This window comes from Alicyclobacillus contaminans DSM 17975, from assembly GCF_000429525.1.
Taxonomy (GTDB): Bacteria; Bacillota; Bacilli; order Alicyclobacillales; family Alicyclobacillaceae; genus Alicyclobacillus_A; species Alicyclobacillus_A contaminans.
Genome location: NZ_AUCA01000028.1, coordinates 1 through 49,519 on the forward strand (window position 1 = coordinate 1; position 49,519 = coordinate 49,519).

General features: G+C 57.7%; 43 protein-coding genes and 13 tRNA genes. 15 read left to right on the forward strand and 41 right to left on the reverse strand.

All coding sequences use genetic code 11. The features are described 5' to 3' along the window. The coding region (locus G463_RS0111080) for an IS630 family transposase (protein ID WP_026975223.1) at positions 1-335 on the forward strand (335 nt) is incomplete at its 5' end. 100 nt (positions 336-435) lie between these two features. On the opposite strand, the gene G463_RS21790 is transcribed toward G463_RS0111080, so the two are convergent. Both G463_RS21790 and G463_RS20055 read right to left on the reverse strand, forming a co-directional pair. After that, complete coding sequence (locus tag G463_RS21790) at positions 436-1,287, reverse strand: tyrosine-type recombinase/integrase (RefSeq protein WP_051322217.1); 852 nt, start codon at positions 1,285-1,287, stop codon at positions 436-438. Positions 1,288-2,836: 1,549 nt separating this feature from the next. Further along, positions 2,837-3,385 (reverse strand): RNA polymerase sigma factor, encoded by a 549-nt coding sequence (locus G463_RS20055; protein ID WP_169725469.1) that lies wholly within the window; start codon positions 3,383-3,385, stop codon positions 2,837-2,839. 199 nt (positions 3,386-3,584) lie between these two features. Between G463_RS20055 and G463_RS0111100 the strand changes: the two genes are divergently transcribed. The 4 genes from G463_RS0111100 (at position 3,585) to G463_RS0111115 (ending at position 5,763) form a co-directional block, all read left to right on the forward strand. After that, on the forward strand, positions 3,585-4,187 hold the full coding sequence (locus G463_RS0111100; RefSeq protein WP_026975225.1) for a hypothetical protein: 603 nt from the start codon (positions 3,585-3,587) through the stop codon (positions 4,185-4,187). Positions 4,188-4,487: 300 nt separating this feature from the next. After that, the gene (locus tag G463_RS0111105; protein ID WP_035486978.1) at positions 4,488-4,748 is read left to right on the forward strand and encodes a hypothetical protein; all 261 of its coding nucleotides are present in this window, start codon (positions 4,488-4,490) and stop codon (positions 4,746-4,748) included. Positions 4,749-4,849: 101 nt separating this feature from the next. Continuing rightward, complete coding sequence (locus tag G463_RS0111110) at positions 4,850-5,413, forward strand: GbsR/MarR family transcriptional regulator (RefSeq protein ID WP_026975227.1); 564 nt, start codon at positions 4,850-4,852, stop codon at positions 5,411-5,413. Between the two features lie 116 nt (positions 5,414-5,529). Continuing rightward, positions 5,530-5,763 (forward strand): hypothetical protein, encoded by a 234-nt coding sequence (locus G463_RS0111115; protein ID WP_026975228.1) that lies wholly within the window; start codon positions 5,530-5,532, stop codon positions 5,761-5,763. Between the two features lie 597 nt (positions 5,764-6,360). Here the strand turns inward: G463_RS0111115 and G463_RS0111120 are convergent. Both G463_RS0111120 and G463_RS0111125 read right to left on the reverse strand, forming a co-directional pair. Then, a complete protein-coding gene (locus tag G463_RS0111120) occupies positions 6,361-6,801 on the reverse strand; it encodes a JAB domain-containing protein (RefSeq protein ID WP_026975229.1) in 441 nt (146 codons plus the stop codon). Between the two features lie 240 nt (positions 6,802-7,041). Next, on the reverse strand, positions 7,042-7,266 hold the full coding sequence (locus tag G463_RS0111125; protein WP_026975230.1) for a DUF5348 domain-containing protein: 225 nt from the start codon (positions 7,264-7,266) through the stop codon (positions 7,042-7,044). Between the two features lie 393 nt (positions 7,267-7,659). Here G463_RS0111125 and G463_RS0111130 point away from each other — a divergent pair, with 393 nt between their 5' ends. Beyond that, on the forward strand, positions 7,660-8,841 hold the full coding sequence (locus G463_RS0111130) for a tyrosine-type recombinase/integrase (protein ID WP_026975231.1): 1,182 nt from the start codon (positions 7,660-7,662) through the stop codon (positions 8,839-8,841). A gap of 369 nt (positions 8,842-9,210) precedes the next feature. On the opposite strand, the gene G463_RS0111135 is transcribed toward G463_RS0111130, so the two are convergent. From G463_RS0111135 to G463_RS22855, 7 genes are all read right to left on the reverse strand, one after another. After that, on the reverse strand, positions 9,211-10,218 hold the full coding sequence (locus tag G463_RS0111135; RefSeq protein ID WP_026975232.1) for an SDH family Clp fold serine proteinase: 1,008 nt from the start codon (positions 10,216-10,218) through the stop codon (positions 9,211-9,213). 392 nt (positions 10,219-10,610) lie between these two features. After that, positions 10,611-10,685 (reverse strand) — tRNA-Thr (locus tag G463_RS0111140). 3 nt (positions 10,686-10,688) lie between these two features. Then, positions 10,689-10,765, reverse strand: a tRNA-Met gene (locus tag G463_RS0111145). A gap of 7 nt (positions 10,766-10,772) precedes the next feature. After that, positions 10,773-10,866, reverse strand: a tRNA-Ser gene (locus tag G463_RS0111150). A gap of 236 nt (positions 10,867-11,102) precedes the next feature. Then, a complete protein-coding gene (locus G463_RS0111155; protein ID WP_245575893.1) occupies positions 11,103-12,326 on the reverse strand; it encodes an aspartate kinase in 1,224 nt (407 codons plus the stop codon). A 105-nt stretch (positions 12,327-12,431) separates the two neighbouring features. Next, entirely contained in the window at positions 12,432-17,003 is a 4,572-nt protein-coding gene (locus tag G463_RS0111160) for a glutamate synthase-related protein (RefSeq protein ID WP_026975234.1), read from the reverse strand. 55 nt (positions 17,004-17,058) lie between these two features. Further along, entirely contained in the window at positions 17,059-17,334 is a 276-nt protein-coding gene (locus G463_RS22855) for a hypothetical protein (RefSeq protein ID WP_156900181.1), read from the reverse strand. A 74-nt stretch (positions 17,335-17,408) separates the two neighbouring features. Between G463_RS22855 and G463_RS20060 the strand changes: the two genes are divergently transcribed. The 3 genes from G463_RS20060 to G463_RS21795 all read left to right on the forward strand — a co-directional run bounded on the left by G463_RS20060 (position 17,409) and on the right by G463_RS21795 (position 18,649). Next, positions 17,409-17,624 carry a hypothetical protein gene (locus G463_RS20060; RefSeq protein WP_035486981.1) on the forward strand — a complete coding sequence of 72 codons (216 nt, stop codon included), beginning with the start codon at positions 17,409-17,411 and terminating at the stop codon, positions 17,622-17,624. A 113-nt stretch (positions 17,625-17,737) separates the two neighbouring features. Continuing rightward, positions 17,738-18,160 carry a CoA-binding protein gene (locus tag G463_RS0111170; protein ID WP_026975235.1) on the forward strand — a complete coding sequence of 141 codons (423 nt, stop codon included), beginning with the start codon at positions 17,738-17,740 and terminating at the stop codon, positions 18,158-18,160. Positions 18,161-18,283: 123 nt separating this feature from the next. Then, positions 18,284-18,649 carry a cupredoxin domain-containing protein gene (locus G463_RS21795; RefSeq protein WP_051322219.1) on the forward strand — a complete coding sequence of 122 codons (366 nt, stop codon included), beginning with the start codon at positions 18,284-18,286 and terminating at the stop codon, positions 18,647-18,649. A 90-nt stretch (positions 18,650-18,739) separates the two neighbouring features. On the opposite strand, the gene G463_RS21800 is transcribed toward G463_RS21795, so the two are convergent. Next, on the reverse strand, positions 18,740-19,300 hold the full coding sequence (locus tag G463_RS21800; protein ID WP_026975236.1) for a hypothetical protein: 561 nt from the start codon (positions 19,298-19,300) through the stop codon (positions 18,740-18,742). A gap of 1 nt (position 19,301) precedes the next feature. Next, a complete protein-coding gene (locus G463_RS0111185) occupies positions 19,302-19,496 on the reverse strand; it encodes a hypothetical protein (protein ID WP_026975237.1) in 195 nt (64 codons plus the stop codon). Positions 19,497-19,691: 195 nt separating this feature from the next. On the opposite strand from G463_RS0111185, the gene G463_RS0111190 reads away from it, so the two are divergent. From G463_RS0111190 to G463_RS0111210, 5 genes are all read left to right on the forward strand, one after another. Next, on the forward strand, positions 19,692-20,735 hold the full coding sequence (locus G463_RS0111190; RefSeq protein ID WP_026975238.1) for a BMP family lipoprotein: 1,044 nt from the start codon (positions 19,692-19,694) through the stop codon (positions 20,733-20,735). 69 nt (positions 20,736-20,804) lie between these two features. Next, positions 20,805-22,340: an ABC transporter ATP-binding protein gene (locus G463_RS0111195; RefSeq protein ID WP_026975239.1), complete on the forward strand. Its 1,536-nt coding sequence runs from the start codon at positions 20,805-20,807 to the stop codon at positions 22,338-22,340. After that, positions 22,337-23,422, forward strand: coding sequence for an ABC transporter permease (locus tag G463_RS0111200; RefSeq protein ID WP_026975240.1), 1,086 nt, complete (start codon positions 22,337-22,339; stop codon positions 23,420-23,422). The genes G463_RS0111195 and G463_RS0111200 overlap by 4 nt, the downstream gene beginning before the upstream one ends. Next, positions 23,419-24,339 (forward strand): ABC transporter permease, encoded by a 921-nt coding sequence (locus tag G463_RS0111205; RefSeq protein ID WP_026975241.1) that lies wholly within the window; start codon positions 23,419-23,421, stop codon positions 24,337-24,339. Before G463_RS0111200 ends, G463_RS0111205 begins: the two co-directional genes overlap by 4 nt. A 237-nt stretch (positions 24,340-24,576) precedes the next feature. After that, positions 24,577-24,942, forward strand: coding sequence for a hypothetical protein (locus G463_RS0111210; protein WP_026975242.1), 366 nt, complete (start codon positions 24,577-24,579; stop codon positions 24,940-24,942). A gap of 30 nt (positions 24,943-24,972) precedes the next feature. On the opposite strand, the gene G463_RS0111215 is transcribed toward G463_RS0111210, so the two are convergent. From G463_RS0111215 to G463_RS0111280, 14 genes are all read right to left on the reverse strand, one after another. Beyond that, positions 24,973-25,047 (reverse strand) — tRNA-Arg (locus G463_RS0111215). Between the two features lie 85 nt (positions 25,048-25,132). Next, the gene (locus G463_RS0111220; protein ID WP_245575891.1) at positions 25,133-26,686 is read right to left on the reverse strand and encodes an anthranilate synthase component I family protein; all 1,554 of its coding nucleotides are present in this window, start codon (positions 26,684-26,686) and stop codon (positions 25,133-25,135) included. A gap of 27 nt (positions 26,687-26,713) precedes the next feature. Then, positions 26,714-27,271, reverse strand: a complete 558-nt coding sequence (locus G463_RS0111225) for an anthranilate synthase component II (protein ID WP_026975244.1) — start codon at positions 27,269-27,271, stop codon at positions 26,714-26,716. A gap of 242 nt (positions 27,272-27,513) precedes the next feature. Further along, a tRNA-Ile gene (locus G463_RS0111230) sits at positions 27,514-27,590 on the reverse strand. A 6-nt stretch (positions 27,591-27,596) separates the two neighbouring features. Then, positions 27,597-27,673, reverse strand: a tRNA-Asp gene (locus G463_RS0111235). A 14-nt stretch (positions 27,674-27,687) separates the two neighbouring features. Then, positions 27,688-27,763 (reverse strand) — tRNA-Met (locus tag G463_RS0111240). Between the two features lie 25 nt (positions 27,764-27,788). Beyond that, a tRNA-Val gene (locus G463_RS0111245) sits at positions 27,789-27,863 on the reverse strand. Position 27,864: 1 nt separating this feature from the next. After that, a tRNA-Glu gene (locus G463_RS0111250) sits at positions 27,865-27,939 on the reverse strand. Positions 27,940-27,968: 29 nt separating this feature from the next. Continuing rightward, positions 27,969-28,043: transfer RNA gene (locus G463_RS0111255), tRNA-Asn, on the reverse strand. A 3-nt stretch (positions 28,044-28,046) separates the two neighbouring features. Next, positions 28,047-28,122: transfer RNA gene (locus G463_RS0111260), tRNA-Ala, on the reverse strand. Positions 28,123-28,124: 2 nt separating this feature from the next. Continuing rightward, positions 28,125-28,207 (reverse strand) — tRNA-Leu (locus G463_RS0111265). Between the two features lies 1 nt (position 28,208). Continuing rightward, a tRNA-Arg gene (locus G463_RS0111270) sits at positions 28,209-28,285 on the reverse strand. A gap of 236 nt (positions 28,286-28,521) precedes the next feature. Then, positions 28,522-30,267 carry a methyl-accepting chemotaxis protein gene (locus G463_RS20075; RefSeq protein WP_051322220.1) on the reverse strand — a complete coding sequence of 582 codons (1,746 nt, stop codon included), beginning with the start codon at positions 30,265-30,267 and terminating at the stop codon, positions 28,522-28,524. 279 nt (positions 30,268-30,546) lie between these two features. Then, a complete protein-coding gene (locus tag G463_RS0111280; RefSeq protein WP_026975245.1) occupies positions 30,547-31,209 on the reverse strand; it encodes a fibronectin type III-like domain-contianing protein in 663 nt (220 codons plus the stop codon). 202 nt (positions 31,210-31,411) lie between these two features. Between G463_RS0111280 and G463_RS0111285 the strand changes: the two genes are divergently transcribed. Continuing rightward, on the forward strand, positions 31,412-32,581 hold the full coding sequence (locus G463_RS0111285) for an ROK family protein (protein WP_026975246.1): 1,170 nt from the start codon (positions 31,412-31,414) through the stop codon (positions 32,579-32,581). Between the two features lie 61 nt (positions 32,582-32,642). On the opposite strand, the gene G463_RS20080 is transcribed toward G463_RS0111285, so the two are convergent. The 14 genes from G463_RS20080 to G463_RS22350 form a co-directional block, all read right to left on the reverse strand. After that, positions 32,643-33,086, reverse strand: a complete 444-nt coding sequence (locus tag G463_RS20080) for a MarR family winged helix-turn-helix transcriptional regulator (protein WP_169725470.1) — start codon at positions 33,084-33,086, stop codon at positions 32,643-32,645. A gap of 170 nt (positions 33,087-33,256) precedes the next feature. Continuing rightward, entirely contained in the window at positions 33,257-34,675 is a 1,419-nt protein-coding gene (locus tag G463_RS0111295) for a phosphomannomutase/phosphoglucomutase (protein ID WP_026975247.1), read from the reverse strand. After that, on the reverse strand, positions 34,672-35,769 hold the full coding sequence (locus G463_RS20085) for a hypothetical protein (protein ID WP_035486985.1): 1,098 nt from the start codon (positions 35,767-35,769) through the stop codon (positions 34,672-34,674). The genes G463_RS0111295 and G463_RS20085 overlap by 4 nt, the downstream gene beginning before the upstream one ends. Beyond that, the gene (locus G463_RS0111305) at positions 35,756-36,943 is read right to left on the reverse strand and encodes a glycosyltransferase family 4 protein (RefSeq protein WP_026975248.1); all 1,188 of its coding nucleotides are present in this window, start codon (positions 36,941-36,943) and stop codon (positions 35,756-35,758) included. The genes G463_RS20085 and G463_RS0111305 overlap by 14 nt, the downstream gene beginning before the upstream one ends. Beyond that, positions 36,940-37,971, reverse strand: coding sequence for a nucleotidyltransferase family protein (locus G463_RS20090; protein ID WP_035486988.1), 1,032 nt, complete (start codon positions 37,969-37,971; stop codon positions 36,940-36,942). Before G463_RS20090 ends, G463_RS0111305 begins: the two co-directional genes overlap by 4 nt. Before the next feature lie 274 nt (positions 37,972-38,245). Beyond that, positions 38,246-39,448, reverse strand: coding sequence for a Gfo/Idh/MocA family protein (locus tag G463_RS0111315; protein WP_026975249.1), 1,203 nt, complete (start codon positions 39,446-39,448; stop codon positions 38,246-38,248). A 717-nt stretch (positions 39,449-40,165) separates the two neighbouring features. Next, on the reverse strand, positions 40,166-41,758 hold the full coding sequence (locus G463_RS0111325; protein ID WP_342663823.1) for a SagB family peptide dehydrogenase: 1,593 nt from the start codon (positions 41,756-41,758) through the stop codon (positions 40,166-40,168). Positions 41,759-41,822: 64 nt separating this feature from the next. Next, on the reverse strand, positions 41,823-43,802 hold the full coding sequence (locus tag G463_RS0111330) for a TOMM precursor leader peptide-binding protein (RefSeq protein WP_026975251.1): 1,980 nt from the start codon (positions 43,800-43,802) through the stop codon (positions 41,823-41,825). After that, positions 43,799-45,871, reverse strand: a complete 2,073-nt coding sequence (locus tag G463_RS0111335) for a hypothetical protein (RefSeq protein WP_051322222.1) — start codon at positions 45,869-45,871, stop codon at positions 43,799-43,801. Before G463_RS0111335 ends, G463_RS0111330 begins: the two co-directional genes overlap by 4 nt. Before the next feature lie 159 nt (positions 45,872-46,030). Further along, the gene (locus G463_RS23920; protein WP_156900182.1) at positions 46,031-46,555 is read right to left on the reverse strand and encodes a heterocycloanthracin/sonorensin family bacteriocin; all 525 of its coding nucleotides are present in this window, start codon (positions 46,553-46,555) and stop codon (positions 46,031-46,033) included. Then, the gene (locus tag G463_RS0111340) at positions 46,515-46,775 is read right to left on the reverse strand and encodes a DUF2164 domain-containing protein (protein WP_026975253.1); all 261 of its coding nucleotides are present in this window, start codon (positions 46,773-46,775) and stop codon (positions 46,515-46,517) included. Before G463_RS0111340 ends, G463_RS23920 begins: the two co-directional genes overlap by 41 nt. Before the next feature lie 117 nt (positions 46,776-46,892). After that, positions 46,893-47,762: an SDR family oxidoreductase gene (locus tag G463_RS0111345; RefSeq protein WP_026975254.1), complete on the reverse strand. Its 870-nt coding sequence runs from the start codon at positions 47,760-47,762 to the stop codon at positions 46,893-46,895. Between the two features lie 65 nt (positions 47,763-47,827). Next, positions 47,828-48,259 carry an RrF2 family transcriptional regulator gene (locus G463_RS0111350; RefSeq protein WP_026975255.1) on the reverse strand — a complete coding sequence of 144 codons (432 nt, stop codon included), beginning with the start codon at positions 48,257-48,259 and terminating at the stop codon, positions 47,828-47,830. Between the two features lie 998 nt (positions 48,260-49,257). Continuing rightward, positions 49,258-49,519, reverse strand: a 262-nt coding sequence (locus tag G463_RS22350) for a transposase (RefSeq protein ID WP_211227413.1), incomplete at its 5' end; no start/stop codon positions are given.

The window sequence follows — 49,519 nt, forward strand, 5'->3', positions numbered from 1 at the left end:
GGGTCATAGACCGCCATTATCCAGAGGGCGAAATTCACCTGGTGCTCGACAATTACAGCACTCATAAACACCAGGCAGTTCGCAAGTGGCTCACCAAACGCCCACGGTTTCATCTGCACTTTACCCCAACGAGCGCATCGTGGATGAATCAGATTGAGACCTGGTTCGGCATTTTACATCGCCAGGCCTTGGAACGAGGCATGTTTCGAAGTGTAAAGGCACTCACGGCCGCAATTCACACATTTCTCGATGCTTGGAATGAAAACGCTAAGCCATTCAAATGGGTGAAAAGGGCAGAAGAAATACTGGAAAAAGCAAACCCCAAAAATAAATAGTTATAAACGACTCAAGACACTAGGTTCCCATACATCACGTACACGTTGCGACGGTCATCGCCCGGCGACTGTGTACACAATGGCGCACCATTGTGGCAAATCAACGCAACGACCCCAAATAGATGTCCGTCACCTCTGCTCGGTGGTGACCCAACAGTTCACTCACGCGCGCCTTGGCCTCCTTGTCCGACAACCCGGCCTCGCGAAACTCCAAATATCGGTCCCGCGCATATCCATGACGCAGGCCGTGTGCCGTGACCGTGCTCCCAGGCGGGCGGTGATGACGTATGTAATCCTGCACCTCACGGATCGCTTCATGGGTTTTCACGCCGGGGACAACGAACAGCTTTTCGCCGGGTCGTGCGTGCCGGACAGCCCGGGCCAGCACATCGTGCGCTTCTCCCCGAAGCGGGACATGCCGAATCAATCCTCCCTTGCCCTTGACCTCCAGCACGTTCGTCACCAGAGCCTGGCGCGCGTGCGCGACGTCGATCCGGTGTGCCTCATGAATTCTCAACCCCAGGTCCCGTGCCAGAATGAGCACGCTCCGAATGCGATCCGGGGCATCGTCGATGATCCGCAACTCCTCTGCTTTCCACGTCCGGTCACGCCCGCGGAAATTCCGGCGACCGATGTTCATTCGGAGGTTGAATGTCCGTGCGTCCTCCAGAGGGCGCTTCAAGCCGACCTGATCGGCAATCCAGCGGATCGCCGAAAGCTCGGTTTTGATGTGCGCCGGTGTTCGCCCGTTCGCCTGCATGTACCGCACGTATGCCTCCACGTGCTTGTCCTGCAAATTTCGCAGATTTTTCAGTTGAAACTGTGCACCAAGAAACTTCGCCAACCGTTGCCCGGCTTCCCGGTACCGCTCGCGCGTGCGAATGCTCCCCTGGCGCGTGTGACGAAACACCGCCCGCACCTGGTCCATCAGTGTCCTCTCCGTGCTCCCCATGATGAGGTTCCTCCAAAACGACCGTTACCATCGTCACTATCGTCACCACCCGCGAATTCCCCGCCTTGTGCCGTGACGGTCGATGACGATGGTGACGATAGCTTTCGTGCCTTTCGAACGTGCCAAGCCCCCGTCTCCGGTAGGTGGTTTCCGCCGAATTTCCGTCCGATCCGTTCGCCAACCGCTTGATTTCACGCCACTTTTCGGCTCCCGTCCGCCTCTGTCTCTGCCCGCCTCCGGCGCAGAGACAGAGGCGGACGCCCCAGCCTTCGCCATCTCTCGTGCCTGTGGTTAGCATGCATGCCACATTCCCGCTTCGCGGGTGTTTATCACGACGCCATTTGCCAATGCCGTCGTGATAAACCGTGGCCGCCCACGTACCCTGACGGGTGCTTGCCTCCGGCAAGCGGTGGGCGTCGTGCGCCGGGCTATGCCCTGGCGCCCATCACCGGCGACACCTGTCGCCGAACCGCCTGCTCTTCTCTTCACCTCCCTTCAAATGTGTGCCGTACGCCATGCCGTACGGCTCAAGTGCACCCCATTCCGGCCGTGTACGATTGGCCTCCACGACCGGAGATGTGAATGGTGCACCACGCCGGACACGCCATGCACCCATTGGCCAGAGTGCCTGCCGGCGTGTCTGCGCGTGGTCGGACCACCGGAATCGTGACCTTCCGGCGGACCTGCGCCCCCTTCAGACCGAGTCGTGATAGTCCGTTTCTCGGCCAAGTGAACTGGGGCGCCGACGCTTCCCCATGGCTTCCCCGAAAAGAAGCCATGCAAAAAGCACACGATGGGATCTGGTTGGATGTCCACAATCCCATCATGCGCTTATACATAGTGCCCGGCCACCGAACAGACTTCACATTCTTTGCATTCCACTCTGCGTGCCGTTAAGGGGTATCCCCTCGGTGCGACTCTGCTGTGGCCTTGAGGTACATATTGCGATTGATGTGAACCGCGATCGCGCTCGTCTCCGGCACACCCGGTATCGCATACAGCGCAAAATGCTCGTACCGCCCGATTTCCGCTCCTACATGGGATACGTTCTCGGATGTGAGAACATACGTTCTGTTCCCCCACGCCACGGCATGGGGAATCATGATGTTGCCCGTTCCCATGTCGTTCGCCGGCAGGTTTCCCGCTGAACCAGGCGAGGGGTTTCCCGACAAACTGGTTGCATCCGCATTCGCAGGGGTCCCTACAGGCAAAGGTGGTTGCGAAGATGCACCGGCCCCCTTCTGGCCAGTCCGGTTCGAGCTCCCCAAACCTTGCGCCGGTGATTCAGCATGCATCATGTTGTCCGTCTGCTTGCCGGACGGACCTGGTAGGTGCCCAGTCGCACTGTTCCACAGGTACACACCCGTCGCAATCATCAACACCGCCACCGCACCGATGCTCCCGCCCATCCACACCGGTTTTCTCGTCCCCGCGCGAATTGCCGGACGTGACGAAACCTCCGCCCGCACGATGGCATCACGCACGCGATCGCGAACGTGAGCGGGCATCTGTACTTCTCGCAAAGGTCTTAACCTTTCCTGTATGTGCTTTACGTCCATCCGGATTCCCTTCCTTCCCGCGGGTTGGGACGTCGTTCATCTGCCTCCACGAAGTCCTTCCGAAGTTTTTTGATGGCCCGGTGCAGGGTCACACGAACCCTGACCTCCGACCAGCCGAGAAGTTCCGCGACTTCCCGCACCGGACGGTCCTGAATCACACGTAAGATGACGACCTCCCTGTACGAAACTGGAAGATTCTGCAAAATGCTTTCCAGCTCGATTCGGTCCAACGAACGGTCGTCGCACGGTTGATCCGCCACGTGATCGAGCAGGACCTCTGCTTGGTTCCCCGCGCGTCTTTTCTTGCGGATCATATCCCGCGCGTAATGCCTGGCGATGGCCCACAGCCAGGTCCGAGGACTGCTCCGGTGTTCGAACTGGGGCCACGCTTGCAAAGCGCGCAAAAAGATCTCCTGCACCGCATCCTCCGCCAAGCCCCGGTCGCCGAGTGTGTACAGCACGTATTGGTAAATCTCGTTTCCGTATTGCTCCAACAGTTCCTGAATGGCACGCTTCGCCTCATGCTGAATGTCGGCCAACGGCATCCCTCACTTTGCACATAGATCGTCGTATCCGGCCGACCACGTGTTACACCGGCACATGAAAATGGATTCCTTGAGGTTGGTCATGCGCCATTGGCCCATCCACACTACGAAACCTAGTCAGTCGTCGTGTAACCATCCGGTCACCGTTGACGACTATGTTGACGAATGAACCGATGGAAGAGGTGTCGCCACGATGTCAAGAGCGGTTCTTACGGCTTTATTCGTTGCACTGGGATTGAGTATCGGGGCTGGAAAGGTGTTGATCGGCGAGTTCCACCTGAAAGACGCCATCGCAATCCGTGAAAGTATACCCAAACCCACCGCAGGAGCCATGGTGTTCGCAAAGAGCACGATGGTTCGGGATGCACAACCTTCTCAAGCCAAGTCGAAACCGGATTCGTCATCCATCGAAGGGTTGCCCACCATCCATGAGGTTCAGCGCGCGCTTTTCATTCCACCCGCACCAACCTCAGGAATTGTCGTCACGGTACTGCACACGTACCTGGTTCCCGACAACGTGGTTGAGAAACTCCTGAACGACCTGAACCACAACGAAGGCGTGCAGAATATACAGGACGCGGGACGAACGTACGCCGGACCCCCGGGTCTTGAATTGCAACGGACAAGCGGGAAGAATGTCGACGTCGTACTCGACCAAACGTCGCGCAACACGGTGGTGATCATGGACCCGGATGACCCAGGAAAAGCCCTACGTGTTGTAAGTCCTGAGGTGTACAACTGGTTGTCCGGCGGATGGAGAAACGACATCCCACAAGCTGGCCATGGGATGCTATGACGTTGTATCCCTTTTCAACGACGAGCGGGGTAACATCCTAAGACAACTGCACACACCGGCACGTCGCAAGGCCGGTGCGTGGCGGGCCCTTGGAAAAACTCATCAAACGCGGTTGAATCCTTGTACCCGCTTTGCAGAAAGATTCTTCAATGCATGTAGAAACGCTCGTCACACTTTGGCGATATATTTGAGCCGGTCCCGCTTGAACTGAATTTGGGTCCGTTGGAAAATTCCTTGGAAGAAAAGCCGGTTTAACATCGGCTCCAAACGGCATAGAATGTGGTCACGGAGGTGGTCACTATGAAAATGGTCAGCATCCGCGAATTCCGTGATCATTCCACAGATTACTTCCGGTCGAAGGAACCGCTTCTCGTCATGCGGGGTTCAAAACCGGCGGGTGTGTATCTTCCATGGGACGAAGCATTGCTTCCCTCAGATGATTTGAAACGAATTTTGTACGACCATCTGACCAAAGAACTGCAAAAGGAGATGGCGGATAAGGGTATTTCAGAAGAGGAGGTCATGGCCGACCTTGAAGCCCATCGAAAAGGTCGTCATTGACGCCAATGTCCTCCTCTCCATCGTGATGGGTGAACCCTTTTGTTGCCGTTCTAATTCATTTCGTTTAGAATAAATTAAACGTTGTATAAGGAGCCACACAGATGGACGATACCCTCAACATGGCCCGGCAACGACTCATGGAAGCCTTGGGACGGCAAAGCGCCTTTTGGGGTGTCGGTAAGATCACCGGTGAGATCTACGCCACGCTGTATCTTTCCGAACACCCACTGAGTCTGACCGAATTGGCCGATGCCCTCGGGGTCACGAAGGGAAACGTGAGCGTCGCCATCCGAACACTTGAGCAGCTCGGGATGGTCCGGCGTCTGCAACGCCCCGGGGACCGGCGCGTCTACTTCGAAGCGGAACCGGATTTCTGGCTCATCGCCCAGCGCGTTCTGGCCCGTCGCCAAAAGCCGGAGTTTGACGAGTCATTCCGCATGTTGGACGAGAGTATCCAAATCGCCGAGTCGGCCCATCCGGCACCGGAGCGGGACTTCATGCTGAAACGCATCAAGGCTTTGCAGGACTTCTACAACGAACTGGACCAGGTGGTGGCCTTGTTGTTGTCCGTGCATCCGAAGCGCATGTCCTGGCTTATCCGGTTGGCCGCTCGAATGTCGTCTCGCCGTGAAGCGGAGACCAAATACGACGTACATACACCTTAGTCATGGCTGATGTGATGTGAGAAACAGAAGTGGTCGAACTCACCACTTTCACATTTCGATGTTGTTTGCTCACGGTGGCTCACGAATCTGTTTTTCGATGACGGGAGTGAGTCGTCATGTTGGCTATCCTTTGGCTGTCGACAGGCGCTGTCCTCATTCTCACGATGCTTGCGGCCTTTGCCATTCCTTCATGGCCTCTGTTGGCGGTCTTTCTTCTCGCCTGCGGGGCAACCATCGGTTACCGGTTTACTCGAAGACAGGCCGTGCCCATGACAGCACTTGCGGGAACCCTGTGCCTTTGTGCCTACGATGTCGTGAGACTTATCGAAGTCGTGAATGTGGCCCACTGACTGGAACACAAGAGCCACAATCGACACTTCAGGCCAGTTTCACGCGAAAACGTTCTAAATACGTCACACAAAAAATTTGACGGAGGCACGTGCACCAGCACGCCCTCCGTTCATCACGTCCTTGTCTTCACAACATCCAGTGGGTTTACGCTCACATTCCATTTTCCACACACTGAAGTGTCGAACAAACACCACCGGCAAACCCGGCAGACACTCAATCACTCCACACGTGTTTTGTTCTCCACTCGCCCGCTTGGGGCTACTTACATGACGGCCTCCCGGACAAGCCGTCGCACACTCACAGCCCCCCCGTGAGGGGCCGTGCTGCCATGTATGAGATCATGGCAGTGAAAACACACCTGTTTCTTCTCGTCACCGCAGTAACGTGCCGGACAACGGTTGCGCACCCCGCCCCGGCACCTTCATCATACCACGCCTATCATGACCAGTCCAGAAGATTGGGCCAAGTCGATAACCAATTTTGCTTTCCCAGTGTTTTGCGATCCCTACCGGCGATCTCGTTGATAAAAGACTGCTTCACGGTTGTCGAAAACGTTCGCAGAAATGATCGACGGGGCCACTCACGGCCCCGCCAAGTCAGATATACCCGCGTGCGCGGATGCTTACGAACCGCCCGTCGCCAATCACCAGGTGATCCAACAGGTCTATCCCCATAATCTTGCATGCCTCGTGAACCCGGCGGGTCACCGCGATGTCCTCAGGACTTGGTTCTGGATCGCCCGACGGATGGTTGTGCGCGAGCAAAATGGCACTGGAATTCCCGAGTATGGCCGGCTTGATGATCTCGCGCGGATGGACGATGCTTGAGTCCAAACTGCCGATGCTGACCGTGTTGATTCCGGTCACGACGTGCTTTGTATTCAATAAGAGTACGACCACATGTTCCCGGTCAATCCCATCTAGACTCTCACGCAAGATATCGTACGCATCTTCCGCGCTTCGAATTTGCTTAACTTCTGACGCCATACTCCCCTCGCGCACCAACGCGATCCTCACCTTGGGTATTCTGTACCCCATGTTGAAACCTCCCGGACCGGCCGTGTGCCTCCATGGGCAGGCTCCCGCCCAAGGCAGGCGACCGGTCCCAGGAGGCACGGGGTACAGCCGGATCGGCACAAAACCGGCCGAAGCCGTACCTCCAACACGGACCGTCGATGTTGGATTTATAAAATGCAGGAATCGCACAGGCCCAACTCAATCACCAACATGTGTTGCAACAAACACTGTCTCGCCCACCGTGCCGGGTTCGCGTCCGCACTACATCCTTGCGATGTAGAAACTCCGGCGCATCAAGCGGAACCTCGCATTCGGAAAGATGATGTACCAGTCGTCCCCCATCTCGATCCGCCCATGCACGTATTGGGCACCGACCATGATGTCCACCCCGTCGCCACAGTGCAGGTCTCGTTCGTACTCCCCTGCATCGGAATGAAACTGCCACCGTTCAATGGCCTCGTTAAATCGCAAAACGCCACGCTTCACCAGCCTCTCGCCCTCCCCTCTAGTGTGCTGTCGCGCGTTGCGCGACGCGGGTACACCGCACTTCCGCCCGCGTCACGGCACCGGAAGTCCTCTGGTGTACGGCACGACGACTCCGTTCATCGTTCCAGAACGACGAACGCGATAGGCATGCCAGTCGGTGAGCGTTGTTCACCTCATGGTTCCATTGTCCGAGCCCCTGATGGATGGCACCACAGGATAGAAACGTCATTTTCGCGTCGGCCTGATAACCACGTTTCGATTGACCTGCTCATTATGAATGGTCAGGTCACTTGATTTTCCTTGATAAATCGCGCATTTTTTGTTCATGGGAGTCGTTTGAGTGTCAAACTGTGTTATATTCCTGGGCAGAGATCTCGAAAGGAGGATGTGGCCGTGGCCCGAGGTGAAGGGCAAATCATCCCGCGGGGTACGGCACGGGATGGACGGACACCTGCATGGCAGGTTCGCGTGTTTCTCGGCAGAGATGCGAACGGCAAAAAACGCTACGTGTATCGAACCGTACACGGCTCAGAGCGTGAGGCTAGAAAGGTCTTGCGTGAATTGCTCGCGGAACGGGACAAGGGAACCCTCGTCCAAGAGAGCAAGGATACCGTGGCGACGTATCTCATGCGTTGGTTGGAAACGCACAAGGCGGCCGTGAAGGAACGAACCTTCAACAACGATTCGGATATGCTGAAGCGTTACATTATCCCTTCGTTGGGGCCCATCCGCCTGACCAAATTGCGCCCTCTGGACATTCAGGAGACGTATGCAGAACTGCAACAAACGAGGGGACTCAGCGGAAGCACAATCCGGCGCGCGCATGCGGTCTTCCACAACGCTTTGCGCCAAGCGGTGAAATGGCAACTCATTCGGCAGAACCCGGCGGAGCTCGTCGACCTCCCGAAGGCCGAGACGACAGAAATGAAGGCCCTCAAACCGGAAGAAGCGGAACGGTTTCTTGAAGCGTGTGCCAGCGACCGCTATGGAACCCTGTTCATGTTCCTGTTGACCACCGGTGTCCGCCCGAGCGAAGCCTACGGACTGCTCTGGGATGAGGTGGACCTGGCCAACGGAACCATCTACATCCGGCGGGTGTTGACGCGCCCCAGAAGCGGAGGGTGGAAGTTCGAAAGCCCGAAAACCAAGAGCGGAATCCGGTCGGTCGTCATGCCGAAGGAAACCGTGGAGGCATTGCACGAGTGGAAGCGAGAACAAAATGCCATCATCCTCGCCTCGGGGGGCAACTACCACAACCATGGCCTGGTGTTTGCGGCTGAAAACGGCGAGCCCCTGCAAGAGCGCAACATCATTCAGCGCCACTTCAAACCGGTTCTGAGGGCCGCCGGACTCGACGAGAACATCCGTCTGTACGATCTGCGTCACTCCTATGCGACGTTAGCCCTCATGGCGGGCGTCCCTGTGAAGGTCGTCTCCTCGAACCTTGGACACGCAGACATCAGCCTGACGCTGAAGGTGTATAGCCACGTGTTCGCCGAGATGAAAGAAGAAGCTGCTCTGAAACTGAACGATTTCCTGTTCAGCAAGTCGTCGTACAAGAAGCGGGTGCGGTGATTGACTCGACGATTCCCCTCTCAAAAAGACTTATTTAATCCCAAGGGTGTCAAACGAGGCTCCAAAACCTTCGGAGCCTCGCTGTCTCACTCGATTAGATATAGGGTTATCTCCCAACTTTCAAAGAACGCAGGCCTATAGGATAATCCGGCCACGAAAGAAACACAGCCTACACTTACACCACTGAATTAAAAATCCTTTGATACCCCCGTCAAACCACGAACTCTCTGCTCTTTCGGGTCCACTGTGACGGTATTCTTCATTATGTTAGCCAAGCATCCAGGTACACTAGTGGTTTGCCCCATACACGACGGAGCTGAAGTACGTGTTCTTTTCACATAAACAAAATGTGCCTCAGTTGGGAACAACTTATAATTGTTCATGTCGCCACCCCTCATACGTTGTATTATCCTGTATTCCTGTAACCGTGATTCCATTCTGACTGACTGGAATCGCGATTAACTGCCCCTCCTTCACAAAAGCGTTGCTCCCACCTTCAACACTTTCCAGTAATGCCCTCTTGAATGAGTATGAATAAGGATTAGGCGCTGTTGAGGTAGCCAGTTGCTGTGGATCATACGGTTCGTTCAATTGGAGTTCCTGCTTAATATCCGTGAAGATGGCCTTTATTATACCGTACAATTCGTCATCTGGCTTTTCGATGTTTAGCCCAAGATCATTTTTCGCTTCCGTTCGGCTTATTGTATAATCATGACTCCCTGAATCACTGACCAAAAATGCAACAATTCGTTCGACAGTATCGCTATCCGATACCTGATACTTGAGCATTCGGCGTGCGAGCATCCTAATTTGGGAGGTAGCTCGAAACACGTTACCTAGAATCAAAGGATGAACAGAATCACATAACTTCAACAGCACTTGCGTAAAATCTGAACCATCGGATATTTTCATTTCCTCACGGGCTAATTCGATAAATCCTCGAACATCTTCTACACTTACAGGATATGTTATCCCGGCTTGACCGGGGATAGCAGGAGCCAGGGGATGATTCGTAATACTCGGATCAATAGGCCCTAGTGTCGCCTGCTTTGTCATTATGATCCTGTTTGCGCCTAGACACATCAATGTACCTGCACTGTGGGCACGCGATGGCACGATGACCTCAAGTTCATCGCAGAACTGGCGGATTAGACTGATGATACTCCAAGCGGCTGTAATGCTTCCTCCTCGTGTATAAAGAAATAATGAGATTTTGTCAGCTCTTTGGATAACGTCCAGGTGATCAACCATGTAGTCCAAAAATTCAGGGGAAATTTGGGTTTCCAATCCGCGTCGATCTCCAGTAACCATGACAATTAGACGAGACTCTCTAAGATGTTCAAGCTTTCGGTATAAGGCAATTCTATCCCTGTACATTGTCGTCTCATTTCGCCCCCAAAATCTCAACTGGTAACTTTTATTCTGCGTGAAAGCAAAACCTCCTTCCGATTTTATTATTAATAATAGTGTGAACACTCTATCCTGTCGGTGTTTCAACCTTCAAGCGCTTAAAACTGCTCAGATGCACCCTTTAACCCTCGCCTTTAAAACCCTTTGTCGAAGGGTATTTCAACGGCATAATCACGGTGAAGCCTGGCGGCGGAAAGATACACTCACGTCAGCCGAACACCGTCCCTCCCTGCTAAATTGCGCGGTGCGCTTGACGAAAACTCAAATCATGTTGACACCCATTTGACACCCAAAACGCCGAGCGAGGCTCCGACTGCTTCGGAGCCTCGCTCATTTTCCGCGCCGTTATGCGGTTTTTTTGGAGCCACCTCCCGGATTCGAACCGGGGACCTGCTCATTACGAGTGAGCCGCTCTACCCCTGAGCCAAGGTGGCAATTGGTAGCGGCGAGTGGACTCGAACCACCGACACCACGGGTATGAACCGTGTGCTCTGACCAGCTGAGCTACGCCGCCACTACTTTGGCGGAGAGAGAGGGATTCGAACCCTCGAGACGGGTTTAAACCGCCTACACGATTTCCAATCGTGCTCCTTCGACCAACTCGGACATCTCTCCACGGTACACTGGGGTATGTTCTCCAGCGACAATCGATATGGTAACACAGAACCCCGGTTTCGGGCAAGCCCGGTCGTCCAAAATTACCGAAACAAGGCGCACCCTATTTTCTCCAGCGTCCAATCGTGGTGAAACCAGCCATTAGGCTGCCTTGGGATAGCCTCCCGGCCGTACCGGCCAGCCGAACCGCGGGGCGGCGATGACACGTCATCTCCGCCCCGCGCGCATCCCTGCCCTCAGGACTCCGCCACAGGGACCTCCTGTTCAAGAAACGCCTCGTGAAGTTGACGCACTGCAGCATCCAATTGTACGGCAGGAATAATACACGAGACTTTGATTTCTGATGTGCTGACCATTTTTACCGGGATGTCCCCATCCGCGAGCACCTGGAACATCTTCGCGGCCACCCCGGGATTGCTGATCATACCCGCGCCCACAATGGACACCTTCGCAAGCCCTGATTCCGATACCAAATCCGTGTAACCCAGGTGGTCCTGCAAACCACGAACAATGCGCAGCGCTTTGTCGACATCGTCGTCTTTCACCGTGAACGACACGTCCACCTCGGCTTCCTGCACCACGCTTTGGACAATCACATCCACGTTGACGTTGTTGTCTGCCAGCGTGCCGAACACGGAAGCCAATCCGTGCCTTCCCACCGCCACACCAATCAACGCGATGCGGGATACCTCGCGCTCAAACGCGATGCCTGTGACGATGTGCCGTTGTTCAAATCCCTGTGCTGTCTCCGTCACCCAAGTCCCTTCTTCCTCCGTAAAACTTGACCGCACCACCAGTGGAACCTGAAACTGTTTCGCATTTTCAACCGCCCGCGGATGGAGCACCTGAGCGCCCAGGTTCGCCAATTCCAGCATTTCGTCATACGATACATGCTCCAGCTTCTTTGCGGTCTTCACCACGCGCGGGTCGGTGGTGAACACGCCCGTCACGTCCGTATAAATCTCACAGACATCCGCCTTCAACGCAGCCGCGACCGCGACCGCTGATGTATCCGATCCGCCCCGCCCCAAGGTGGTCACGGCATTCGCCGCAATGCCCTGAAACCCGGTGATCACCGGGACAATGCCAGCCCGAAGCGCGGCTTCCAACGCCTCCGTATCAATGTGTTCAATGCGAGCCGCTCCGTGCACGGGTTCGGTGGCAATCCCCGCCTGCCAACCGGTGAACGACTGCGCTCGAACACCGCGCATGTCGAGCGCCATGGCAACCAATGCGGCCGACACCTGCTCTCCCGTGGCCAGCAGCGCATCCATCTCTCGCCCTTCCGGATGAGGCGTCACTTCCTTCGCCAATGCAACCAATTCATCGGTGGTATGTCCCATGGCGGATACCACCACCGCCACTTCGTGGCCCTCTCGCCGCGCAGCGGCAATCCGATCCGCGACCGCTTGAATGCGTTCGACAGACCCGACCGAGGTTCCGCCATACTTTTGAACCATCCGCACTGCTGCCCACTCCCAGACGTTTTCTATCATGATAAAGCACCGTGCAGTGTACGTAAAGCGGGCCTCTCGGCCCGCTTTCTCCTATTGGCGGCGCGACGCTTATTCCGTTGCAATGGATTGATCTGTCAACTCTTTGCCGGGACGAATCATCACGAAGTATTCGGCCGGCCGCTCTAATAGGGGAGCCAGTTGCTTGGCAGCTTCCCGCTGGCCGGACTTTCGCAACTCCTTCTGGTACGCGGACAGCAGCCCCACCACATCCGCTTCCCCTTCCGCATCCAGCGGCAGGATGACCACTTTGGCCCCTTTCGCAATTCGCCGCCGCAGGGCATCCTCGTCGAATCCCCACTCGGGTCGCAGCCGCACATACACGGAACCGCCGGTCATGCCGGAACAGATCCACGGTCCGGGATCGCCGAGCACCACTGCCCGTCCGGCCGTCATGTACTCAAACGCAAATCCGGCGATGTTTGCACGCGATCCAATGAATCCGAGTTCGTCGCGCACGGGGCCGTTCAATTCACCGCCAATCACGATGTCCGCCCCCGACAGTCGAATGCCGGCGCGGGCGTCGGCGTTGCCCTGGACAATGAACAGGCCGTGCTGTGCACCGTAGGCCAAGCCCTTGCCCACGGACCCGCCAACCCATCGACCATCCGGTGTACGCCGCTTCAGCACCACCGTGCGTCCGCCGTATGCGCCTTTTCCGACGCCGTCCTGCGCACCGCCGTACACCACCTGGTGTACGCCCGTCACCTGGTACGCGGCGAACCCGTTGCCGACCGGATAGGCATGAACCAATTCAAACGCCCGATCCGCATTCTTGCGGACCCGAACCCGCTCTCCGCTCTCCCGCGTACCCACAACGCGCGGTACCGCCTGAATCCGCGGAACTCCCACGGCTCCCGAGGCAACGAGCCGCGAGGCATCGGATTTGCCCACCGGCGAATACACCGGCGGTGCCGCATGCTCTGTGCCCGCCGCCACCGCCATGGGTGACGCAACCAACTGTTCTCCTTCGTCCGTCTCCCACAGGCGATAGCGAATGCGGGTGCCGAGGCCGGTCCAATCCTTTCGAGTCGTCAGCCAGGAAACATCCACCTGGTTCAATTTCGCGAACGGCTCCAGCAAATCCGCGCGTCCCACCAGGTCCTGCGTCCGCGCCGCGCCCAGCTGCGCGGTCAATTGCCGCACGTGTTCGCCGATGGCGGTAAACCAGCGCACCAGCCGCTCGACCGCCAAATCGAATTCCTGCGGGACGAACTGTTTCAATCCCTTTTCCCGCGCTTCCTCCACACCGGTCATCTGTGTCGCAATGCCCACGTGGCACGTGTCCTTGTGGCAGGCCCGGCAGGACGTGCAGCCGATGGCCACCATCGCCATCGTGCCAAATCCCACGCGGTTCGCGCCCAGCAGAATCGCCTTCATCACGTCGATTCCGGACTTCATGCCGCCGTCGACCCAAATTTCCGCAACATCGCGCAACCCCGCTTCGCACAGCGCGTCATGCACCAGTTTCACGCCAAGGTCCGAGGGCAGTCCCACGTGGCGGATGGCGTGCGCCCGTGCGGCACCGGTCCCTCCATCAAATCCGCTCAACTCCACAATGTCCGCGCCCGCTTTCACAATGCCCACGGCAATGGTGCCAATGTTCGGTACCACCGGAACCTTCACCGCGATTTTGGCCAGCGGGTTGATGGCGCGCAGTTCGTAAATCACCTGCGCCAAGTCCTCGATGGAGTAGATGTCATGGTTGTTGGACGGCGAGATGAGGTCAATACCCGGCGATGCGTTGCGGGCGTTGGCCACCTGCACCGTCACCTTCGATCCGGGCAAATGCCCCCCCTCTCCCGGCTTGGCGCCTTGGCCAATCTTAATCTCAAGCACATAGGCTCCGTTGCACAGTTCGGCGTTGACCCCAAACCGTCCGGACGCCACCTGGCGGCCGCGGTTTTTTGGATAGGCGTTCAACAGATCCTTGATTTCTCCGCCTTCGCCGTTCATTGCGACAATGTTCATCCGATACGCAGCCTCAGCATACGCCCGGTACGCTGTCTCGCCTTGCGATCCGAACGACATTGAGCTGATGACCAGGGGATACGCGTGGCCGTCAATGGTTGTATCCACCGACGCCACATCGTCCGCGCTCACCAACTCCGCCTCGCTGCCCGTCTTGAAGCGCAGCAGATGACGAAGGCTCACCGGATTCTCCGTTTCAATTTCCTGCAGCTTCTCCACATAGCTGGCGTACGGCAGCGTCCCTTCGGCCACCTGCCCCGCCGAGCGCCAGATGCGCGGATACATTTGGAACGAACGGGCGCGCCCCAGTTGACGTTCCTCCGCCACGTCGTACAGTCGCTGCCGTTCGGCCGCGTCCGCTTCCATCTCCGCGAAGCCGTACCCGATTTCGCCCGTCGCACAAAAATTCGGAATCCCCAGGATTTCCGCCACCGGCTCCGCCAGTCCGATGGCGCTGAACAATCGTTCATATCCGCGTAATTCGTGAATGCCAAGGGTGGAGAGCACCTTCTCAATGCCTTTGCACAGCGCCGTGTACACGTTCTCCACACCATGCACCCCGCCCTTGTCGGCGGCCGCTTCCCACATCAGATACGGATTGACGGCATCCGCACCCAATCCGAGCGCGACCATGATGTCATGCAAATTCCGCAAGCCGCCGCTGCGCAGAATCAAGCTGGTCCGGCGGCGCAGGTGTTCTCCACCCCGGCTCGACGCAGGCCGCAGCAAGCCTTTGTGGACGGAGGCCAATGCCAGGAACGGATCGATGGAACGACCGCGAATGAACTGAAGTCGGTCGTCCAACACCACGACGTTCGCGCCCGCCTGGACTGCTTGCACAACATCGCGGCGGAGGCGTTCCAAGCACTGCGCGATGGTCTCGCCCTCCTTGCGGTGGATAAGTACTTCCACGGTGCCGTAGGGACCGTCCCGCAGCGCCGCCAGTGCATCTTCATAACACACGGTGCCAAACCGATGCGCCACGGCCTGAATGTCCTGGCGTTCCACATCCACCCCCGGTAGATGGGCTTCAATCAACAGCGGAGATGGCAGCTCAATGCGATGGCCCCGCTGCGCCGCGTCTTCCACCGACGGCCGCTTCCCCAGCAGCACCCGGGTGCTGAAGTGCTCGATTTCACGTTCCCGGTCGATGGCCGGGTTGGTGACCACCGCCACGGTTTCCTGGATAAAGTCGGAGAGGGAACGCACGCCATTGGTCAGCGCGGCCAACGGCTCATCGTGGCCGAGCGATTTAATGGGTTCCGCTGCCGTCTGCAGGTGCGCGTCCAACAGTTTCACATCATTCTCCTGCCATCCAAACGCCGTGGCGCGGATCTTCCACGGTTTGCTGTCGTGGTAAGACGGCGCGGTCTCCGTCAACGGGTACGGACCCGGAGACCGTATGGACTTCCGCTGATCCCGGAAATCGTACCGTTGCCGCATGCGATCATAGACCAACTGCTGCAGTTCGTGATACGAATGGATGAACGTTCTTCCCGACTCGTCCCAGGTGATGCCAATTTTTTCACCCGGAGAGATGGGCTTCGGGTCTCGCACCCACTCGTCGGCGGGAATCACACCCTGCTCGGAACTGAACATGTGATAGTCCACCGTCTCCACCCACCACATGGGGCGCAAACCCAGGGCGTCCACGGAAAACACGGCCTCGTTGCCCGAGCGCAGAATCACGCCCGCCGGGCCCTGTGCGAATGGTCCCCACAGTGCCCGCATATGCATGTACATGTCGGCCAGGTCTGTCGGCATCTGCTTGATCTCATGGATGATGGGCGGGAAGAACAGCTCCGCCGTTTCATACAAACTCCAGCCAAACCGATGCGTGAAATGCTCCACGGCACCGGCGACCATTTGCGAGTCGCTGCCGCCCGCATCCAATTCAATGCCGAGCATGCCGGCTTCCTCGTAGAAGCGGGCGATGGTATTGATTTCACCGTTGTGCCCGAGCGTCCGGAACGGCTGCACACGGGCAAACGCAGTTTTCGTATTGGTGGAATAACGCGTATGCGCCAGCGCGAACGACGACAGGTAATCGGCCTCACGCAAGTCATCAAAGTATTGAAACAGCGTCTCGCCGTCGCCCACGACCTTGTACACAACCGTGGTCCGATCCAGTGAGGCCACGTGAATCCCCGTCACCGCTTCCAAAGCGGTGGTCAACGCCAACAGACGATACGGGTGATGATCCTCGGTGAGTCCGGCGAGTTGCACGAAGTACGGATTCTCCTCTCGCGCCAGGGGACCGAGCGCCACCGGATGGACGGCCTGTTCGCGAACACACAGCACGTCCACCGCATGCTGATCCAGAATGGACCGAACGTGTTGCAGCAACTGTTCTGACCGGTCCTGTTGCAGGAACAGGTGGGCAACGAAGAAGTTCGGATGCATCACCGCGCGCGGGTTGGCTCCCGCCGCCTGCAACCACCGGCGCCACAGGCCGCGCGGCACGTCCAGCATCAGACCACAACCATCCCCTTCTCCCGCAACAAAACCCGCGCGATGTTTCAAAGCCACCAGGGCCTGGATGCCCAAATCCACCGTATTGCGCGTGGGTTCACCTGTCTTCGACACGCACGCAAAAATTCCGCAGGCGTCGTGTTCCCGTGAGATGGTTCGCGTAATCGCATTGAGATCCACCTGATCACTTCCTTTCCAGCACCGGTATTTTGGTAAAAAACATTGAATAGAAACTCTATTCAGGAACATGAATAATTATTCCTGAGGAATAGAGGTAGAAATCATCAATCAATTGTTGTGAAATTTCGACATCTGCTGCCGTCGAGTCATTGAACGGCGCCAGAGACGCCTGCCGTTCCTGAACCAGGTTGTTATCAGACATGCCGGCAAGGGAAACGGAAACGAAAGAAGTTGTGAAGATCACAAGGAAAAGAGGAGACGCTATTTCTGATATATTATACACACTCAATAATAAATGTGCAATCCATTCCAATGGATCGGCGCGGCACAACCTCCGCATTTGTCCGTGGCGCCGGTCATTTGTCCCGTCATTGTATAGAACATCTTCAGGAGGAGGGAATGCAAATGTACGGTGTATTTGGCGGTTACACGCGCTGGGCGGTGGTGTTCCTCATCATCTTCGTGCTGTTCTTCCTCTTCGTCCCCGCTTACGGCGTCGGTGTGGGCGTTGCGGCGCCCGCCACAAGCGGCGTTGCCGTGGCCGACTGGGGCACAAGCACGGGATACAACATGATGGGTGGATACAATATGATGGGCTACGAAAGCCCGAGCAGTCCGTAACCCCGTGCAATCGAACAGCAGGCGAACCCACTAGGGTTCGCCTGCTGTGTTTCCACAGTGCCGTTGCACAACGTGCTGAAGATTCTGTACGATGGGTTCAGGAGGAATGTGCCATGTTTCAGAATCCGAGCCCTGAACAACTGGCCGCCCTGCTCAAGAGTGCGCACACCATCGCAGTTGTCGGCCTCTCTGACAATCCATCCCGCGAGAGTTATGGAGTGGCTGCACGGATGCAGCAACGCGGCTACCGCATCATCCCTGTCAATCCGAACGTCACCGAAGTGCTGGGAGAGCGGGCGTACCCCGATCTGGAGAGTTTGCCCCCCAACGTCCAGGTGGATATTGTCAACGTGTTCCGTCGCAGCGATGCGTTGATGGAGGTCGTGGCATCCGCGGTCCGTCTGGGCGCCCCGGTGATCTGGGCGCAGCAGGGTGTCTACGATGAGGAGGCGGCAAAACTCGCCCACCACCATGGAAAAGTGATGGTGATGGATTGTTGTATCGCCGTGGCGCACAGTCTATACGTTCGCACCTGAAGCTCTCAACGCGCTTCCCCGCCACCCCCGGTTCAGCGGAGTACCGAGAAAAAATTTGATGGAATGAATGCCTCCGTTTTCACGCACACTAATCCCAATCCCAGGAGGAGGTGTGCGTTTCGCATGCGCAGTTCTCTCATGGTACTCGGCAGCATGGTCGCCTTTGCCTTGTCTTTTGGCGCACAGCCGGCGGCACACGCCAAGACAGCCACCCCCGTGGTCGAAGTGACGCTGGACGACCACGGCATGACGCCTTCCGTGTTGAACGCGGCCGAAGATCACCCCATCCACCTGCACATTGTCAACCGCGGGCAGCAGCCGCATCAGTTTTCCATTCCAGACTTCTACATCTTTACCCGGACGCTCGGCCCCGGCGAGACATCGGAGGTCGAATTCTCTCCTTATAAATTGGGATCGTTCGCTATGACATCCGATCCGGTCGCCGGCAGCGCCCCCGAATATCACGGAACCTTTCGGGTGCACAGCTGACGCTCCCGGAATGGGCCGACCCGTCGGCCCATTCCCGTAACACGGCTGTTCTGCCCAGTGGGTACCATCCCATCCATGTCGAGAACGGCATTACCACAGGTATTGGAGCAGAGACGGATCTATCAAGTCCGTATCAATACCGGCTTGACACGCATTGCCGTTTTCCCCGTATTGCCACGCCAGCACGCGACCGGCGCAGGGCGGAGCGGCCGGATCCCAAGCGGGGGCTTGGACTTTCGTCGAGATGCCCGGCTCCCGTTCGTTGCTCCAGAGAATCACCTGCGTCGCAATGCTGGGCTCATTCTTGACGACGGTGCAGCAATGGCGGCGGTGGCTCCTGCGGCATTCAGAAACACGTTCTTCCCCCGGCAATGTCGATTGCGGCGTGGACACCATCACAAACGGAGTGTGTCCTCCCGCCCGCTGATCGGGATTCGCCCAACCACATGGATTGAAGAACAGCGCGTTGAGTGCAGGGGCACCGACGGCGATGACGCACGTGCTCCCAGACGCCACCGCGGTCCAGGCCTGTACGAAGTTTCCGGTGACGCGTTGCGCTGGAATTCCGGCCACCCCAGCTGCGCCGAGGGCAATTCGGTAGTCCACCGGATCGGCAGCGTAAAGAAGAATTTGATTTCCCGTCAGACTCACTTCATATCCCCCTCCGGTCAACGTGGACAGGACACATTGGCATTGGCGCGGGCATCGCAGGTTGCGGTGTCAACAACTCCGGCAATGCGCCGTAGCCGGACGGATACTGGCCGTGCACCGCGTAGTAAGCCAGCATGGTTGCCGCCTTGTACGTATCCGCGGCGTAGAAAACGACGTTCTGCACGGAGACGGTCATCATCCCCCCTCCATTCATCACGGTTTTCTGGAACCCGCAGGCGGGTTCTCCGCCATTGCGAAGACGCACCTGTCCGGATCGCGAAAATCGGGCAACTTTTTTTACAACGAGCGCACACTACCAGCAGGAATTTGTCCCTCCCCCACAGAAGTCTGTCCTGCTGTGGAACTTTGCCCATTAAGGAGGATCATCGGGATGAAGAAACACCTTGCCGCAACGATTGCGGCAGCGATTACATTGGGCACTCTGGTGGCCGGTTGTGGCAATACGGGCACCAACAGCGCGGGCAACACCACGGGTGCCGCCTCGAAGACCAACTTTAAGGTTGGTCTGGTGACCGACACCGGCGGATTGAACGACCACGGCTTCAACTATTTGGCAGATCAAGGTTTGGTACAGGCCGAGAAGCAACTGGGCGTCACGGGCAGCGTCGTACAGTCCCAGGACGCCAACAGCTACGTACCCAATTTGCAGCGTTTTGCCTCCCAGGGGTACAACCTGGTGATTGCCGTCGGCTTCTTGATGGAGGACGCGGTGAAACAGGTAGCGCCGCAGTACCCCAACACCAAGTTTCTCATCATTGACGACCCCATCACCGGCATCAGCAACGTAACCAGCGCGATGTTCAAGACTGAGCAGTGCGGTTACTTGGTCGGTGCGATGGCCGGGTTGCTGGAAAAACAAAACAAGCTGCCCGGTCTGAACAGCCAGAACATCCTCGGCGTGGTCGGAGGTCAGAACATTCCTCCCGTCACGTCGTACATCGCCGGATTCCAACAGGGCGTTCAGAAGACGGACCCTGGGGCTAAGGTCGAAGTCACGTTTGCCAACAGTTTCAGCGACCAAGCGCTGGGAAGCCAGATTGCGCAACAGGAAATCAGCGATGGCGCGGACATCCTGTTCCAGGTCGCCGGCGGCACTGGCATCGGGGTCATTAACGCGGCCAAGAGCAAGCACGTGTACGCCATCGGCGTGGATGCGGATCAGGCGTACCTTGCCAAGGACACCGTCCTGACGAGCGCCACCAAAGGTGTGGACACCGCGACGTTCGACGTCATCCAACAAGCGGTCAACAACCAATGGAAGTCCGGCATCCAGTATTTCGACCTCAAGAACAACGGCGTCGGGCTGGGAAGCATAAACGCCAACGTGCCCAGCGATGTGAAACAGCAGGTGGATGCACTCGCCCAACAAATCAAGGATGGTACCATCACCGTTTCGGCGAATATGCAACAGTAAGGACAGGTACCCTGCGGCCCGACCCCGGGCCGCTTCCACTGATTCTGCCCGTGGGAGAGGAGACCCTGGATGACCAAGTTCTTGGAAGTGATCAACCTGGTGAAACACTTTCCGGGTGTCAAAGCCAATGATGGTGTGAACCTGACCGTACACGCGGGCGAGGTGCACTCCATTCTGGGCGAGAATGGCGCTGGAAAGTCCACCTTGATGAAACTCATTTACGGACTCTATCAACCGGACAGCGGCGAAATCCGCCTGGACGGAAAGCCTGTACACTTCTCCAGCCCGCGGGACGCCATTCGCGCTGGGATTGGGATGGTTCACCAACACTTTATGCTGATTCCCGCCCTGACGGTCACGGACAACATCGTGCTCGGGGACGAGCCCGGAGGAATCCGCTATCATCGTTCGGAAGCGGAAGCGCGTGTCCGCGCGTTGTCCGAGCAATACCGCTTGCATGTGGATCCAACGGCGCGCGTGGAGCAGTTGAGCGTAGGGCTGCAGCAGCGGGTTGAAATCCTCAAAGCGCTGTACCGAAAAGCAAAACTATTGATTTTGGACGAGCCCACGGCACTGCTCACTCCGCAGGAAACGGAAGAGCTGTTCGCGGTGGTCAAACATCTGAAGGAGCAGGGCATTCCGGTCGTCTTCATCAGCCACAAGCTTGACGAAGTACGGGCCATTGCCGATACCATCACCGTCATGCGCGCTGGCAAGACCGTGCAGACCCTCCCCATCGGAGATGCCACGCCGCAGCAGTTGGCGAATCTGATGGTGGGCCGCGAAGTCGTGCTGCGCATCGACAAACAGCCCGCCAATCCTTCGGGCGTCGTGCTGAACGTGGAAAATCTGCACGTGGTGAACAGCGCGCGCCAGGAGAAGGTGCGCGGCGTATCCATGCAGGTGCGCGCAGGTGAGATCTTCGGCCTTGCCGGGATTGACGGGAACGGACAAACCGAACTGGTGGACGCCATCGCCGGATTGTTGCCGGTGGCGGGCGGCCGAATCCATTTTCAGGATCAAGATATCACACATCTATCCACTGCGGAGCGCACCGCGAGAGGAATTGCGTACGTCCCGCAGGATCGCCAATTGGACGGATTGGTGCTGGATTTTACATTGACGGAAAACGCCATTCTGCGGGATTTTCACAAGCATCCGTTTTCCAAGTTTGGCGTGATGTTCTCACAACCGGCCAAAGCGTATGCGGAGAAGTTGATTCACCTGTTCGACGTCCGCCCCAAGGACATCACTCGCAAGGCCGGAGACCTGTCCGGCGGAAATCAGCAGAAGGTGATCCTTGCGCGCGAAGTGTCCCGGGAGCCGCAGCTGTTGATTGCTGTGCAGCCCACGCGAGGACTGGACGTCGGCGCCATCGAGGGAATTCACCGCCAATTGCTTCGCCTGCGGGATGAAGGAAAGGCAATCCTCCTGGTGTCGTTGGAACTGGATGAAATCTTGAGCCTGTCGGATCGCATCGGTGTTCTGCACGGCGGTCGCCTGGTCGGCGTCGTGCCTGGAGAAACGGCAACGCGAGAGCAGCTGGGTCTCATGATGACCGGCATGAGCCAGGAGCAAGCGACCAAGGAGGGGACAACATCGTGAAATCGATACTTCGCCAGTTGTCGACGCCGGTCATTGCCGCCGTGTTGGCGATGCTTGTCGGCGGGATTGTCGCCGCGGCCATCGGTTACAACCCGCTGCAGGTCTACGGTTCACTCCTGAGCGGAGCGTTCGGCAATGCGTACAACCTGGGCAACACCCTCGCGATTGCCACACCGCTCATTCTGATTGGACTCGGCATTGCGGTGGCGTTCCGCGCCGGCCTGTTCAACATCGGTGCCGAAGGTCAGTATTGGGTGGCGGTGATGTGCGCCGCGTGGACCGGATATCACTTCACCACACTGCCCGGGTGGCTGCACATCATCCTGTGTTTGTTGGTGGCGATGGTGGCCGGCGGCCTGTGGGCCGGAATCATCCCCGGACTCGCGAAGACGTATCGGGGCGCGCACGAAGTGATCACCACCATGATGATGAGCTACATCGGCATCCTGCTCTGCAAGTACATGATTGAGGAAGGCCCGATGCGTAAACCGGGCAGCATGCCGGAATCCGAGGCGGTCGCTCAAAATACGTGGCTGCCGGTGTTGAGCCCATCCTCGCCACAGCTCACCATCGGCCTGTTCATCGCCATCGCGGCGGTCATTGTGGTCTGGTTCATCCTGTTTCACACCACCATCGGCTTTCAGCTGCGCACGGTCGGTCTGAATCCACGCGCCGCCCGTTACGCGGGTATCCGGGTGACCTGGTACACCATCCTGGCCCTCGGCCTCAGCGGTATGTTGGCCGGTTTGGCCGGTGGCGTGCAATTGTTGGCGATGGATCATCGCTTGGCCGAAGGCTTCAACACGGGATACGGTTACACGGGAATAGTGGTATCGCTGCTCGCCCGCAACAATCCCTTTGGCGTGATTGTGTCCGCCATCTTCTTCGCAGCTCTGTCCACGGGCGGCCAGAACATGCAGCAAGTCACCAATATTCCCGCCAGCCTGACCGACGTCCTGACTGGACTTATCATCTTCTTCGTGGCGGCGGAACGATTACTGCCACAGGTAATTCAATGGTATCGGCGCCGCACATCTCGCGTGCGCACGTCAACCGCTGGGGAGGGACCGAAATCGGCATGAGCATACTCACCAACCCCCAACTGTGGGCTTCGACGCTGGCCATGGCCGTGCCATTGGCGCTGCCGGCCATCGGCGGCACATTCTCCGAACGAACCGGTGTTGTCAACATCGCCATGGAAGGCATCATGCTGATGGGCGCCTTTTTCGGCGTGTCGTTCGCATACTGGACACATTCCGCTTGGCTCGGCGCCATCGGCGGCATGTTGATGGGCGGTCTGCTGTCCGCAGTGTTCGCCTGGGCGGCCATTCGCCTGGCGGCCGATCAGGTCGTACTGGGCATGGCCATCAACATTTTTGCCGCTGGCCTCACCACCTTCCTGCTGGATACGGTGTTTGGCTACGGCGGTACGCCGCCCGATACGCCGCAGCTGCCGACGTGGTCCATTCCCGGATTGTCCCACATTCCTTTTGTGGGCGCCTTTTTCACCAACCAAAGCGTATTGGTCTACATCATGTTGATTCTCGTGGGGCTGTCGCACTGGTTTCTGTTCCACACCCGATTGGGACTGCGGATGCGCGCGGTGGGCGAAAACCCGCTGGCGGCGGACACAGCTGGACTGAACGTGTGGCGTCTGCGATACACCGGCGTCATCATCGGTGGACTGCTGTCTGCGCTCGGCGGCGTCTATCTGTCGCTCGGCATTCTCAATTCGTTTGACGTGAACATGACCAACGGACGCGGTTACATCGCGCTGGCGGCCATGATCTTCGGGAAATGGACGCCGCTCGGATCGTTTGGCGCGTCTCTGTTGTTCGGATTCGCCACGGCGCTCGGCATCGCGCTGCAGGGCAATGGCATCTCGGCAAACCTGCTCGGCATGTTGCCATACGTCCTGACCATTCTCGCGTTGGCGGGTCTGGTGGGGCGCAGTAAGCCCCCGGCGGCAGACGGCATTCCATACACCCCACAGCGCTGACCAAAACACCATCATACAGAAAGACCTGGCCTGCCCGTCGGCAGCCAGGTCTTTTTCATGTGAGCACAAGGTTTCTTGCCGTTCGAAACGCGTCCGCGTGATCCTCGACCCACTGTTGACCCCCGCAGCGCATCCCAAGCTTCCTTCAGCAGAGTATATGGCAGAACCATGTCTTTTCGTGATGCGCCAGATATCGTAACATGGATGTAGGAATGATGAGAAAGGAGCCAGCGCCACATGTCGGACATGGTGAATGGTTCAGGTTATTTTCACCAAGCGTATCGCGTCTATGCCAGCGAACAGGGGAATGACCCGCAGACCGGGCGGATTAAGGCCGCCGAGGTGGCGAGCGCAACCGAGCCGTTTGCGGTGGCCCCATCCATACCTACGGCCATTGTGGATGAGGTGTTCATCAGCCCGGAAGCCGCTCGATTGTATCTGGGCAGCCTGCGTCGACGCGCGCTCGTGGAGAGAAAAAGTGAAACCAAAGCCTTCGACGGGATGTCTTCCAGTACTGCCGCCGAACCATTTGACGAAACCACCACGCTGGCGTCAGAACGGCCCATAGAGAAACTAGGACACGACATCGATAAAAAAAGCTGACTCTCAAGAGTCAGCTTCTCCTTTTCGTTATGGTGCGCCCAGAGGGAATTGAACCCCCGCACCCGGTTCCGGAGACCGGTGCTCTATCCGCTGAGCTATGGGCGCCAGTCACGAAAAGAAATATACCATACAGGCAGAGGGATTGCAAGTACAAAGGCGGATAAAATGTGCACATCCCAATATGCCCCAGTCAGTTCTTTCTCACACCCAGGACATCGAGCAGTGCACCCGCCTTGTGGCTGCACTCCTGCCACTCCAATTCCGGAACGCTGTCCGCGACAATGCCCGCTCCCACCTGAACATAGTACCATTCCGCGTGTTCAACAATGGTTCTGATGACAATGGCCGTGTTGGCATTCCCGTCAAAATCGACGACGCCAACCATGCCTCCGTACGGACCGCGCCGATGTGTCTCCAGTTCATCGATGATCTCCATCGCGCGAATTTTCGGAGCGCCCGACAGAGTCCCTGCGGGGAATGTGGCGAGCAGTGCGTGGAAGACACTCACGTCATCTCGGAGTCTGCCCTGCACCGTCGAAACGAGGTGAAACAGGTGAGAGTACGCCTCCACAGTCATGAATTTCTTGACCTCCACCGTACCGTACCGGCACACGCGCCCAAGATCATTCCGGCACAGGTCAACCAACATGACGTGTTCGGCCCGCTCCTTCTCATCTTCCAACAGCCGCTGGACCAACTTCGCGTCCTCTTCGGCTGATTGACCGCGACCTTTCGATGTTCCCGCGATGGGCTTCATTTCCGCCACACCGTTCACCACACGGAATTGGACTTCCGGGCTCGCGCCGAACAGCCGCATGTCCGGATATTCGGCCATGAACATATAAGGGGAAGGGTTCATGCGGCGCAGTATATCATACACCGCGTAGTGATGCATGCGCTTGGGAACGCGGAGTCGCTTCGACAAGACAACCTGAAAGATATCTCCCGCGGCGATGTACGCCTTGGCCTTCTCTACGTTCCGCACATATTCGTCTCTCGGAACGTCTTCCACCGCTTCCCCGGAGACAAGTTCAGCCGAATGGGTGAAAGCATCAGGGGTCCGTTGCCTCCGTTCCTTCAGAACCAGTTGCCGCACCGCCGACACGCGCTGCGACAACTTCTGATATGTCTCAGCGGGGCACAGGCGGTCCAACACAGCGAGACTATCGTACACCTCCACCTCCTCCCCGACATGAACGGTGGCCGCAAACCACTGCAGCCGGATATCCGGCAGATTTCTGTCGTCCATCGTGGTTTTCGGAAGACGCTCCAAATAGTGGACTGCATCGTAGCCGATGTATCCAAACAGCCCCGCGGCGAACGGAGGCTGTTGAGTCGTGGAGCGGCACTGTTGAATATAGCTGCGAATATGTTCCAACAACGCCATGGGATCCTCTGTCCGGTAACACAGTGCGCCGCCATCCACATAACTCCGGGACAACGACCGAGCCTCTATGCCCAGTTCAACATATCCCAGGCGTTCCAGTTCCGCCCGCAGAGCATCCACCAACCCCTCCACGGCATCCACGGTGACCCGACCATCCTTGACTTGAAACTCCAACACGGGCACGGCCGCCACCAGACTCATCCGGTACGGGCTCTCCGCATCCCGCGCAGCGTCCAACAGGAACGCCTGGCCCTCCCCGAATTCATCCACCAGAGCGAGGTATGTGTAGAACGGATCGATGGCTGTGGACGCCACCGCACCGGTGAACATCGCGATTGGGCTCTGCTGCATGGTCATCTTGTTCTCCCCTTCCGCTCAACGAAGTCAGCTGGCCAAAAAGTTGCGCAATATGGTCTTTCCATGTGTGGTCAGAATGGACTCCGGGTGAAACTGCACCCCCACCGCTCCGGTGGGCAGGTGGCGCAGCCCCATGATGACATGGTCACACGTCGCGGACACGGCGAACGAACTCGGCAGGGAGTCTCCGTCCACCATCAGGGAGTGGTACCTCGTCGCTTGGAATGGGCTCGGAACATCTTTGAACAGGGCATCCCCCGTGTGATGTATCATACTGGTCTTCCCGTGCATCAAAACGCGCGCGCGCACCACACGGCCGCCGAACGCCTGTCCCAGCGCCTGGTGACCGAGACACACTCCCAGGACAGGGATACGGCCAGCGAAATGGCGAATGGCAGCCAACGAACATCCTGCCTCATTCGGTGTACAGGGACCGGGAGAGACCAGCACATGCGACGGACGGAGCGCCACCAAGTCCGACAGGGGGACGCTGTTTCGCCGAACCACCACGTCGGCTCCGAGTTCCGCGCAATACTGCACCAGGTTGTACGTAAATGAGTCATAATTGTCAATCACCAGCAGCATCCATTGCACACCCTTTCTGTTTCGCTTGTGAGCTGACCAGAAGGAACAAAAAAACCACAGCAGTATAGCTGTGGCGTTTGTTGGACGCAATGATGCTCTTCATTCTCCGCGTCGCTTCCCTCAGTCTACACTACGCTCAACTTACTCAGCTCAACTACCTCCAGATTACTCGACCACGCGACGCGACGTCAAGACGCGATTCATAGAAAAAAGAGACCTTTCGGTCTCTCTCCTTCTTTGATTGGTGGGCCTAAGAGGACTCGAACCTCTGACCTCACGATTATCAGTCGTGCGCTCTAGCCAGCTGAGCTATAGGCCCTTGGTGTGGCGGAGCTGACGGGATTCGAACCCGCGTTCTCCTGCGTGACAGGCAGGCATGTTAGGCCTCTACACCACAGCTCCATAAAAAAGCAACTTGGTTGCGGGGGCAGGACTTGAACCTGCGACCTTCGGGTTATGAGCCCGACGAGCTGCCAACTGCTCCACCCCGCGATATGTCGCACCGAGCGCGGTGCTTTGGTGGGCGGTGGCAGGATCGAACTGCCGACCCCTCGCGTGTGAAGCGAGTGCTCTCCCGCTGAGCTAACCGCCCATGGTGACCCCAAGGGGATTCGAACCCCTGTTACCGCCGTGAAAGGGCGGTGTCTTAACCACTTGACCATGGGGCCATGGGTCCCACCGCGCCGGTGGGAGTCATTGGCTCCCCGAGTAGGATTCGAACCTACGACCCTCCGGTTAACAGCCGGATGCTCTACCGCTGAGCTATCGAGGAACGTGGTGGAGCTAAGCGGATTCGAACCGCTGGCCTCTAGAGTGCGATTCTAGCGCTCTCCCAACTGAGCTATAGCCCCACTGGTGCCGAAGGCCGGACTCGAACCGGCACGGTTTCCCGCACGATTTTGAGTCGTGTGCGTCTGCCAATTCCGCCACTTCGGCATGGCGTGCCCGGAGAGATTCGAACTCCCGACCTCTTGATTCGTAGTCAAGCACTCTATCCAGCTGAGCTACGGGCACGCATCTTTTCGCGCCGCCTCATTCGGGCTTGTCGCGCGAGCGACAATGATTATTATACTGACGCACCCTATACTTTGCAACTGGTTTTTGCATCTTTTTTCGATCCAAATCATTACATCTGAATACCTCCCTCGTTCGCCTGTTTCTCGCCGTGGAAGTGATGCGTTCTCGGCATCCACCATGAGAATAAAAGAAAACTGCCGGGCGCTTTCGCCCGGCAGTGCCGCTCTCTGAAGTCACACCTTGAACTTGCCGACCAATTTTTGCAGTTCCTCCGCCATCAGTGACAGGTTGGCAGCAGACGACGTGATTTCCTCCATCGATGCCAACTGCTCCTCTGCCGCGGCTGCGACCGTCTGCGTTTCCGATGCAGTGGTGACCGCAATGTGATCAATCTCCACAATGGATGCCTCCACTTCACCTGCCCCCGACTGAATCTGGCTTGCAACGGCCAACACTTCCTGTACACGGCGCTTCACGTCGCTTACCGCAATCAGAATCTGCTCAAACGACATACCGGCCTCGGTCACCGTGTCAACGCCCTTCTTCACTTCCCCCGTTGCATTCTCCATGGACGATACCACCCCGTGGGTTTCTACCCGGATGGTCTGAACGAGTTCAGCAATGCGCCCCGCGGACTGCGCGGACTCCTCGGCAAGTTTGCGCACCTCGTCCGCGACCACGGCAAAGCCTCGGCCATGTTCACCTGCCCGCGCCGCTTCAATCGCCGCATTCAGGGCCAGCAGGTTGGTCTGATCCGCGATACCGCGAATCAACTTCACCACATCGACAATTTCTTTGGAGCGATTCCCGAGCACCATCACTTTCTCGGACAATCGTCCCATTTCCTCACGGATGGCATTCATTTGCTCCACGACATGGCGGACCGCCGTACTGCCATCCATCGCCACGGCATTGGCTTTTTCCGCCGCGCTCACCACCGATTCCGCATGACCGACGATTTCCTTCAAACCCGTGGTCATGGTCACGATGTGCCCAGCGGTGACGGATACACCCTGCGCCTGCCGTTCCGCGCCGGATGCCACTTCCTGCATCGTGCTGGCGATGTGCTCCGTGGAGCGGCTTGTCTGTTCGGCGCTGGCGGTCAACTCTTCGGATGAAGCCGCAACCTGCTCTGCATTCAAGCCAACCTGGCCGATGAGCTGCCGCAGTCCGTCCACCATATTGTTGAAGTGGTGCGCCAAATCTCCGATCTCATCGTTGGTCGCAACGTCCAGGTGCCTCGTCAGGTCGCCTTCTCCTTCCGCAATATCCCGCAATTGGTTCGCCACGCGACGAATCGGCAGCACCACCGTTTTACGCAGATACATCAGCATGAAGACACCAATCACAATGGATACAATCAGCGTGATGCTCATCGCGATATAAGCAATATGCACGGTCGATCCGATGCGTTGTTCGGAACGCGAGGTGATTTGCCCCGCAATCTTTTCGACCGCACTGTAGGCAACCCGGAAATCGTCCATGGCTGCCTTGCCTGCGTCAAGATTCTGTTTGGCCGACGACAGCTGACCCGTTTGGATCTGCACTTGCAATCCGTCAAAGGACGACTGAACCAGGCTTTCCGCTGGCACCAGCTGCTGTTCAATCACCGGCTTCAGTTGCGGGTACGCGCTCTCAAACGACCGCAACGTTTTCAGATCCTTCACCGCTTGGGCCGATCCGTCCACATACGGTTGAAGATACTGCTTGTCCTGAGTGATGTAGTAGCCTCGAATTCCGGTTTCTTCATTAAGTAAGTCCTGCATCAAAGAATTGACCGTCTGATTGATGGGAATGGCGTGCTTTAAGACCTCCTCCGATGAGGCCTGAATCCCACTAAAAGAAAGAAAACTTAGCACCCCAAGCAGGACGCTGAAGAAGCCGATGACGGAGAACGCAATCATCAGTTTTTGCCTAACCGTCAAACGGATTTCTTGCATGGTAAATTTGCGCTTCGCGCCGTCACTAGCTCCCGGCATACCCCTACCCCCTGCGAATTCTCTGGATGTTCTAACGACACTGCCGACATTTTATCACAGACTGGATAGATTGTCTGTCAATCCAACTAACTTTCGCCAAATATGCCACATCCATCGCCGACCACAAAAAAGCCGAAGCAAACGCTCCGGTGTTCTCTCTCGACCCAATGCGCTCGGTTTGTGAATCCCCCGTTTCGGTGTATCTATGGAATAGCCTCGGAATCAGTCTAGTTCCAAATATACAGAAATTCCGATTGGTTTGCAATGCTATTATGCATTTCAATCCCGCAGCGGCTGAATTTCCACCGGCGTGGTGAACACTTTCTCCTCCCCCACTTCCGCCGTGTCACCGGTCACCGCAAACGTTCCCTGTAATCGAATGTCTTCGCTCGAAGCACCGACCATGACCTCCACCACGCCCGGCTCCACCACGAATTGCATGGAGCGGTTGTAAAATGCCAATTGATGTGCGGACAATCGAAACGTCACCCGCGCCGCCGCACCCGCCGCCAGCGACACGCGAGCAAAACCGCGAAGCTCCTGGATTGGACGAGTCACGTCCGCCTCCGGATCGCGAATGTACAATTGTACGATTTCGTCTCCTGCACGCGCCCCGATGTTGCGAATCGCGCACGAAATGTCCACGCAGCCGTGAACATCCACCACACGGTTCGAGAACGCGAGATCCGTATAGTGGAATTGCGTGTAGCTCAGACCGTGGCCGAACGGATACAACGGTTTTGCACTCTCATCCACGTAATGGCCGGTCCAATGAGAGCGTCCTCCGGATTGCTTGTGTCCGTAATACACGGGCACCTGACCCACCGAGCGAGGCACACTGATTGGCAGTCGACCAGAGGGATTGACATCGCCCATCAGCACGTCCACCAGCGCCTCGGCCCCTTCTTCGCCGGGCAGCCACGCTTCCACGACGGCCGGCACGTTTTCGGCAATCAGGAATTCCAGTTCTTCCAGCGAATCTGATGCGTGGCCCCCGCCGTAAGACCTGCCGATTTGGTTGACGGCCCCATGGATTTATGGTTACTTGACGAATGAAGAACGGATCGTATGTCAGGGGGATAATTGCGGACCCATTCACGGCGCACCCTCACACCCCAATTCAGATGACAGAGGACGACTACAGATGAAGAGAACCGGCGACCAAGCGTTTATTAAGGAAATGAATCGCTCCATCGTGCTCAACTTGCTGCGGTTTCACAGCCCCATCTCCCGCACGCAAATTTCCGTCCAAACCGGCTTGAACAAAGCCACCGTATCCTCCATTATCGATGAACTGATCCATGAAAATCTGGCGATTGAAGTCGGACGAGGGCAGACCAAAGTCGGACGCCGCCCCGTGTTGCTGTTGTTCAACGCATCCGCGGGTTACGTGATTGGCATCGATCTCGGTGTGGATTACGTTCGAATCCTCGCCACGGACCTGTCCGCGAACGTCGTGTCAAGCCAGGAACTCGACATGGCTGAACCGCGGAATGTGGCGTCGGTCGTCGAACGGATTGCGAACACCGTCACCCAGATGAGGGAGGCGCTTCCCCCTTCCAACCTTGGCGTAATTGGCGTAGGCGTGGGCGTGCCCGGATTGGTGGATTATTCGCATGGCGTGGTCTTGAACGCCCCCAACTTGTCCTGGCGGGATGTGCCATTCGGACCGCTCTTGGCGACGCGACTGGGACTTCCCGTATACGTTGACAACGAGGCGAACACAGGGGCGCTGGGAGAAAAGTTGTTCGGTATGGGCAAGGAAGTCTCCCATTTAATTTACGTAAGTGTGGGGACCGGAATTGGGACGGGCATCATCGTACACAACGAACTGGTGCGAGGGAGTCAGGGGATAGCGGGGGAATTCGGCCACATGACCATCGAGTCTGAGGGACTTCAGTGTTCCTGCGGCAACCACGGCTGTTTGGAAATGTACGCGTCCGAGCGGGCCCTCATTCACCGCTATCAAATGCTGACCAAAAGCAAACACTCCAGCGAAGACATTCTCGCACGCCTGCAGTCCGGGGAGCAGGCGGCCAAAGAAGCGGTGCATACCATCGGGACCTACCTCGGCATCGGCCTCTCCAACCTGATCAACGGATTGAACCCATCGCTCATTCTCATTGGCAATCGGCTAGCGCAAGCCGGAGACTGGCTGCTGCACCCCATACAACAAACCATTCAAACCCGGTGTTTCAGCGTGCCGTACGCACCGGTGACCATCCGTATGTCTGCACTCGGGCGCAACGCCTGTGCCATCGGCGCGGCTGCGCTCGTTCTCCACGAACACTTCGCGGGTCCACAATCGGCCTGACCGATGCGGTCACCGTCGGTCGCAAGTACGGTGACTGTCGATCTCTCGTCGACAATCCGTATCAACGAGACGCATTCTCCGCGTAATCGACCATCTGGCGGAGAGTGTTCACGAATTGGCGCATATCATCCCGCGGCATATGGACAATCAATTCGCACATCCGCTCCGTGACGTGATGGTGCAGTTCCGTCAACTTCTGACGTCCGTCGGCGGTCAGCGTGACCATGACGACCCTTCGGTCAATATCACTGCGAGTACGCTGCACGTATCCCATGGTCTCCAGTTCGTCGCACAACTGGGTCACCGCGCCAGGACTCAGACCGCACGCTTTGCTCAGTTCCGATGCTTTGGCGCATCCCCGTCCGGACAGCACGCCGAGGATGAAAAACTGCGTCCCCGTCAATCCGTGGTCCTTCTCCAAGGCTTGCACATGCATCAGCCGCTTCAAGCGGAGCATTTGCTCTCCCAATTCCATCGCAAGTCTCTGCGTTTCATTCGCTTCCATGACATCCACCCGGACTTTGACATCGCATGCCTTTTTCTCTAGTTTGCACATTTATTCGGTCCGCGTAAAGCAAAAGCGTATGAGCAAAACGTCGATCACGAGCCCCTGATGTCCACCATGAATAAAGCCGCCGACCCGCACTCGCGGGCTCGGCGGCTTTCCCATGCCACTCACCAGTGAATCGAATCCTGCAACCCACAATCCCGAAGCACCTGTTCAACTTGCTGTTTGATGTCCGCGAGCGCCTCAGGGTGGTTGGCTTCGGCGCGCAGGACGAGGATGGGTTGGGTATTGGAGCTTCTTACCAAAGCCCACCCCTGCGGGAACTGCACTCTCGCGCCGTCCACCGTCACGACCGGATGCGTCTTCTCAAAATGCGTGGTCACTGCTTGAATGATGGCCTGCTTCTCCGTTTCCGGACACGGCACGCGCGTTTCCGGTGTCGCATGGTACTTCGGCACATCCGCAAACAGCGCCGACAGGGAGTCCGACGTCTGTGACAGGATGCGCAACAGTCGTCCCGCCGCGTATAGCGCATCATCGTATCCGAAGTACTCGTCGTTGAAGAACAGGTGCCCCGACATCTCGCCGGTGAACGGCGCCTGGGTGGCACGCAAAGTTGCCTTGATGTGCGAATGCCCCGTACGGTGGAACCGCGGTTTGCCACCCAATCTTTCAATCTCGTCGATGAGCGCCTGCGAACACTTCACTTCCACCAACGCCTCGCAGCCGGGATGCTTGGGCAGGATCTCACGCCAATAGAGAATCATCAACTGATCTCCCCAGCGAATCTGCCCGGATTCATCGACCACGCCCAGTCGGTCGCCGTCGCCGTCGAACGCGATGCCCAAATCCGCGCCGTGTTGCCGGACGGCGGCAATCAGGTCCGTGAGGTTGGCCGGATCGACCGGATCCGGATGGTGGTTGGGGAAGGTGGGATCGGAGTCGCAGTACAACGGAATCACCTCGCACCCCCACCGAACCAACGCTTCCGGCGCGAAGTTGGACGCAGTGCCGTTGCCGCAGTCCACCACGACTTTCAGGCGCCTGGGCCCGAGCTGGATTTTGTCTTGGAGCATCTGCAAATAACGAGGTTTGATATCGACCGACACTCCGGATGATGGCACACTGTCCAGCGACTCTGGCAGGTTGGCGCGCTCGGCCTCCATCTCTCGGCGCAGGCTGCGCACGGCATCGCCGTAAATCGTGGTCTTGTCCATGGCAATTTTGAACCCGTTCTCCTCGGGGGGATTGTGGCTGGCGGTCACCATCACGCCGTCAGGAATGGCGAGCGCTTCCAGGCTGTAGTAGAAAACGGGCGTTGTCACTTCGCCAATGTCCTTAACCTCCAAATCCAGGGATGTCAGACCCGCCGCGACCGCGCGATGCAGCGCCGGCGAAGAGCTGCGGTTGTCGTGGCCCACCACCGCTTGCGTACGCCCCAACTGCCGCAGTCGCCGTGCCAGCGCGCGGCCGAGCAAATAGGCGAAGCGCTCATCAATCTCCGTCCCCGCCACGCCGCGAATGTCGTATTCCCGGAACACATGTTCAGGCAGCCCCGTGCTCTCCATGGTTGAGATGGTTGTCATTCGTACCTACCTCCTCCGTGACGTGCATTGTGATAAATGGCCTGTGTCAGCAAGTACGACAGCGTCGACTCCGCGCCCTGATTTTGGTTGAGACCGTCTTCGCGCAACCCGTCGCAGCAGCCGCCGTCTTTCACATCGGCCACCGGCACACCCAAATCGTTGTCGCCCTCGAACCAGCGAACACACCGCTCCAGCAACGAGCAGTACTCATCGTTCCGCGTGACCTCCCATGCCTTCGCGCAGGCCAGCGCCAACTTCATCATCTCCAGAGGCTGCTGATCCCACGCGCTGGTTTGTTCCGGAGTCGCCCACGATCGATTGCCGATGGGTCGAAGGCACCCTTTCTCAGAAGTCATCCGCTCCACGAGAAAGGCCAGTGCGTCTTCCGCAATCGCCAGCGCCCGCGTGTGGCCGAGCGTCTGGTGCGCCCAGTACAAAGACCACGGCAGCACACCGTTGCCATACGTCATGCGGGCTTCAAACCAACGCCACTCCGGCTGTCGGTGCGTCTCGTACGACTGACAGAGCTGTTCCGTGATGCGCAGGGCCAACGGACGCAATTCTTCCTGCACCCAGGTGCGAAACGCATGATGGTCCACCATCGTCTCCGTTCCCAACAAGAGTGCGCACGCAGCCGCCAGGGTGTGCGCCAACCCGCGTGGAAAACGGAGTTCCTCTGCGACGCGAAAGCCCTGTCGGCACATCGCCCGGGCGGGTTCCGCCCGCGATTCGTCCGGATGCATAACCGCCGTAACAGCCAGCGCCCACAACGACCGGCCCTGACAATCGTCCGAACGCTCCTCAGGTTCGAAGGAACGGTCGAAGCGCACGTTGTTGTGAAACCATCCCGCCTCGTCCTGAACCCACATCAGAAAGGCCAGGTAGCGGTCGGCCAGGTCCATGAGCACCGAAATCTCCGCGTCCTCCCCCGCGGCGCGCGCGTAGCGCAGCCATTCCATGCAAGCCCACAGCGCGCGCGCGTTGTCATCGGTGGAGTAGCCTTCCTTGCGCCTCGGCACCTTGCCGAAGCAGTGTTCCAGCAGACCCGTGTCGTCGGTCAACCGCTGCAGGTGATGGAGTTTAACGGGAAGCAATGAACGCCTCGCTCCCTTCCTTCACGCGCTTCACCGCAGCCAAGCGGCGGAACAACGCCAGGTGTTCAGCGCCGACGCCGGTCCACTGCATCCCTCGACCGATTTCGGCAATCTGGCGGCGATACTGCTCCTGGACAGCCTCATCTGTGAGCATTCGACAAATGCTACGTGACCACTGTTCCCTGTTTCCGTATGGAATGAGCAAAGATTCCAAGTTTCGCAACACGTCGCGGGCATATGCGTAGGGTGTGCTCAGTACAGGGCACCCCGCCCCTACCGCGTAAGCGAGCGTGCCGCTGGTGATTTGCTCCATGCCCGGATAAGGCGTGATGTACAGATCACACGCCGAGACATAGTCCATCACGTCCGATTCACTCATGTAACGATTGACCATCTGCACGTGTTGGGACAGATTCCGTTCTTCCACCATCTGCTGCAGACGCTCTCGATACGCCTCGCCACTGTGCTTCAGGATCTCCGGGTGCGTCTGGCCGGCAATCACGTAGAGCACGTCCGGCACCTTCGCCACCACATCCGGAAGCACCTCCAGAATGGACTCAATGCCTTTGCTCGGCCCGAGCAGGCCGAACGTGAGGATGACGCGCCGACCCTGCCAGCCCAGCGCTGTTCTCAGCTCGCTCCGAGGTTTGGCCGAGGGACCTGGCGTGCCGTGCGGAATGTATGAAATCCGATCCGTGGACACCCCGAAAGCGTCCCTGAGATATTGGACAGCCCGGCGATTCATGACAGTGATATGTGCGCTCTGTTGAATGAGCGCGCGCTGAATCTCGCGATACGGCGATGCCGGTCGTTCAAACACCGTGTGGAATGTGGTCACCAGCGGCTTTTCCAGGGCGCGCGCAAACGCCAGAATGTGTTCTCCTGCCGTACCTCCGAAAATCCCGAACTCATGCTGCAGAGACACCACATCCACGGAACTCTGGTTGATCCGCTTCGCGACGCGCTCGTAGTCGGCCAACTGGTCGCGGCGAATGAACCAAATCGATTCATCATACCGCTTGATATCCTCGTTCGAATCCACCATGGCCACCACGCCATCGCGCAAATCCGTCCCCGCAGCGGCCCGTTGGACGCTTTGCCGGAGATGATGCGTATATGTAGCCAATCCGCATTTTTTGGGAACATACGTGCTCACATAGACAACCCGCGTCATCGTTGCATCACCGCCTCCATCGCCGATACAGTGTGCGGAATTTCTACCTTCGTGGTGAACCGAGGACTCACCACAGTACCCGACAACTTGGCACCAGCTTCCACGCGCGTATTGTCCCACACCACCGTATGGGATACCGTACACCCGACGCCAATCACGGCACCTTTACCGACCACGGCATACGGTCCAACCACAGCCCCGCTTTCCAAGATGGCGCCATCGTCCACCATCACCGGCGGAATCAACTGCACTCCCGCAGACATCTGAACCGCACCGAGCCAAACGCCCTGTCCCGCCTTGGGCACAGGAGCTGGCAATGGGCAGCGTCCGTCCAATATATCGCGGTGCAGTTGCAAGTAACGCTCCACGGTTCCCATGTCCATCCAATATCCGCGCACGCGAGCGCCGTACACGCCAGCACCTTGTTGAATCAATGCGGGGAATGTCTCTCTCTCGATGGAGGTTGCTCGATGATTCGGAATACTCTGCAACGCCTCCTTCTCCATGACGTAGATGCCCGCGTTGATGCAACGGGAGGGCGCCTCTTCAAGGCGCGGTTTTTCTACAAATCGCACAATTTTCCCAGAGGGGGTCTGTTCCACAACACCGTACTGCGTCGGATCTTCCACTTCCGTGAGACCGATGGTGACCCATCCGCCATGGCGACGATGAAACTCCAGCAGGGGAATCAGGTCGATGTGATGGATGATATCCGCATTGAATACGAGGAACCGTTCTCCAAGCAGCGGTTCAGCGTTCTTGATGGCCCCGGCCGTACCGAGCAGTTCCTGTTCCACGGCGTATTCAATGCGAACGCCAAGCCTTCGCCCGTCTCCGAAATGGGACTGAACCTTGTTCGCCTGATACTGAACAGCCAGCACAAACTCGGAAATACCCTGTTCCTTGAGGTGGAGAATCAGGTGTTCCAACCACGGCCGGTTGAAAACGGGTGTCATGGGTTTTGGGAGGTTTTCCGTGAGTGGACGCAGACGTGTTCCCAGTCCTCCTGCTAACAACAATGCCTTCATTTCTCATCCCCCATTGGTCAAGTTTTGGCCAGATCCAACAGAAAACGATTCATGAAAGATGCTGATAACACGAGAAGACTCGCCTCTGACAGAGTCCCCGCAGAGCGTGGGTCCCGGGACAGCGCATCGCGTATTAGCACTCTAAAGAGGTGGCTGCTAATGAGTATATGTGAATGATATTTTCATTGCAAGTCTGGCGACAATGGACGTCCAATCCCCCTTTTAACGACTGCATCGCACGTTGGCCGGAGGATTGGACGTGATGCCCATTCTATCAATGCACCACGACGGATTGGGTACATGCCTCCGCCAGAGCCAAATCAGCCACTGCGTCCTCCATGGTCACGCGCGGGCGATGCCCGGGATGAACAGCAGCTCTGTACAAATCGAGAAAACGCGCGCGCACGCAGTTTTGGTACTCTGCCGTCCGGTTGCGCAGTGCGATGGTCCTCCGAAACAGCACCCGCTTTCCCCGTGAATGTTCGCCAGCCCCTGGCATCATTGCGGCGACCTCCGTCAGTCCAGCGGCCACCTGCTCGAAGCGGTCAGCGCCCTCGGGTGCACCATCCGTTGGAACGGCGTCCAACAGCTCGCCGAGAGGTTCAACCCAATCCGCAGGGACCATCCCTTCCACATCCAATTGCATGGGAACCCAGCCCTGCACACCAATTCGCCCATAGCGGCAGACAATCTCCCAGCGCGTGAACTCCGCCGCTTCCTCGGGACGAATGAATCCGTGGTAATAGTGGACCGGAACGGTATGATGCCCTCGCCGGTGCCACACCGTGGCCCACACGCGAGGCGGTACACTGGCCATGGACGATGCGCTCCCCAATTCAGTGGGGGTCGTCCCAGACTGCCAATACACCGGCGTACCGAACCAACGCCGGCCCACCTCGAAGAAGTGAACACCGTGTTCAATCCAGATGCCGCCACTCTGTTCCGCGTTCCAAAACCAGTGCCCGTCGGCCACACGATGAACCTGATTATGCATGCTCGCGGCATCCACTGGCCCCAGTGCTTCTACTTCCAGCAGCCGTTCGACCGCCTGCATGAGTGAACTGTGCGGCATGACAAGGTTGACCGTCACTGCGCGCTGGTGACGCTGAGCCATCCTGGCTATGTCCGACAGATGACTGGCCCGCAATGCTCCCGGTTTCTCCAACAGCACGTGTTTTCCCGATTCCAAATACGCCCGCGCCAATTCTGCGTGCAGGTTCGGCGGCGTGCACACCAGCACGGCATCCACCGCATCCGCGTGCACGAGTTCCCTTGCATCGTCGTACGTGGACACATCCACCGCATCGGCTCGCGCTTGCCGCCACGCCTGGATCACAGCTCGCCGTTTGTCCGGACTTCTCCCTGCGACAGCCACGAGTTGGCATTCCGGTACATGTCCGAGGGATGCCGCGAGAAACTTCGCAAACGCCCCGGCTCCAGCAATTCCGATTCGCATCGGCTGTGCTCGGAACTCCATGTCAACTCCCTCCAACCCTCGCAGGCCGGATAGCCACCGGCCGAGATTCTTGTTCATCCGTCTCTATTGTATCGAGCGTGGACTGAACCCCAAACCCGTTCATCCTGTTTCTCTCTCCTTTCGCTCAAAAAAAGACGCGCTCACCTCGCGTGAGCGCTATGGAAAGGAGATCATGGAGAGCACCATCGGCTGGCTCCGCCGGAACCAGCGACATGGACAACCCTTCATCCATGAGTGTACAACCCAAATGTAAAGAATTTGCGTAATCCACCTATAAGAGTTCTTGATCCGCCCTCTTCAGAGGGGGCCAAATGGCATAAACCATGGAAAGAAAATGGGCGAGTCTCTCGACCGCCCAATGATTGAAGGGATTGAATGCACATCACCATATCACCGACAGACCGCGTCGAATCACGAAGCATATCCGTGGACATTGCCCTTAACCTCCTTGTTGCGAAACAATTCGGTCTTCAGGGCTGCGATGATTTCATCAGATACACCGGCTTCACGTAGGCGAATCTCGAGGTACTCCTCCTCGGACAGATGTGACCATGACCATCCACACCCGAACACGTCATCCACTCCAACATCCGCATCTCTGTCTCTTGTCATTACGACGAGGTATGATACCACAGGGCAGGGAGCGGAATTTGTCGAATGGTGACGGACACATCGATTTCAAATACTCACGAGGATAATCTTCGCGGCAGCGGAACATCAACTGTGGAGACTTCCCGTCCAGCGCGTGCCCGCTCGGGTATGTCCGACGGGAATTTGAACCAGACTGGTCTGTCCGCGACTGCCGAGTTGATACAGATGGTCGCACGCCGCCGAGTCAAACCCGAGCAGTGGGTGCCCATTCATGCCCAACGCAGCTGCGCTGAGCAGCAGCCGTTGGGTGAGCATGCCGGCAACCATTTGTTGAATGCGATAGCCTCGAACACCGAGTTCCCGAATCCAGTGGTGACGGTCACCCCCGAGATGTAAACAGATGGGAACCTCACTCAGATTAACGGTGTGCATCGTCATGCTCTGCTGCAGGAACAACCGATGATCTCCGGGGGCAATCAGGGTGAGGACGTGCGGTTCGGCACCATATGCGTACGCACCGTCCGGCACGCCTTTCACGCCGTGAACCACAGCGTACCACTCAAAGCCCGACGGCAGACGACCATCCGGATGGTATATGTCCGTCTTGTAAGACGTTGAGGCGGCGTTCCACAAAAGAGACGAGAGTTTTCGCGCGTCCAACGGGCACCATGCAAAATCCATACCTGGTGAGTACCGACGACGACACACCGCCAACAGGTCGTACGAGGGACACTCTGCCGGCGGGAGCTTCCAGCGCGCCGCACCATCGTGGTCGGACGGGACTGCGCCCACCGGCCAGCGGATGGTGGGCGCCTGACCATGGGACGCTAACCCCGAAGCGCGTTGCATCTCCAAAAGCGAAGGATACGGCAGGATGGTCCGCGACTTGATGAATTGCGCGGTTTGCAGGGGCTCCAGTTCCCGACACAGATCTCCATCGCAAATCTCCGGGCGGTCTTCCGTGGCCAATGGATGAAACCAGGTGGTTGTCGGGTGCGTGGACAACGGCAGCACCGCATACACGTTCTCCTGGGATTCCTCCAAACCGAGCAGGTGGTGGACGGCCCGGTCCAAAAACTGAAAGCAGACAGTGGTTTCCAGGCCGAATCGCTCAGCGACCTCCAGCGCCTGCCCAATGGCTGCGCCGGCATCCATCCCCTGCAATCGATAGGCGAATTGGTTGTATTTGAAGAAGTTTTTCCAGAACACGGTCGATACGAAGAGAGCGCCGAAACACCGTGAAATATCACAAGGATGGATAAGCGAGCGGCCCAGGTACGCGTCGAAATTTCCCTCCCTCAGCAAGACCAGCCGGTGATGCGCGGCGTTGTAGTGGTAAACGCCGGAAGGGATTTCATCCATTTTCAGATACACGTACAGTTCGCTCGGATACAACGCGCCGCCGGACGGCGGAAACCGTCGGTATGCATGATGGAACATCGGCGGCTGGGTGGAGGGCAGGAACGTTTGACTCAGCTGCCCGAGCCCATACGCCAACCACAGAAAGTGGCCGATGGTGGCGAGATTCGGCTCAACGGGTGCTTCACGGGAGAGCAACGTCAACGGAAGGTGTCCGGACAGCGGAATTTCGAGTTGGCCGCGATACAGTTTATATGGGAGCGGCGCATCCGCCCAGTTGACCTCCCAGTCGGACGGATAGAGTTGATCCACATCAAAATGCAAGTGGTGCACAAACGTCTCCAGATTCATATCTGCCATGCATTTACACGCTCCCTGTCTTTGACTCCCATCTGGCAAGCAGCAGACGGTTCCCGGTCATCCATCACGGAAAAGGATGTGGATGAGGATTCAACTGCTCGGATGACAGCGGTGCATTCGCGTAGCCGAGCTGCATCGGTATGCGGAGAACGCGGTCCAATCCCTCGAGGCGTGTCAGATGATAGCCGAATGTCATCGGGAGCATGCCCGGAATCAGCACTTTCACACAGAATAATCCGTTGCGCCGAATTTCGGGCGAAGTCTGATCCACCACAATCACATCGAGGCCGCAGTCGAAAAATCGCTGCAACATCCCTTTCAGGTCCTCGGTCAGATCCGTGTGAGGCTGCCCATGGTTCTGCGACATGAAAGCCTCCGCCAAAGGCTTGGCGCTGCCGTCCTGACTGAACAGGAACTGAAACCGCAGTTCTGTCTCCGGCAGACTGTAGAGTGTGGAGTGGTCCTCCATCCGCCGGACTTGAAACGGATCCTCCAGCATCCGGAGCGCCGCCGCGCGCCGGGCGTCGTATTCCGCGTCCAGCATCGGCATCATGCCGACCAACTCATGAATGGCGGATTTCACGGCGCGGACCGGGCTCACATGCGCGCCCGCCGCACAAATCAGGTGGGGCCCTTTCTGGCGCGTGTTCTTCGCCATGACCCAAACGCTCGGAATCCCGTGCTCCATCGTGATGTCGTAGGCGTGCAATCGGTAGCCGAGATCGGCCTGAACGTGATCCACCATCCACCGCAGCGTCACATCTTTAGTTTTCTCAAGGTTCAACGCCGGCGCGGGCAACTGGGCATACCACGTCAATAGAAACGCATCCCGTTCCACAATCTCCAATATCCCGTGAAAGATCGCTTCCTCCAGCGTTCCGCCGAGCGCACAGCCGTTCGACGTTTCATACACGTAGCCGCCTTCTCCGCCGAGGCTGTAGTAGGCGAGCAGTTCGGGCACCAGAAGGGGACGGCGCTGTCGGAACGAATACCCCCACACCCAGCGCATCGGCTGATCTGGCTGAAACGGCTGAAACGGAAAGTCAGGCCGCTCGTACTGAACCGGCGCGTGAACGCCCACTGAGACCGGATTCAGGGCGAATTCGGCCAGATTTCGGTAGCTGTCACACACCACGGTCCGCTTTCCGCGCGGCGTGAGACCGCAGTAACGCTCCAGTCCTTCGAGGATGGCCGTCAATTCACTCTCCGCAAAGGACAAACTCCGACCCGCGGTGCCTTCATCGCCCTGCCACAGCGGCAAGTTCACGCTGACGTTGGCGAAAGGCGTCGCCAAATCGACCACCTTCGCATTCAGCAACCCGGTTTGTGAGTCCAGATAGTCGCGCTCGAGCACGGTTTTCAACTCGCTCAGCGGACGACAACGGTATGACGACGGGTGAACCTTCGGACTCGGCCGCAGCACCACCGTGGCCAGTTCCGCCGAGTCATCCGGAATCTCTCCGCACGAAGGACACTGTGGATTGGGCAGGAACGCATGGCGCGAGATATCCAGCGTTCTCAGATGCACCAGGTAGAGATGCCCGGCTGTTCGCGGTGTCTCGCCGCGCAGTTCCCGCAGCACTTCGTCTCTGATCAGACAAGCCATGATCAACAGCCCTGGCCGGGTCGCCCACGGATTGAGCACCGGTGAGGATGTTGACCGGGCCTCCAGAAGCCGAGCCAGATCACGCCGATCCGGCATGCAAAGGATCCGCCGCCAATCGGCACACTGCGCACAACCCGACACGGACGGATGAACCCATGGGCCAATCACCCCCCTGCCAAAGGACAGGCAACAGCGCAGCCAAGGTTGTGATGCATGCCGAAATACGCGGTCGGCTGCCGCATCCGCCGCCGGGTCCCAGATGTCGCGCGCCACGATGACCATGTCCACAGCGTCCGCCGAAACCACCCTTCCGTCGCCGATGGAAGGGCCTGTCAGGCCGGCCGCTGGGCTGCGGACAACGCGGCAACCGTCGGCCAGTGTGGTCGCCACAATATCCGCCAGCATCCCATCTCCCACCAGCCAAATGGTCTTGGTCATGCGCGCTCCCCCTCGCACAGCTGGACGCCGAACACGCCGGCCAGCCCATCCTTGACAAACGGATCGACGGACAGGTCGTATACATCCATCCGTATCCCCCGCTGGTTCAGTTGTCTTCGCGCGCGGTCAAGGATTGCCGCAGCATCTTCGTCCGCCGCCGGAACGATGGGCACTTCGGCCATATCACCGGATTCCAAACAAAGCTCATTCCATTTGAGCGTTATCCCTGGCACCGCGGGTATCCGCCCGCCACCGTCTGTCATCGCCCACGTCAACGAACGCTCCAGCGCACGCCGCAGCGCGGAGGCTCGGCAGAATCCCACACTTCCGAACCATCCCCGTTTTGATGCGACCCACATCACAGGAAATCCATACACCGCCTCTCCCAACGCCAACTGCACATCGCCATCCAGAACGCGAAGCGCCTGCAGCAACCGTTGACAGGTTTCGTCGCGCACCGCGTCCGCCGGCACCGCTTGCACCGGACAGCGCGGCGCGATGCGTTCGCCGGACGGTGCGGGCGCAGACTGCAACTGTACCTTCAGCACCTGCGTCAAACTCTGCTGAAGGGCACGGACGATGCCTTCAATCACTGTCTCGCCGGCGCCCACGCCCGTGAACGACGGACCGCCGCCCGTGGTTTCCGTCGCCGCACACCCTGGCGGCGGCCACACGCCGGTGAGCAGTCGCAACACATACTGCTCAATTCCAATCAACCCCGCGGCTCGCCGTGCAGCCTCGTGCGTGAGACCAGCGCACACCACCTCGGGAAGCAGCGTCGCGGGCCCTTCCGACAGCGGATTGACCGGCTGAACCCGACACAACGCGAGGGGCAGCTGCGGGAGATCCCCTTCGTCCCACACGTGAAAAATCCCGCACACCGGCGAGGTCAGCGACTGGAACCAACCGAGCAGTTGCTCGCCGCGACTGTCGCTGTCGCCATTCGCAGTCGAGCGGTTTTCGTATGTCCCCATATCCAAGTCCGGTTCCCAAGTTTCCAGGCGCTGTATATTCTCCTGCCCCGTAGGCAGCGGATGCGGTGGCGCGACATGCCAGGCACCTTCCAGCGTGTCGAGGTTCAGCACAAAGAACGGATGCTGCTCCGTTGGTTTCACCAGACCGGTGGTCGCTTTCAGGAGTTCAAACACCACAACGTTGGCCAGAACGGCTCCGGCAGTAACGGAAACACCGTGGACATTTCCATCCCCTTCAAACAGTGACCGGTGCAGGCGCCGCCAATATGCGGCAAGGCCCCCCGCATCGCCCGGGTGAATGAGCGGGCCTGCCATCCCCAGCGGCGCCGCGCAAAGCGCCGGGAGCAGCAGCGCACGGTGATGGCGGCAAGCCGCCTCCAACTGTTGCAAAGTCACCATGTCTCCCGATTCCGAGACATACAGAACCGCGTCAAATCCCTTCACCACATCCTGCCAATCACCGAACCCCGATGCGTCCACGGCCATCTCCACGACATCCACGTCCGGATCCAACTTGCGGGCGTGTTCGGCCAAGTTGTGCAGGCGCTGCCGCTCCTCCGCGGCCAATGTGGGAGCCAGGACATGAAACTTCGGAAGCCCGGACTCCAGCAGTGCATGAACGAGGGATAGAAACATCGAACCTTCGCCCACCGCCAGTACGCGGCTCTGTCGATAACGTTCAAACCGATGAGCGCCAGACCCGCCGACGTGGTCAAGAAATGCCACCTGGTCCTGATACGCTGCGATGATATCGGCAGTCAGCGTGTGCGGAAAATCCGTGCTGACATCCCGAAGAAATCCGTTTTGATACAGAATTTCGGTAATTTGATAGACGCGCTGCCGATACTCGTCCGGTAGGCCGTCGGTCAATTCGCCCAGCGTTGTCTGCCCATCGAAAGCGGGCAGCAGTTGTTCTATCCACTGATGGATGCTTCGCCCTTCCATGCGAAACGAGCCTTCATTATTGCGAAAGTAGACGCCTGAGTCCGGATCGAGAAAGAAATGCGTGTCCAGGTTCACCTTCGGGCGCATTGAAGCATCGAGCATCGCCACGTTCCCTCCCGTCGCCGCGGCTGGCTGTTTTGGCAGGATCATTCCCGTGCTCCCATCCTATGCACAATGCTTGTTCCATGGCGCAAAAAACCCCCTTCGCCGCCGCACCGGACTCGCGAAGGGGTATCTGTGACAAGGCGGCAAGGGCAGCCCACCATCGGTCAGGCGGGCCGACGGATCCGCCGCACTACCGCAGACGATTTAGAAGCAGCCTCCACAGCGGCCACAACCTGCGCAGCGGAAACACCGGGCACAAGCAAAGCAACCCACACACCCGAAGCACCCGAAACAGCGAAAACATCGGGCGCATCCCGCACAGCCGAAGAATTGGGCTTGGACGGCATCGTGTGGTCCGCGCTCCTCATCGGGTGTCAAATCGCCAGCCTTGAAATCATCCATGTTTAGGTTGCGAATGACTTTTTTAAAGTCCTCCATGCTCTCACCTCCATGCAATGACCTGGACCAACGTATGCCACCCGCAAAACATTCGGCCACGGTCATTGTCCGCCCGCGATGCCCAAATTTACGTGGTGATGCAAGGACGCGAATGCGCTGGATAGACGAAACCATGGAGAATGAGAGCAGCATGGGGATGGAGCGATGGTGGCTGCCCGAAGCATCGGGCCGGGGGGAGTCAGCGCAGAGTGAGCCGGATCCGCAGATGCAAAGCCGTTCGACAGGCAGCCTACTGGCGCTTCGGCAATGTCCTTGGCTGCTCGAGCACATCCAGCTCCTCGTCCATCCGTTCCATCTGCTGCAAGACCACAGCACGAGCGTCGCGAATCGCCTGATTGTAGATGATTGGCCCCAGTTGTTCCATCATGAAGTCCAACAAATTGCTGGCGGCCAACTCTCCAATGGACTCCGACCGTTCCACTTCAAAGTAAGTCCTTATGTTGTCTATCAATTGTTGCTTGTGTTCACGAGGTATCTTCAAAATAACCACGTTTTCGCCTCCCAGATTCAGATAACGTGATTAGAACATTCTCTCCCATTTCAATCAAGATGAAAAACCGACCTTCGTCATCGTGACAAAGGTCGGTGTGCACGGTGAATGAGCCTGTTATTTCGTTTGAAGTTCACCCAACAATTGACGAAGGGCCTGATCAATCGGAGTCAGAGGACGACCGAGCACCTTTTCAAAATCCCGGCTCTCGACCTCCAACGCCCCCGCCCGAATTCCCTGTTGAATGTTTACGAGAAAGGGAACCACCGCGTCGGGAACGCCCGCTCTCTTCATGATGTCCGCATACGTATCGTCATCGACCTGTTGCACAGGGACTTCCTTACCCAATACCTTGCCCACCACAGATGCCAGTTCTTCCTGAGTCAGCAGTGGCCCAGACAGTTCGTAGATGGCATTCTCGTGCCCGCTCCCGGTGAGAACCGCTGCCGCCGCTTCCGCGTAGTCTTGCCGCAGGGCCCACCCCACCTTGCCGGAGCCCGCTGCCGTGACCCAGGGTGCGCCGGCCATCACAGCTTGAATGCTTGCCATCTCGTTCTCCAAATACCAGTTGTTCCTCAGGATAGCGTACGGTATGCCAGTCTTTACAATGGCTTCTTCGGCGGCACGATGCGGTGGCGAGAGGAACATGGTGGTGTCCATGGCATTGGTCAAGCTGGTATACGCGATGAATTGAACCTGTGCCCGTTCAGCAGCGGCAACCGCATCGGTGTGCTGCCGAATTCTCGTTTCGTTGTCTCCATCCGCAGAAATGATCAACAACCGCTCAATCCCCTCGAACGCAGCCACCAAGCTTTCGGGATGGTCAAAATCCCCATACCGAACGTCCACACCTCTCGCCCGCAGGTTCTCCGCTTTGGCGGGGTTCCGAACACTGACGGCCATTTGACTCGCTGGAACAGACTTCAACAGTGTCTCTACGACTTTCGATCCCAGCTTTCCGGTCGCACCGGTCACCAAAATTTTCATCGTTGAATTCCTCCAAACCTATTTGTTCAAATGAAACCAAATCAGTTTTAGTTAAGGGTAAACGATCACGTCGAGAGAACTCCGGCGGCCAGTGCCCTTTGCGCCACATCCGCAATCGTGTACCGTTGCAACGTTTCAAGGATAGCCTGTTCCGCTTCGTTGGCAATCGCGTCAAATACCGTGGGCATGCCCGACCCCACAGGGCACCGCGGATTGGGTTCCGCTGGACTTGGAGCCAATGCCCGCTCCATCTGCAAGGTTTGATAGACCTCGGACAGTCGAATGTCTTCTGGCGCCCTTGTCAGACGATATCCTCCATCACGCCCCTCCCGGGTTTCAATGAGGCCGACTTCCACGAGACGCTTCAAGACTCGACGGAGGAAAACGGCATGGGTATTCACACTGGATGCAATGAACCTGCTGGAATAACCTTCTCTATTTTGCGCCAACAAGGCCAGTGCATGTACAGACATTGAAAACCATCCACTCGCTGCCATATTGTCCCCTCCATGGTTTTGACTATAACCAAGTTGATTTCAGTTTGTCAAACGCTTTTCTCAGACGGCTAGGAGGAAGTTTCCTTCTCTCACAAAAAGTAACCGCCGCCAAAATCGGCAGCGGTGATGGCTCATCAGACTCTGTGGCGACGCTTTTTCACGATGATCAACAACTTCTGACCTGAGAATAGCTTGATGACTCTGATCCGACGCATCTGACTCACCCCCGTACTACATAGATATGCTCGTCGCTCGGGCACGCGTGGACGAACAATACCTATCCGAGGTGAGACTGACGCCCCCGTCGGGCGACGAACGCCCTGCAGGGCCTTACTGGACTCGCGGGGCCATCCAGTGATTGCAGGGGCACCGACAGGTTGAGTGTGCCAGTGTAACCAGGTATTTTGCATTTCAATATGTGCAAAATCATGATAAGGTACTTGCGATCACCCTTACCCCACTGTGAGGCAGCCAACAGGCTGCCTTTCTTTTTGGGAAGTTTGGACTTGAAAGCAGGGCATCTTGCACCTGTTCGGAATCATAACAAGGGCACCAGCCACGGCCGGTGCCCTCAAAACAGCTAACTTGTCACCAGCATCTTCTGCCAGGGCAACCTGGATCCACAACGATGTTTCTTGTAATGGGTTGGTAAAAGTGCCGAGGCACATTTACAATGACGTGTCTGTTGATGTTTACAATCGGATGGACATAGGGAACCATCCGAGGAATGTAGCAATCTCGAACACAGTAGCGGGGCGGACATACGATTGGCGGGCAATTCATGGCATGGTCACCTCCATCTAGTTGTTGAGACAAATCACAACTACGCTCCGACTCCGGCACCTGCGCCATAAGCGCCGCCACCTGCATAACCGCCTGTATACGGAATCAGCAGGATGAACAGCACGAAAATAATCAAGAACACGACTGCCCATCGGGTGAAGCCTCCAAAACATCCCCCATCGTACACGAACTACACCCCCTTCAGCCTGGATGACTCATCTTACGATGATGTCTCTCCTGTTGAAGCGGCTATTGCCACTGACGGGCTGTCCTAAAGTGCCGTCTTGTCCATAGAAGCCATCGAGTGTCTCCTTGTATTTTGCCACCCAGCCATACAACGTCTTTTGCGAAATACCGAGCTCCCGAGCCACCTGGCTCGCTGGTTTCCCACTCTCCAAAGCCAATTGAACTGCGTGAAGTTTGAATTCCTTGTCGTACTTCTGTGTCATGTGGCTCACCTCGAATCGCCTTATTCTT

Excerpts from the sequence above, each read along its gene's own strand:
- G463_RS21790 (WP_051322217.1), bottom strand. The coding sequence starts at position 1,287 with ATGGGGAGCACGGAGAGGACACTGATGGACCAGGTGCGGGCGGTGTTT.
- G463_RS0111100 (WP_026975225.1), top strand. The coding sequence starts at position 3,585 with ATGTCAAGAGCGGTTCTTACGGCTTTATTCGTTGCACTGGGATTGAGT.
- G463_RS0111105 (WP_035486978.1), top strand. The coding sequence starts at position 4,488 with ATGAAAATGGTCAGCATCCGCGAATTCCGTGATCATTCCACAGATTAC.
- G463_RS0111110 (WP_026975227.1), top strand. The coding sequence starts at position 4,850 with ATGGACGATACCCTCAACATGGCCCGGCAACGACTCATGGAAGCCTTG.
- G463_RS0111115 (WP_026975228.1), top strand. The coding sequence starts at position 5,530 with ATGTTGGCTATCCTTTGGCTGTCGACAGGCGCTGTCCTCATTCTCACG.
- G463_RS0111120 (WP_026975229.1), bottom strand. The coding sequence starts at position 6,801 with ATGGGGTACAGAATACCCAAGGTGAGGATCGCGTTGGTGCGCGAGGGG.
- G463_RS0111135 (WP_026975232.1), bottom strand. The coding sequence starts at position 10,218 with ATGTACAGGGATAGAATTGCCTTATACCGAAAGCTTGAACATCTTAGA.
- G463_RS0111155 (WP_245575893.1), bottom strand. The coding sequence starts at position 12,326 with ATGGTTCAAAAGTATGGCGGAACCTCGGTCGGGTCTGTCGAACGCATT.
- G463_RS20060 (WP_035486981.1), top strand. The coding sequence starts at position 17,409 with ATGTACGGTGTATTTGGCGGTTACACGCGCTGGGCGGTGGTGTTCCTC.
- G463_RS0111170 (WP_026975235.1), top strand. The coding sequence starts at position 17,738 with ATGTTTCAGAATCCGAGCCCTGAACAACTGGCCGCCCTGCTCAAGAGT.
- G463_RS21795 (WP_051322219.1), top strand. The coding sequence starts at position 18,284 with ATGCGCAGTTCTCTCATGGTACTCGGCAGCATGGTCGCCTTTGCCTTG.
- G463_RS0111185 (WP_026975237.1), bottom strand. The coding sequence starts at position 19,496 with ATGACCGTCTCCGTGCAGAACGTCGTTTTCTACGCCGCGGATACGTAC.
- G463_RS0111190 (WP_026975238.1), top strand. The coding sequence starts at position 19,692 with ATGAAGAAACACCTTGCCGCAACGATTGCGGCAGCGATTACATTGGGC.
- G463_RS0111195 (WP_026975239.1), top strand. The coding sequence starts at position 20,805 with ATGACCAAGTTCTTGGAAGTGATCAACCTGGTGAAACACTTTCCGGGT.
- G463_RS0111205 (WP_026975241.1), top strand. The coding sequence starts at position 23,419 with ATGAGCATACTCACCAACCCCCAACTGTGGGCTTCGACGCTGGCCATG.
- G463_RS0111210 (WP_026975242.1), top strand. The coding sequence starts at position 24,577 with ATGTCGGACATGGTGAATGGTTCAGGTTATTTTCACCAAGCGTATCGC.
- G463_RS0111220 (WP_245575891.1), bottom strand. The coding sequence starts at position 26,686 with ATGACCATGCAGCAGAGCCCAATCGCGATGTTCACCGGTGCGGTGGCG.
- G463_RS0111225 (WP_026975244.1), bottom strand. The coding sequence starts at position 27,271 with ATGCTGCTGGTGATTGACAATTATGACTCATTTACGTACAACCTGGTG.
- G463_RS20075 (WP_051322220.1), bottom strand. The coding sequence starts at position 30,267 with ATGCCGGGAGCTAGTGACGGCGCGAAGCGCAAATTTACCATGCAAGAA.
- G463_RS0111285 (WP_026975246.1), top strand. The coding sequence starts at position 31,412 with ATGAAGAGAACCGGCGACCAAGCGTTTATTAAGGAAATGAATCGCTCC.
- G463_RS20080 (WP_169725470.1), bottom strand. The coding sequence starts at position 33,086 with ATGGAAGCGAATGAAACGCAGAGACTTGCGATGGAATTGGGAGAGCAA.
- G463_RS0111295 (WP_026975247.1), bottom strand. The coding sequence starts at position 34,675 with ATGACAACCATCTCAACCATGGAGAGCACGGGGCTGCCTGAACATGTG.
- G463_RS0111305 (WP_026975248.1), bottom strand. The coding sequence starts at position 36,943 with ATGACGCGGGTTGTCTATGTGAGCACGTATGTTCCCAAAAAATGCGGA.
- G463_RS20090 (WP_035486988.1), bottom strand. The coding sequence starts at position 37,971 with ATGAAGGCATTGTTGTTAGCAGGAGGACTGGGAACACGTCTGCGTCCA.
- G463_RS0111315 (WP_026975249.1), bottom strand. The coding sequence starts at position 39,448 with ATGGAGTTCCGAGCACAGCCGATGCGAATCGGAATTGCTGGAGCCGGG.
- G463_RS0111325 (WP_342663823.1), bottom strand. The coding sequence starts at position 41,758 with ATGGCAGATATGAATCTGGAGACGTTTGTGCACCACTTGCATTTTGAT.
- G463_RS0111330 (WP_026975251.1), bottom strand. The coding sequence starts at position 43,802 with ATGACCAAGACCATTTGGCTGGTGGGAGATGGGATGCTGGCGGATATT.
- G463_RS0111335 (WP_051322222.1), bottom strand. The coding sequence starts at position 45,871 with ATGATCCTGCCAAAACAGCCAGCCGCGGCGACGGGAGGGAACGTGGCG.
- G463_RS23920 (WP_156900182.1), bottom strand. The coding sequence starts at position 46,555 with ATGTGCTCGAGCAGCCAAGGACATTGCCGAAGCGCCAGTAGGCTGCCT.
- G463_RS0111345 (WP_026975254.1), bottom strand. The coding sequence starts at position 47,762 with ATGAAAATTTTGGTGACCGGTGCGACCGGAAAGCTGGGATCGAAAGTC.
- G463_RS0111350 (WP_026975255.1), bottom strand. The coding sequence starts at position 48,259 with ATGGCAGCGAGTGGATGGTTTTCAATGTCTGTACATGCACTGGCCTTG.